The sequence below is a fragment of the Pseudomonas sp. 06C 126 genome (genome assembly GCF_001855215.1).
In the GTDB taxonomy this organism is placed as follows: Bacteria; Pseudomonadota; Gammaproteobacteria; order Pseudomonadales; family Pseudomonadaceae; genus Aquipseudomonas; species Aquipseudomonas proteolytica.
The window spans coordinates 57,672-114,927 of record NZ_MIFU01000013.1; the positions used below are offsets into that span (position 1 = coordinate 57,672).

The window sequence follows — 57,256 nt, forward strand, 5'->3', positions numbered from 1 at the left end:
GAAAAACCCAATGTCACCGCGTGCTGTCTGAATGCCCGCGTTATCGTTGACGATTTTCGCGAGCAAGCTCGCTCCTACAGGGGCGGGGAGGGCTGAGCGGTTCGGTAGCGCTGCCCCTGCCTGAGTGGGGCTTCGCGGTCAGCCGCCCATTGCGGGCACTGACCAGTCTTCATCCTCCCAAGAGGATTGCCGGTGGCCAAAAAAGCCGCATCCTTCGCCGCCCTTGGTGGCCTGGTGTTTTCCACCGACGCAGGTCGGCATTGCCCGGACTGTCGCCAGCCCGTGGACGCCTGTACCTGCAAACAGACCCTGATTCCCGAAGGTGATGGCATTGCCCGCGTGCGCCGCGAGAGCAAGGGCCGTGGCGGCAAGACGGTGACCACCATCACCGGCGTGCCCCTGGCCGCCGAGCCACTCAAGGAGTTGGCCACCGTGCTGAAGAAGCGCTGTGGCACCGGTGGCGCCCTGAAAGACGGGATCATCGAAATCCAGGGCGATCACGTCGAGTTGCTGTTGGCCGAGTTGATCAAGCTCGGATACAAGGCGAAGAAATCCGGCGGCTAGCAGCCTCTGTGAAACCCGCACCGACGAGCGCGCTCGTCGTCTCCATGGTTTCACAGAGCCTGTTCCTGACCGGTGTCTAAACTCTGTCCTGCAAGTGGGGTCTACCCCTCTCACAGGCAAATCGTCATTTTCACTCTTTAGACTGCGCCAGCCTCTGACTTGGGTGGCGCTCTTCGACTTTATATAGGGGACTTCGATGTCCGTACGACGCACACGCAAAGACGATGGCAGCCAATGGACAGTTGCGGACAGCCGCAGTGTTTACGGGATTCGCCATTGGGGGGCCGGATATTTCGCGATCAATGATGCCGGTCGCGTTGAAGTCCGTCCGAACGGCCCGAACAGCTCGCCCATCGATTTGTACGAGCAAGTGGACGAGCTGCGCAAAAGCGGCCTGTCCCTGCCATTGCTGGTGCGCTTCCCGGATATCCTGCAAGACCGCGTGCGCCAGCTGACCGGTGCCTTCGACGCGAACATCGAGCGCCTGGAATACCAGAGCAAATACACCGCGCTGTACCCGATCAAGGTCAACCAGCAGGAAGCGGTGATCGAGAACATCATCGCCACCCAGGACGTGTCCATCGGCCTGGAAGCCGGCTCCAAGCCCGAGCTGCTGGCCGTGCTGGCCCTGGCACCGAAGGGCGGCACCATCGTCTGCAACGGTTACAAAGACCGTGAGTTCATCCGCCTGGCGCTGATGGGCCAGAAGCTGGGCCACAACGTGTTCATCGTGATCGAGAAAGAGTCCGAAGTGGGCCTGGTCATCGAAGAAGCCGCCAACCTCAAGGTCAAGCCACAGGTCGGCCTGCGGGTGCGCCTGTCGTCCCTGGCGTCGAGCAAGTGGGCAGACACCGGTGGCGAGAAGTCCAAGTTCGGCCTGTCGGCGGCGCAACTGCTGTCGGTGGTCGAGCGCTTCCGCGCCGCTGGCCTGGACCAGGGCATCCGCCTGCTGCACTTTCACATGGGCTCGCAGATCGCCAACCTGGCGGACTACCAGCACGGTTTCAAGGAAGCCATCCGCTACTACGGCGAGCTGCGCAACCTCGGCCTGCCGGTGGACCACATCGACGTCGGTGGCGGCCTGGGCGTGGACTACGACGGTACCCACTCGCGCAACGCCAGCTCGATCAACTACGACATGGACGACTACGCCGGCGTGGTGGTGGGCATGCTCAAGGAATTCTGCGATGCGCAGAACCTGCCGCACCCCAACATCTTCTCCGAGAGCGGCCGCTCCCTGACTGCCCACCACGCCATGCTGGTGGTGCAGGTGACCGACGTCGAGAAACACAACGACGACGTGCCGGTGATCGAGAACAAGGAAAGCCTGCCCGAAACCGTGCAATGGCTGGTCGACCTGCTGGGCCCGACCGACATTGAAATGGTCACCGAAACCTACTGGCGCGCCACCCACTACATGAGCGACGTGGCCGCCCAGTACGCCGACGGCAAGCTGACCCTCGCGGAAAAAGCCCTGGCCGAACAGTGCTACTTCGCCGTGTGCCGTCGCCTGCACAACTCCCTCAAGGCCCGCCAGCGCTCGCACCGCCAGGTGCTGGACGAACTCAACGACAAGCTGGCCGACAAGTACATCTGCAACTTCTCGGTATTCCAGAGCCTGCCGGACACCTGGGCCATCGGCCAGGTCCTGCCGATCCTGCCGCTGCACCGCCTCGACGAAGAGCCGCTGCGCCGTGCGGTGCTGCAGGACCTGACTTGCGACTCCGACGGCAAGATCAAGCAATACGTCGACGAGCAAAGCATCGAGACCAGCCTACCGGTACATGGCTTGAACGAAGGCGAAGATTATCTGCTGGGGATCTTCCTGGTGGGCGCCTACCAGGAAATCCTCGGGGACATGCACAACCTGTTCGGTGACACCGACTCGGTGAACATCTACCAGCGTGACGATGGCACGGTGTACAGCGCCGGGATCGAGACCCACGACACCATCGAAGACATGCTGCGCTACGTGCACTTGTCGCCGGAGGAGTTGATGACCCACTACCGTGACAAGTGCGCCAGCGCGAAGATCACGGCGGCCGAGCGCACCCAGTTCCTGGATGCGCTGCGCCTGGGCCTGACCCGCTCGTCCTACCTGTCCTCCTAAGACCGGCAGGCAGCGATCCAAACGGTGGGAGCCCGCTTGTGTAGGAGCGGGCTTGCCCGCGAAAGCAGTGGATCAGTCAATACAGATGCTGACTGATCTGCCGTCATCGCGGGCAAGCCCACTCCCACACTAGTTGGCGCCCAGCCAAAGCCCCTGCCGATTCAGCCGCCAGGCAATCGCCCACAACGTCAAACTGCGCACCGCCATAAACAGCAGGAACGTTATCCACAGCCCGTGGTTACCCAACCCCTGCAACGCCCAGGCAACTGGCAGCATCATCAGCACCGTCAGCAACATGCCATTGCGCATCTCCCGCGCGCGGGTCGCGCCAATAAACAAACCATCCAGCAGATAACTCCACACCGCAATCAACGGCAGTACCGCCAGGTACGGCAGGTAGATATCGGCGGTTGCGCGCACGCTGGGGATATCGGTTTGCATGGCGATAAACAAGTGGCCGGCGAAGGTGAACAGCAGCACAAAGCCGAGGCTGGCGATCAGTGACCAGCCGCAGGCGACTACCAGCGAGCGACGCAACGCCTGGCGATCATGGGCGCCGATGGCGTGGCCGCAGAGTGCTTCCACTGCGTGGGCGAGGCCATCCAGCGCATGGGCCGTCAGCAAGAGCCCGTTGAGCAGCAGGGCATTGGCCGCGACCGTGGCATCGCCCAGCCGAGCGCCTTGCACCGTGATCATGAAAAACACCGATTGCAGCGCCAGGCTGCGAATGAAAATGTCGCGGTTGACCGCCAGCAGCGCGCGCCAACTTTGCCAGACCTTGAGCGCCGCCCAGGCAATATGCCCGGGGTAGGCGCGCAGGGCTTTTTGCGTAAGGGCCAGGCCGAGCAGGGCGCCGGTCCATTCGGCAATCACCGAGGCCCGCGCCGAACCGGCCACGCCCCAGTCCAGGCCCAGCACAAACCACAGGTTCAGGGCGATATTCACCAGGTTGGTGGTCAAAAGAATCGCCAGCGGCGCCCGGGCGTTTTGCGTGCCGAGGAACCAGCCCACCAGCGCATAAGTGGCCAACGCCGCAGGTAACCCGAACAGGCGGGTGTGGAAAAACTCGCGGGTCAGTTGATTCAACTCGGCCGAAGGCTGCATCCATTCCAGCGCCAGATGGCTCAGGGGAATGCCCACCGTGCCCAGCACCATGGCCAACCCCAGCGCCAACAGCAGGCCTTGCAACAGGATTTGCCGCAGCGCCGCACCATCATTGCGCCCGGCCGCCTGGGCGGCGAACCCGGTGGTGCCCATGCGCAGAAACCCCATGGCCCAGGCCAGGAAGGTATACAGACTGGCCCCCACGGCCACCGCGCCCAACTGGTGCGCGTGGGGCAGGTGGCCGATGACCATGCTGTCCACCAAGGCCACCAGCGGCACCGAGATATTCGACAGAATCATCGGCGCGGCCAGGGCCCAGACACGGCGATGGGTGGGACGGTGACGCCAGTCGGTGAGTAAGGTGGACATTCGGGCTCCTTGGGGGAGCGGCATTGTAACTGGCCCTCAACAGCGGCGCAGATCCAAATGTGGGAGCGGGCTTGCTCGCGAATGCGGTGGGTCAGTCAACCTGTATATTGGCTGATCCACCGCATTCGCGAGCAAGCCCGCTCCCACAGGGGATTTTCTACGCTTTTGAGGTAGTTGAGAACCAAACCGCCCTCCGTCGGTCAATGTGAGCAGCGCCACAGCCACTTGGCTGGCACTGATATATAGTTCACCCCTCAGACACCCCGACAACGAGTGCCCCATGCTTAACAAAGGATTGTTCCTGGCCTGTGCGCTGGCCCTGCTGAGCGCCTGCGATTCTTCCGACAAACCGGCTGCACCCACTGCCCCTGCGGCGGCGGCGGTGACGGCGCCAAAGCCGGCCAAGGCCGCGGTGGATGTGGCGACGCTCAAGCAGCGTTATGCCGGCCGTGAGTTAAGCGTGGTGGACGTGTCTGAGGTGCAACTGGATGGCGCCAGCACCTTGTCGGTGAGTTTTTCAATCCCGCTGGATCCCGAGCAGAAGTTCGCCGACAAACTGCACCTGGTGGACAGCAAGTCCGGCAAGGTCGACGGTGCCTGGGAGCTTTCCGACAACCTGATGGAATTGCGCCTGCGTCACCTGGAGCCCCAGCGCAAGCTGGTGCTGACCGTGGACGCCGGGCTGCGTGGGGTCAACGACGCCAAGCTCGCCGCTGAATACACGGCACGCCTGGAAACCCGCGACCTGCAAGCCACCGTCGGCTTCGCCAGCCGTGGCACCCTGTTGCCCACTCGTCTGGCCGAAGGCCTGCCGGTGATCGCGTTGAATGTCGACAAGATCGACGTCGAATTCTTCCGCATCAAACCCGAATCGCTGCCGGCGTTCCTCGCCCAGTGGGGCCGCAATACCAGCCTGCAAAGCTACGAATCCCGTGAACTGTTGCCCATGGCCGACCTGGTCTACGGCGGCCGCTTCGACCTCAATCCTGCGCGCAATACCCGCGAAACCCTGCTGTTGCCCATCGCCGGTCTCAAGCAGTTGCAACAGCCGGGCGTGTACCTGGCGGTGATGCGTGCTTCGGGCACCTACAACTATTCGCAACCGGCCACGCTGTTCACCCTCAGTGATATCGGCCTGTCGGTACACCGTTACGCCAACCGCCTGGATGTGTTCACCCAGGCGCTGGAGGGCGGCAAGGCGCTGGATGGCGTCGAGCTGGAAATCCTCGATGCCGAAGGCCGCGTGTTGGGCCAGGGCAAGACCGAGAAGGGCGGTCACGCTGAACTGCCGCTGCCGAAAAAGGCCCAGGTATTGCTCGCCAAACAGGGCGAGCAGACCAGCCTGTTGCGCCTCGACAGCGCAGCGCTGGACCTGGCCGAGTTCGATATCGGCGGCCAGCCCGCGCACCCCCTGCAATTCTTTGTGTTCGGCCCGCGCGACCTGTACCGCCCTGGCGAAACCGTGCTGCTCAACGCCTTGCTGCGCGACAAGGACGGGAATGCCGTCAAGCCGCAACCGGTGAGTGTTGAAGTACGCCGCCCGGATGAGCAGGTCAGCCGCAAATTCGTGTGGGATGCCGATGCTTCCGGCCTCTATCAATACCAACTGCAACTGGCCGGCGAAGCGCCGACCGGGCGCTGGCAACTGGTGTTCGACCTGGGTGACGGCAAGCCGCAACTGTACGAGTTCCTCGTCGAAGATTTCCTGCCCGAGCGCCTGGCCCTGGAGCTCAAGGGCAGCGATACACCGCTTAATCCTGCAGACAATGCGGTTATCCAGGTCAATGGCCGCTACCTCTACGGCGCCCCTGCGGCGGGCAATCGCCTGAGCGGGCAAGTGTATGTGCGGCCGTTGCGCGAGGCGGTCAAGTCGCTGCCCGGTTATGAGTTTGGCTCGGTGACTGAAGAAGAACTGAGTCAGGATTTTGAACTGGATGAAAGCGTGCTCGACGCCAAGGGCGAGGAAAAACTTACCCTGGAAAGCAAGTGGAGCGAGGCCAAGTCGCCGCTGCAACTGATCGTCCAGGCCAGCCTGCAAGAGTCCGGCGGGCGCCCGATCACCCGGCGCCTGGTGCAGCCGGTCTGGCCGGCCGAGCAACTGCCCGGCCTGCGTGGCCTGTTCGATGGCAAGGAAACCAATGGCGACGGCCCCGCGGAGTTTGAAGTGCTGCTGGCCAACCAGCAGGGCCAGAAACTCGCGGTCGACAACCTCAAGGTCCGCCTGGTTCGCGAGCGCCGCGACTACTACTGGAACTACTCGGACAACGATGGCTGGAGCTATCACTACAACGAGAAATTCCTCAACCTCGATGAGCAGACCGTCAACATCAAGGCTGGCGACACGGCCAAGGTCAGCTTCCAGGTGGAGTGGGGCCCGTACCGCGTCGAAGTCGAAGACCCGCAGACCGGCCTGATCAGCAGCAAGCGCTTCTGGGCCGGTTACCAGGCCCAGGACAACACCGAAGGCGGCGCCGTGCGCCCCGATCAGGTCAAGCTGGCGCTGGACAAACCGGCGTATGGCGATGGCGATACGGCCAACGTCACCGTCACCCCGCCGGCGGCTGGTAAAGGCTACCTGTTGGTGGAGTCCAGCGAAGGCCCGCTGTGGTGGCAAGAGATCGACGTGCCGGCCGAAGGCAAGAGCTTTGCGGTGAAACTCGACCCGAAATGGTCGCGCCATGACCTGTATGTGAGTGCGCTGGTGATTCGCCCGGGTGAGCGCAAGGCCAACATCACGCCTAAACGCGCCGTGGGCTTGCTGCATCTGCCGTTGGATCGTACCCAGCGCAAACTGGGCCTGACCCTGACCGCGCCGGAAAAAATGCGCCCCAAACAGCCACTGACGGTCAAGGTCGCGGCAAAAAATGCCGATGGCAGCGTGCCCAAACAGGTGCATGTGCTGGTGGCAGCGGTGGACGTGGGCATTCTTAACATCACCGAATACCCAACCCCGGATCCGTACTCCAGCCTGTTTGGCCGCAAGGCCTACGGTGTGGACCAGTTCGATATCTATGGGCAGTTGATCGAAGCCGGCCAGGGCCGCCTGGCCAGCCTGGCCTTTGGTGGTGACGCGGCGCTGGCCAAGGGCGGCAAGCGCCCGGACACCAGCGTCACCATCGTCGCTTTGCAAAGCGCGCCGGTGACCTTGAACGACAAAGGCGAGGGCGAAGTCAGCGTCAATATCCCTGACTTCAACGGCGAACTGCGCCTGATGGCCCAGGCCTGGAGTGACGACCGCTACGGCATGGCCGAAGCCAAGACCGTGATCGCCGCGCCTTTGATTGCCGAACTGTCGGCCCCGCGCTTCCTCGCCGGCGGCGACCAGACGCGCCTGGCACTGGACCTGTCCAACCTGTCGGGCAAGGCACAGAAGCTGGATGTGCAACTGACCGCCGAAGGTCAACTGACCCTGCTGGGCGAGCCATCGCACAGCGTGCAACTGACCGAGGGCCAGCGCACCACCTTGCAGATTCCGGTGCGCGCGCTGGGTGGCTTCGGCCAGGGCAAGGTCAAGGTCACGGTCAATGGCCTGGACCTGCCGGGCGAGAACCTGCCGGCGTTTACCCGCGAATGGACATTGGGCGTGCGCCCGGCCTACCCGGCGCTGCTCAAGCAATACCGTGCGGTGCTCAAGGATGAAGCCTGGAGCCTGCCGGATGCGGAGCTGGCCTTGTTTGAACCCGCCGGGCGTGAGGCGCTGTTGAGTCTGTCGAGCCGGCCACCGTTGAACCTTGGCGAGCAGATTCGTGCACTCAAGGCCTACCCATACGGTTGCCTGGAGCAAACCGCCAGCGGCCTGTATCCGTCGCTGTATGCCGATGCCACCGTGCTGGCGCGCCTGGGTTTGACCGGCGAGCCGGATGCCGAGCGCAAGCGCAAGATCGAACTGGGTATCGAACGCCTATTGGGCATGCAGCGCTACAACGGCAGCTTTGGTTTGTGGGGCGCCGATGGCGAGGAAGAGTACTGGCTGACGGCTTACGTCACCGACTTCCTGCTGCGCGCCCGCGACCAAGGCTTTGCGGTACCGCCTGAAGCGCTGAAGAAGGCCAGCGAACGCCTGCTGCGCTACGTGCAGGAACGCAACCTGATCGAAGTCGACTACAGCGACAACGCCGACCACACACGCTTCGCCGTGCAGGCCTATGCCGGCCTGGTGCTGTCACGTACTCAGCAGGCACCGTTGGGCGCCTTGCGCAGCCTGTTCGAGCGCCGCAGCGATGCGCGTTCGGGCCTGCCGCTGGTGCAGTTGGCGATTGCCATGCAGAAGATGGGCGATCAGCCGCGTGCCGACCAGGCGCTGCTGGCGGGTCTTGCCGTACAGCGCAAGGCCAATGAATGGCTGGCCGACTACGGCAGCCCGCTGCGTGACCAGGCGATGATCCTGGCCTTGCTCGAAGAAAACGACCTGGCCAAGGGCAAGCGTGAAGAGCGCCTGTTCGAGCTGTCGGACCAGATGGCGGCCAGCCCATGGTTGTCGACCCAGGAGCGCAACTCGCTGTTCCTCGCCGGCCGTGGCTTGCTGGGCAAGCCGGAAACCAACTGGACTGCCCAGTTGAGCAGCGGCGGCGAAACACGCGAGCTGAACAATGGCCAGTCCGGCTTGAAGCTGGAAGGGCCGTTGCTGGCCTCCCCGCTGACCTTGCGCAACCCAGGCAGCGAGCCGATTTACCAGCAACTGAGCATTTCCGGTTATCCACAGCAGGCGCCAGCGGCGGGCGGTGAAAACCTGAGCATCCGCCGCGAATACCTGGGGATGAATGGCCAGCCGCTGAACCTGCAAAGCCTGCGCAGTGGCGACCTGGTGCTGGTGCATATTGCGGTCAGCGCCAAGAAGCAACGGGTACCGGATGCATTGGTTGTGGATCTGCTGCCGGCTGGCCTGGAGCTGGAGAACCAGAACCTGGGACAAAGCGCTGCCAGCCTGGAAAACGCCAGCAGCCAGGTCAAGGAGTGGCGTGAGTCGATGCAGAATGCGTCGATCAAGCATCAGGAGTATCGCGATGATCGTTACGTGGCAGCGCTGAACCTGGACGGCTACGGCACCACGCACCTGCTGTACCTGGCTCGCGCGGTCACACCTGGGACATATCGCGTACCGCCACCGCAAGTGGAGTCGATGTACCGGCCGAACTGGCAGGCAGTGGGGGAAACCCCGGCGGATATGGTGATCAAGGGGCGTTAAGCGCCCTACTTGTGGGAGCAGGCTTGATCTTTAATGTGGGAGCGGGCTTGCCCGCGATAGCGGTGTATCAGCCGCCGAATGTATCGGCTGAAATAGCGCTATCGCGGGCAAGCCCGCTCCCACAGGTAAGGGGTGTTAATGCACAACCCAACTGAGCAGCCACAGCCCCAGCAGCAACCAGATAATCCCCATGATGATCGAGGCCCGCATAAATGCCCGGACTGCCGAGTACAGCAGCATCAGGCCAATGATCAGGGTGATGATGCTGATGATCGAGGTATCCATGCCCAGGGTGCGGGACAGGCCATCGATAAAATTGCCACCGGCATTGGTCAGGGCGCCGAACAGTCCGCTGAGCCCGTCGACGATAAAGCGGATGACCGAACCGAGCGCTTGGCCCAGCCATTCGAAAAAGCTTTCTACCTGCATATGAGTTTCCTGATGAAAGGGTGGGCGTATCTGCCGGACCTGAGCCTTTGGTCGCCAATCCCTTGGGCGAGTTCCCTTGAAGCATAGAGGTTTGCCCGTTTGAATTTGCGAATAGTTGCACGCGCTACCCTGGGTAGCCTGCTGGTGGTGACAGCCCTGCTTTGGCTGGCCGACCGCCTCTGGCCGTTGCCGCTGCCCAAGGACGACCTGGCCCGCGTGGTGCTGGCCGAAGATGGCACGCCGCTCTGGCGTTTCGCGGATGCCAACGGCGTATGGCGTTACCCGGTCGCCACCGGTGAAGTCTCGCCGTATTACCTCGATGCGCTGCTGACCTACGAAGACCGTTGGTTCTACCAACACCCCGGCGTCAACCCGCTGGCCCTGGTGCGGGCAACCTGGCAGAACCTCTCCGGGGCGCGGGTGGTGTCCGGCGGCAGCACCTTGTCGATGCAAGTGGCGCGCCTGCTCGATCCCCATTCGCGCACCTTGCCGGGCAAGTTTCGCCAGCTGTGGCGCACGGCGCAGTTGGAGTGGCACCTGTCCAAGGATCAAATCCTCAACCTGTACCTCAATCGCGCGCCCTTCGGTGGCACCTTGCAAGGGGTGGCAGCAGCCAGTTGGGCGTACCTGGGCAAATCTCCACAGCACCTGACCCACGCCGAAGCGGCTTTGCTCGCGGTGCTGCCCCAGGCGCCGAGCCGCCTGCGCCCGGATCGTCACCCGCAGCGCGCCCAGGAGGCGCGGGACAAAGTGCTGCGGCGCCTGGCCGAGTTTCAGGTCTGGCCGCAATCGGCGGTCGACGAGGCCCTGGAAGAGCCCCTGTTGCTGGCGCCGCGCCTGGAACCCAGCCTGGCGCCGCTGCTGGCGCGCCGCCTGAACCGTCCTGACAGCCCGCCGCTGATTCGCACCACGATCGACGCGACCCTGCAACGCCGTCTCGAAGACCTGCTGCTGGGCTGGCGCGCACGCCTGCCGGAGCACACCTCGGCGGCCATCCTCGTGGTCGAGGAAGAAAGCATGGCCGTGCGCGCCTACCTGGGATCGGTGGACATCAACGATGCACGGCGCTTTGGCCATGTGGATATGATCAGCGCCCTGCGCTCGCCGGGCTCGACCCTCAAACCCTTCCTGTATGGCATGGCCCTGGACGCGGGGCTGATTCACTCCGAATCGCTGCTGCAGGATGTGCCACGGCGCTATGGCGATTACCGGCCGGGCAATTTCTCCATGGGCTTTACCGGTGCGGTACCGGCCAGTACGGCGCTCTCCAGCTCGTTGAACCTGCCGGCGGTGCAACTGCTGGAAGCCTACGGGCCCAAGCGCTTTGCCGGGGAGATGCGCATCGGCGGCATGCCCCTGGCGTTGCCGGCGCTGGCTGAACCGAACCTGGCGTTGATCCTCGGCGGTGCCGGCAGCCGCCTGGAGGACCTGGTCGGCGGCTACAGCGCGTTGGCCCGTGACGGCAAGAGCGCCGCGATCCGCTTGCAGCCTGGGGATGCGCTCAAGGAGCGTCCGCTGTTATCGCCTGGTTCGGCGTGGATCGTGCGGCGCATCCTCAGTGGCCAGGCACGGCCGGATCGTGATCCCCGGGCCGAGTTGGTACAGCGCCCGGTGCTGGCCTGGAAGACCGGCACCAGCTACGGCTTTCGCGATGCCTGGGCCATCGGGGTCGGGCCGCGCTACTTGATTGGGGTGTGGATCGGCCGCCCGGACGGCACCCCGGTGCCGGGCCAGTTTGGCCTGGCCTCGGCGGCGCCGTTGATGCTGCAAGTGCACGATGTGCTGACCAATCGCGACAGCCAGCGCGGCATTACCGCGCCCGTCAAAGCCGTGCCGATGAACGTCGGCGTGGCGGCGATCTGTTGGCCCCTGGGCCAGCCCATGGGGCGTAGCGACCCCAATTGCCGGCGCCAGCGCTTTGCCTGGACCCTGGACAACACCACGCCGCCGACCTTGCAGGCACTGGATCAGCCGTTGGGTGTCGGCTTGATGGAAACCATATGGGTCAACGCCAAAGGCTTGCGCGTGGCCGCCAGTTGTCCGGGCGCGGTATCGCGGGATATTGCCCTGTGGCCGGCACCGCTGGAGCCGTGGCTGCCGAAGATCGAGCGGCGTGACGCTCGCATCCCCGCGCCAGACCCGGATTGCCCGCCACCGGCGTTGGCGGCGTCGTCGCCGTTGTCGGTGGTGGGCGTGCGGGAGGGAGATCAACTGCGCTTGCCGGCGGGCAGCCAGCAGCAGTTGCGCTTGAAGCTATCGGCGTTGGGCGGCAGTGGGCGGCGCTGGTGGTTCCTCAACGGGGCGCCGCTGGGCGACAGTACCAACCAGGACAGTATCAATGCCAGCCTGGAGCAGTTGGGGCGCTATCAACTGAGTGTGCTCGATGAGGCGGGGCAGACGGCCCGGGTTGAGTTCAGCGTGGTTGATTAGATCGCTATCGCAGGCAAGCCAGCTCCCACAGTTTGATTTTTGAATACCGTCAAATGTGGGAGCTGGCTTGCCTGCGATGGCGGCCTTGAGCGCGCCGCAAATTTATTTGCCATCCCCGCCCTTGAGCCCGAAGCTATACCTCTTCAGGAGCCCCCCATGAATCTCGAACACCTTACCGAACGCATGCATCGCATCCGCGATAACAACGACTGGAAACAGTTCCACAGCCCGAAAAACCTGGCCATGGCCGCCAGTGTCGAAATGGCTGAACTGGTAGAAATCTTCCAGTGGCTGAGCGAAGACCAATCCCGCCAGTTACCCGCCGAAAAACTCGCCCACGCCGGCCAGGAAGTGGGTGACATCGTGCTCTATCTCCTGCTGCTGTGCGGTGAGCTGGGCCTGGATATGAACCAGGTGGTAAGCGCCAAGCTGGCTGACAACGAGCGGCGGTTTGCCCATGAGTGATCGTCATTTCGACCAATTGGCCACGCGATTTGCCGAGAAGATCTACGGCGGTGCCAAGGGCGCGATTCGCCTGGCCGTGTTGCAGGCCGACCTGATCGAGGCCCTGCCGGATCGCCCCTTGCGCGTGCTGGATATCGGCGCAGGCCTGGGCCATATGTCGCTGTGGCTGGCCGAGCGCGGGCATCAGGTGACGTTGGCCGAACCCGCCGAGCCGATGCTCGAAGGCGCCCGCCAGCGTTTCGCCGAGGCGGGGCAGACTGCAACGTTCATCCAGGCGCCGTGGCAGGAGCTGTTGGGTCAGCTCACCGAGCCCTATGACCTGGTGCTGTGCCACGCCGTGCTGGAATGGCTGGCCGAACCCCACGCGATCCTGCCGGTGCTGCACCAGTTGACGACGCCGGGCGGCTGGTTGTCCCTGGCGTTCTATAACCGTGATGCGTTGATTTATCGCAACTTGCTCAAGGGCCACTTTCGCAAGATGCGCAAGAACGACATGGCCGGCGAAAAACAGAGCCTGACCCCGCAACAGCCCCTGGACCCGCGTGAACTGGCGGCGCAACTTGAAGGCCTGTGGCAGGTCGAAAGCCAGAGCGGGGTACGGGTATTCCACGACTACATGCCGGTGGAATTCCAGGCCCGCGCCGATTTGCAGGACTTGTTGGAGATGGAACTCGCTCACCGTCGTCACCCAAGCTTTGCCGGACTTGGGCGTTATTTGCACTGGATCTGCCGTCCGGTTTAAGCGGCCCAGTCTGCGGAGATCGAAATGAAGCGCTGTGCATTGATCCTGCTGTGCCTGGGGCTGGGTGCCTGCTCCAGCAACAACCCGTATGTTGCGGCGTCCAAGCCCATGCCGCCGGCGCCTGCCCAGGCCGCCAACACCTTTGACGCCAGCGCCTACCCGGCGCCGGTGCGCGACTATGGCGCCTACCGCAACTGGGCCTGGCGCAACGGCCAATTGCCGGCTGGCTCGGCCTGGGCCGATCCTGCGCAGATCGCCGAAGCCGTCAGCGGCGCCCTCGACCAGCGCGGTCTGCGCCCGGTACATGACCAGGGTGCGCCGGACTTGCTGGTCAGCGCCGACGTGCACCTGGAAAAGCGCCTGCGCCAGGTGCAGGACGATTATGGCTATGGCTACGGTGGCTACAATCGCTATGGCAACGGCTACGGCATGTACAACTCGGTGCCGATTGTGCGCACCTATGAAGTGCAGGTCGTGGTGGTGCGCGTCAACCTGTTCGACGCCCGCACGGGCCAGCCGGTGTGGAGCGCCAGCGCCGAAACGGGCAGCCAGGGCAGCTTGAGTGAACGTAGTGATGCCTTGCGCCAGGCTGTGCAGAAGGCGATGACGGCGTATCCTCCGAGTTAACAGCTATTCTCATCTCAGGTTCGGTTTGCCCTTTGGAGAACTACCATGTTGCGTCGTATCGCTTTGCTCGCTTTTGCCGTGCTGCTGGGCGGTTGCCAGACCAATCAGGTCAACCACGACTTTGACGCCAGCCGCGACTTTGGTGCCTACCGTAGCTGGGCCTGGAAAGATCCGGCGTTGCAGTACCGACCTGACGATCCGCGGATCAAGAGTGACCTTACCGAACAGCGCATCCGCCAGGCGGTGGCCGACCAGCTCGACCAACGCGGCCTGCGCCCGGCCGCCCCCGGGGCCAAGGCTGACGTGAACGTGCAGGCCTACCTGATCGTCGAAGATCGCCAGCAACAAGTCACCACCAACTACGGCGGCGCCTGGGGTGGCCCGTGGAATGGCTATTGGGGCGCGCCGATGTACAACGAAACGCGCAACGTCACCTATAAGGTCGCCACCCTCCAGATCGACCTGCTCGACGGCAAGGACGGCAAGCTGGTGTGGCGCGGCAGCGATGAACAGATGATGAGCAGCTCCCCCAGCCCCCAAGACCGCAGCGCGGCGATCCGGGCGACGGTGACCAAGGTGCTGTCCAACTACCCACCACGGTAAGTCTTACTCGGCCAGTCCCGATCTGTGTCACGAACACCGATCAAATGTGGGAGCCGTCGAGCCCCAGCGAGGCCGCGATGGGATCGCCGCGATGTACCTGTTACACCGCAGCGCCCGCATCGCAGGCAAGCCAGCTCCCACAGGTGTTGTGTGTGGCCTTGAGGGTTCCGTCAGTCGCCAAAGTGGCAACTTGCCAGCGCACCTTCCAAGCCTTGTCTACACTGCTGTTCATTACAGGAGAGTAAGCGCTCGGCAGTTCGCCGGCAAAGGAGTGCTCGATGTCTCCCCGACTTCGTTCTGGCCAACGTGGCGCAATCGGTCTGGTGTTCGCCGGGACCTTGGCCTTGGCCCTGGTATTTCTGTTGCTGGTGGTCGATAGCGGTCGCCTGTACCTGGAAAAACGCAAGCTGCAGGCCGTTGCCGACACCGCCGCCCTGGAAGCCGCCAACCGCGGCGGGCAGTGTGCAGGCAGCACCACCGCCGTCGACTACGCCAAGCAGAACGCCACCCGCAATGGCTTCACCGTCGTCGCCAACGACCCCAGCCGCGCCCTGGCGGTGACGTGTGGGACGTTGTTGACCAATGGCCTCAACACCCGTGTCTTTACGGCGGATGCCACCAAGAATGAGGCCATCCGCGTAGTCGCCACTCGTACCATCACCACCGGTATTGCCAACGGCGTATGGCGGTTGTTCAGCGGTACGTATAACGCTAATACGACATTGACGGCGACCGCGGTGGCGGCGCTGGCGACCCCAGTGGCCGCACTCACAATCCGCAGCACAGCAGTGGTTGTGGACACAGACAAAAAAGCCTCGGTTCTCAATGCGCTGTTCGGTGGCTTGTTGGGCGGTGGCCTGAACCTATCGGTGGCAGGCTGGAATGGTTTGATTAATACCAACATCTCTCTATTGAGTTATCTGGACCGGCTGAAGCTCGACCTGGGCCTGACAGCGGTTGGCTATACAGAGGTTCTTGGTAATACCCTCGGTGTTGGCCAACTAATTCAAAGTGCGATCAATGTATTGGACCCGACCAACACACTGGCGACGGATGTAACGATTGTCGGCTTAAAAGCGCTCAAGACAGCTGCTGGCTCTACTCAAGTCGTATTGGGCGATATTCTGCAGATTGCCAGTGGCACTGATGTGGCGTCTCTGGCAGTGAACATGCGGGTGTTTGATCTGATCGAAGGTTTTGTGCAATTGGCCAACAAGAAAAACGGTTTACTGGCCAGTGTCCCGATTGACTTGCCTGGCGTGGCGCAAATCACGGCGACCGTTCAGGTTTTGCAGCCGCCTCAGTTATCTGCTGTCGGTAATCCAGCCAAGGCTGTAGCAGCAGGACATAACCCTGAAACGGGTCCGAATCGTATCTATGTGCGCACGTCGCAGCTGCGCGTTCTACTTTCGGTCAACTTGCCGGTATTGGACACAGTCGTGAGTTTGGTGAACGGCGTGACCGGATTGGCGGGACCTCTGGCAAGCACGGTGGGTGCGCTGCTACATCTTGATATTGTGGGCGCGATCAATGCGCTGACATGTGGTTTGGGCGCACTTTGTACTTCGCCCAACCTCCAGATTCTGCCCCCGCCCGTCCACGTGGATATTGCGGTAGAAGCTGCCAGCGCCAGCAGTTGGGTAACGGCCTACAGTTGTGCAAGCCCCACCAATAAAAGCCTGACAACCAGCACCAATACCTCGTTGGTTAACTTGAAACTGGGTCAGGTTGACGGTCTGTCCAGCATTTTCGGCAGCAGTCAAACTCCACCCCAGATGGTTGTGAAACCATTGAAGGTCGTTGATATCGGTACTGAATCGTGTCGCCGCTTTCTGGTACTCAATGATTGCAATGCCCGCGTTCCCTCCGTGGGAGGTGGTATCGGGTTATCTGCCAATATCGACGTCGGTGGTAGCAAGAACCTTCCCCATACTTACCTGTCCCCCGATTTACCGGAAATATCGCAACAACCATTCTATTTCCCTTACACCACCAGCAATATTGTCAGCGGGCTCACCGACCCAGCGAAGGGAACAGCCGCGGGCCTTGTTCTAAATATGTATGGTCCGCAGCCCGGAAACGAAAACCTGCTAGGCAGTCTCATTGGTGGTCTCGGAACCACGCTAAATAGCGTCACTTCCCTATTGATCAGTACGATCAAAACCACGCTTACGCCGCTGCTGGACTCGCTGATAAATACCCTGTTACTGGCCTTGGGCGTCGATCTAAATAAAGTGGATGTAGGTGCCAACCTGAGTTGCCAAGCAGGCCGCGCCTACCTCGTCATCTAACCCCCACCCACCACCGGCAACTCCACACAAAACCGCGCGCCGTGTTCGCTGTTGGCGACGCTCAGGCGTCCGCCCATGTTTTCCACAATGCCGTAGCTCACCGACAACCCCAGCCCGGTGCCGACGCCTATCGGCTTGGTGGTAAAGAACGGCTCGAAGATGCGCTCCAGCAACCGTGCATCGATGCCGCCGCCGTTGTCTTCGACAAAGAGGCGCACATGGCGGCTGTCGTGTTCGCTGTACAGCGCGATCCATGGGTGGAAGTCGTGGTTTTTTTCGTGCCGTGCCATCAGCGCGTCGCGGGCGTTGACTACCAGGTTGATCAGTACCTGTTCCAGTTGGTCCACATGGCCGTTGACCTGCGCGCTGAAGTCCATGGGGGTGATGCGCAGGTCCACACCCTTGCCGCGCAGGCCTTCGCCCAGCAGTGACTGGGTACCTTCCACTGCCTGGGCCGGGTCGAAGGGTTGTTGCTCGACCTCCGAGCGGCGGCCGAACACGCGCATATGGTCCACCACCCTGGCCGCGCGCTGGACCTGGGCGTCGATGCGCTGGAGTTTTTCGATCAGGTAGTCGATCTGTACGTCGCCGTTGCCCAGGCGCTTGAGCACATTGACGATGGCCATGCGCATCACGTTCAGCGGTTGGTTGATCTCATGGGCCAGGCCGGTAGCCATTTCGCCGAGGGTGGCCATTTTTGCGCTTTGGGTCAGTTGCTGCTGGGAGCGGCGCACTTCAGTGTTGTCGCGGCCCACGGCCTGGATTTCCTGCAACTGGCCGTGCTCGTCGAACACGCCACGGTCGGACCACACCCACCACGCATGTTCGCGCCCCGGCAGTTGCAGGCTGATTTCGGCAGTACTGACGGGGAATTCCGGGCTCAACTGGCCGATGCGTTTTACGAAGGCGTTGCGCTGTTCTTCAGATAACCAGTGGCCCAGGTTGACCCCTGGCAATTGTGCCGGCGTACATTCCAGGTAGTTGGCCAGGGGCGTGTTGCCGAAGGTCAGGGTCAGGTCCGGGCGGTAGCGGCAGATCATGGCCGGCGAGTCTTCGACGAGGATGCGATAGCGCTCTTCGCTGTCCTTGATCTGTTGCGCCGCCAGGGTCGCTTCCGTGACGTCCAGCCACAGGCCGACGGCTTCCACCGGCAAGCCAAGGTCGTCGCGCAAAAGCTTGGCTTCGTCCAGCAGCCAGTGGTAATTGCCCTGGCGATCGCGCACGCGGTAGCGACTGCGCACGCTGCCTTCGCGGAGCAATTGCCGGGTACGTTCGAAGTACAGGTCACGGTCTTCGGGGTGTACCCATTCCACGGAGGTGTCGTGGGTGCATTCGGCCAGGGTCCAGCCCAGCAGCGGCAGCAGGCTGTCGCTGAAGAATGCCGGGTGCAGTGCGCCGTTGACGTAGCGCTGCACGTAGATCACCGCCGGGGAGCTGGCGATCAGGTTGTCCAGGCGGGCATGGGCGGCGGCGGCCTGTAGTTGCTGGTTCTTGATGTCGCTGATGTCGAGCATGAAACCGATCCAGCGCCGATGTTCGCCGGTGCCCAGCACCTGGCCCTGTACGCGGTACCAGATGGGGTTCTGCTTGGCGTCGCTGCGCAGCAGGCGCACGCTGGTCAGTAGCGGTTTGCCCAGGGTTTGCAGGTCTTGCAGGCGGCTGTTGAGCTCCTGGCGGTCGGCGGGGTGAATCAACTCCAGCCAGTTGCCCAGCACCTGTTTGGTTGGCGCATCTTCCGGGCTCAGGCTGCGCATCAGTTGCGGCGCCAGCAGGATCTCTTCACCGCTGGCCAGCAGTTCCCACCAGCCGGTGCCGAGCAGGCCTTGCAAGGCTTCAACCCGTTCCAGTTGCTGGTGATGGCGCTGCTCGCGCAGGCGGCTGAGCAGCGGTGCGGCGAGGGCGGCGGCAAGGTTCAGCCAGTCGCGTTCGCTGACGTCGGGGTGGCCACTGTAGAAGCCGCACAGCAACCAGGCGGCGACGCCCTGGCTATCGCGGTATGGCACCAGCAGGCCTTCGGCATTGCCAAATACACTGTGCAGGCGCGGGTGTTCGCTGCGGCCCTGCAGGGTTTTGAGGCTCAGCGGGGTGTTGCCGTTGAGGCTGTCCAGGCAGGTGCCGAGGCGTTGGCCCGGTTCCCAGAGCTGTGGCGCGTCATGGGCGCTGTAGCTGCAATACACCAGCCAGTCCTGGTCCTGTTGGTCGAGCAGGACCATGGCCACGCACGGGATGCGCCAACGCTGGGCGAGGCTGCGCAGGTGCTCACTGAAGACCTGGGGCAAGCGCGTCAGGCTGCACACCCGCAGTTGCTCGCTCATCTGGCTGGCGAGTTGATGGTTCTGTTCGCGCTGCTGGGCCAATTGCCGGCCGGTCAGCAGGTCGCTGATATCCGTCAGGCGCAGGAGCCAGCCATCGGCGTCCGGCTCGATCCAGCCACGGGTGTGCAAGATGCTGTCGCCGGCGCCTTGGAAGTCCAGGTCCATGCTATGGCGCTGCCAGTCGGCAGGTGTGCCTTCGATGCTTAAAGCGCCGGGCAGGCACAGCAGGTCGCGCAGCAGCGGTTGAGCCTGGTTACCCAGGTGGCGGGCCAGGTGTTGCTGTAGTGCACGGCTGATGTCCAGCACATGACCTTGCTGATCCAGGCGCAGGTGCAAGCCCGGCGCGGGTGGGCTGGCGGGCGTCTCCAGGGCCTGGGCGTTGCTGCGGCCCAGCAGCCGGCCGAAGATTTTGTCACCGGAGTTCAAAATTGCAGGCTCGACTGGGCATGCAGCGTGGTCGGCAACCTGGGGACGGTGCCAATGCCCGGCAGGACAATAAACGGCAGCACGTTCTTGAGATTGGCCGAGGGGTAGTTGATTTCGACGGTCAGCACCCCTGCGGTGTAGGTCGGCTTGATATGGCCCGCCTGGAACTGGAAGGTCGCGGGGATCCACTGCAATTGGCTTTGTACGGTTTGCGTGGCGCGCTGGATAAGCGCCGCGCTGTAGTTGGGGGTGCTGGGGTCCAATGCCACGCTGCGGCGCACAGCCTCGGCCGTGGCCTGGTTGAAGGACTGCAACAGCAACAGCGGCAGGCTGTAGCTGACCGTGGCATAGAACACCGCAAAAAAGATCACGAACACCGCGGCAAATTCGATGGCGACGGCGCCTTTTTGCTTTCTAGGGAGGCTGGTTTTCATCACTGCGACTACCCTGACTGCTACTACCTGATATCAGCATAGAATCAATCAGCAAAAAGGGACGGTTTTTACGTGATCCAAGGCCTCGTGGTTTTTGTCTGGTTGGTGTTGTGTGCGGTGCAGGATGTTCGCCAGCGGCTGATTGCCAATCGGCTGACCCTCGGCGCACTGCTGCTGGCGCTGCTCTATCTGCTGTGGAGTGGCAGCACCTGGCTCGGTACTTCCAGGGCTGAAGGGGTGTGGGCATTTGTCCTGGCGCTGCTGTTGACGTTGCCGGGCTACGCCCTCGGGCGCCTGGGCGCCGGTGATGTGAAGTTGCTCGCGGCGTTGGCGTTGGCGTCGAATTCGACCTACCTGTTGTGGTCGCTGATAGGTGCCGGCGTAGCCAATGTCGCCTGGCTGGTGTACGGGCCGCGGCTGTTACCACTTGCCAGTCAAGGCGTTAGGGCGCGCCTGGGTTATCTGGTGGTGGATCCGTCAAAAAAACTGCCCTTTGCACCGTTTCTTTTAGTGGGTTTCACCCTGGCCTGGCTGGTGCTCCATTAGTCGCGGGGGCTCTATATCGCTATGTACATAGTCGGAAAGTACGTCTACGTTTATTTGTACAGCAAGTAGGAAAGTTCTTCGGAACGGATAGGTCAATTTTTGGCTTGCCAGGCATGGAGTAGCGCGTGAACAAGCTTACGTCTGCAGTAAAAGTGCTCGTGGTCGATGATCAGCCGCTGATCGTGGAGGAGCTTTGCGAATTTCTTGAAAGCAGCGGTTATCGCTGTGTCCCTTGCGGCTCCAGCCAGCAGGCGGTGCAACGCTTCAGTGAAGACCCGCAGATCGGCCTGGTGCTGTGTGACCTGCATATGCCGGATATGGACGGTATCGAGTTGGTGCAGGCCCTGCAGAAAATCGCCGGCAAGCAGCGGGCATTCGAAGCCATCATGTTGACCGGCAGGGCCGACAAGCAGGACGTGATCAAGGCGTTGCGCGTGGGTATCTCCGATTATTACCAGAAGCCGATCAACCTCAACGAATTGCTCGAAGGGTTGCAGCGCCAGGAGGCCGCGCTGGAGGAGCGCCACAAGAACCTGCACCTGGGCAACCTGAACCAGAAGCTGCAATACCTTTCTGAATCCATCGACGACTTGTACCAGGACCTGGACAAGGTCCGTCGCGGTCCGGCGCCACAAGCCGATGGCGACGGGGCAGGCGAGGAGGGCGAGCGCCTGGAGGTGCCGGCGATCTTCAATCAGTTGTCACCCCGGCAACTGGACGTCGCAAGGCTGGTGGGCAAGGGCCAGACCAATTACCAGATCGCGTGCGAGCTGGGCATCACCGAGAACACGGTCAAGCTGTACGTGTCCCAGGTGTTGCGCCTGACCCATATGCACAACCGCACCCAACTGGCTTTGGCGTTGTCGCCGAGCAATTCGGCATTGCGCCAACGGGTGACGGCGCACTGAGGATTACTGATTACTCAGGACATGCACAAAACAAATGTGGGAGCGGGCTTGCTCGCGAATACGGTGGGTCAGAGCCAGATAGGCTGACTGACATGCCGCATTCGCGAGCAAGCCCGCTCCCACATTTTGAGTGGGGTACATCCGATAGTTCTCCAGTGGCCGTGAGGTCGCCTAGATTATTTGCTACCGCCCGAGCTTGCGCTTGCGCCGTCCTCGCCAAACTTCTCGGGGATCGCGAATTTCTTGCTTTCCAGCAAACGCTGCAGCGCCAGTTCGCGCTCGGCGAGCGTTGCCCTTTGCACCGTGGGCGAGGCGGCTTGCCCGTGGACTTGCAGCCCCAGCCAGTTCTCCGTTTCCTGCTGGGCCTTGGACGAGGGCCCAGGCTCGATGGCCTGTACTGACAGAGGCAGGGCCAGCAGCGTCAGGCTGGCGAGGTAATGGAATTTCATCATCGACTCCTTCAAGCGCTTACTTGATTAGTACGGGCGGTGCATCGCTGGCCGCCGCGACCTGGCCGTTGGCCTTGGCGGCTGGCGTGCCGGCCTTGAGCTTCTCGGCGCGGGCCTGGGCCTCGGTGACCTGCTCGGGGCTCAGGCCCACCTGGCTGGCCAGTTGCGCGGCCTGGCCCCAGTTGTCCTGATAGATCAACAGGGTCACCAGGTTGACGGCCGCCAGTTGATCGCTTTGCTTGAGCTCCATGGCCGTCATGAATTCAAAGCGCGCCTCTTCCAGGCGCCGTTGGTTGAGGTAGACCACCCCCAGGTCGTTGCGGATTTTTTCATCGGTGGGCGCCAGTTGCGCTGCCCGTTGCATATGGGCCAGGGCTTGCTCGTTGTCGCCACGGGCCGCCGCCAGTTGCCCCAGGCCGTGCTCACCTTCGGCCGCCATGCAGGTGCCCAGCAGGCTGCGGTACAGCGGTTGCGCTTCACTGCGCCCCAGCAGGCGGTAGACCTTGGCCTTGCGCTGGCGCACTTGCGGCAAAGACTCCGGCAGGCTTTGCAGGTTGGCCAGGCTGGCGTGCATCTTCCCTTCATTGGCCATGTCGTCGGCCAGGTTCAATGACAACTCCTGCTCGGAACTGGGCTTGGTGCAACTGCCCGGGGTCATCAGCGCCGACCAGGGCATCTGGCCGTTGCTGGCACAGCCGCCGAGCATCAGCAGGCTCAGGCCTGCAATCAGTGCTTTCATCGAGCGCTCCTCAAAAACTGCTCAGGGCCCGGGAGATCGCAATGAATGCCGGCCCCCCCAGCACAATCAACAAAGCGGGAAACAGGAAGACCATCATCACCACCGACATCTTGGCCGACATCTTCGAGATGAACTCCTGCAAACGGGTGAGGCGGCGGTCATCGAGCAGTTGCTTGAGGGCCAGCAGCGACTTCATGGCGCCGCCGCCCTGCTGGATCAGTTGCTGCAAAATGATGCAGGTGTCGGTGAACTCGTCCACGGCCAGTAGCCGGGCGGTCTTGCCCAGTTCCTCGCTCAGTTCCAGGCCCGAGTCGACCCGTGCCAGGATCAGTCGCAACTCCTGGGTCAGCGCCGGCAGCAGGCGCTGCGCCTCAACGCTCAACACGCGCAGGGACTGCTCAACCGCCATGCCCGACTCGAACAAGATGCGCAGCAGCGGGATGAAGGTCGACACCTCGCGGGAAATTTGCTGCTGGCGGGCCCTGGCCGCACTGGCGAGGATGCGTTTGGGGATCAGGTAGCCCACGCCCAGGCCGAGCAGGGGCGCGATCCAAGGGGAGTCGGAACCTGGGAAGAGCAGCTCTTGGCCCAACAGCACCACGCCCGCCAGCACCAACGGCACGCCAATCTGGCAGGCGGCGAAGATCGAGCGCTGGTTGGCTTTGCGCCAGCCCACACGGTTGAGCAGGATCTGGGTTTCGTTATCCATGCTCACCGAGCGCTGGGCCAGCTGGCTGCTGCCAAACTGGCTGAGCAGGGTGCCGAGGCGGTCACCGCGTACCAGTTGGCCTTGCAGGCGTTGGTTGACCAGGCGCTCGCGGCGGCGCTGGCCCAGCAACTGGCCGGCGATCAGCACGAGCGCAGCCAAAAACAGTAAGGCACTGATCAGCAGAACCATCTCAAATACTCCGCAACATGCGCCACATCGTCAGGCAGCCCAGCACCTGCATGGTCAGCGCGGCCAGCAGCATGTAGCGGCCGCTGTCGTCGTTCCACATGGTCAGCAGGTAGCCGGGGTTGATCAGCATGAAATAGCCCACCATCGCAATGGGCATGCCGGCCAGCACAAAGGCGGTGACGCGGGTCTCGCCGGTCATGGCGCGCAATTGCCGCGCGCCTTGCTCCCGTTCGCGGATGACCTTGATCAGGTTCTCCAGCAAGTCACTGGCGTTGCCGCCGTAGCGGTGGTTGACCTTGAGTCCCAGGGCGAGCATGCGGAACTCGTCCTGCTCGTAGAATTCGGCAAAATCACTGGCGGCCTCGGGCAGGCTGACCCCCAATTGCACGTTGCGCTGGATACGCTCCATGGCAGGCTTCAAAGGCGCCTCGGTGCTGTCGATGGCACCCAGCAGGGCATCTGCCAGGGTGCGCCCGGATTTCAGGCTGCGCACGGTGTGGTCGAGGACTTGCGGCAATTGTTCGACCATCCGTTTAACCCGCCGCCGATAGCGCCAGGCGATGTACAGCCGCAGTATCAGGGGCGGAAGCACTAACATTGCGGCCATCCCGACCCAGCTCCACACCAGCAAGCCCAGGAGCGCGCCCAACACCCAGCAGGTCACCCACAGGCCCAGGCTGTCAGTGGGCTTGCCCAGGCCCGCGCGCTGGAACATGCGCTCCAGGCCGACCCAGCGGCCGCGCTCTTCGGCCAGCAGCGGCTGCCCTTCGGCGAGCCGCTCCAGGACCCGATCGGTTTCCGCCTGGCGCAGGCCACTGAGGAACAGATGCAGCGACACGCCAATCAGGATTACGCAACTGAACATCAAGATGGCGCCGGTCATGGTGACGCTCCTATAGCGGCAAGGCCGATTCGCGGCGCAGCTTGTCACCCGCCGGGTTGACCGCCTCGCGCAGGAAACCAAAGCCGGTGCGCCGGTCATGGCGGAACAGGGTGTTGGTGACATACACGTCATCGCGCACCCCCACGACCTCCACCACTTCACTGACGCAGCGCCGGCCATCGGGCATGCGGGTCAGCTGGATCACCACATCCAAGGCCGCACAGATCATCTGGCGCAGGGTTTTCTCCGCGACCACGCGACCGGTCAGGCCCACCAGGGTTTCCAGGCGCAATAGCGCGTCCTGGGCATTGTTGGCGTGCACGGTACTCATGGAACCGTCGTGGCCGGTGTTCATTGCGGTCATCACATCCAGCACTTCCACACCGCGGATCTCACCGAGGATGATGCGGTCCGGCCGCATCCGCAGGGCGTTGCGGATCAGGTCGCTGGCCTTTACCTCACCATGCCCCTCGGCATTCGGCGGGCGGGTTTCCAGGCGCACCACGTGGGGGTGGCCCAGTTGCAGTTCGGCGACGTCTTCGATGGTCACCAGGCGTTCATGGGGGTTGATCAATTGGCTGAGGATATTGAGCAGGGTGGTCTTGCCGGTGCCGGTGCCGCCGCTGATCAGGATATTGCAGCGCTTGCCGACCGCCTCCTGGAAAAACTCGAAGATCGCCTGGTCGATGGTCTGCATCGCTACCAGGTCGCTGCTCTTGAGCATGTCCTTGCGAAACTTACGAATCGACAGGCACGGGCCGTCCAGGGCAATCGGCGGGATGATCGCGTTGACCCGGCTGCCATCGGGCAGCCGGGCATCGACCATCGGCGATGACTCATCCAGGCGCCGGCCCAGCGGTGCGAGGATGCGTTGCATGACCCGCTCCACATGATGGGCGTCGATAAAACGCAGGTCGCTCTGGTGCAACAGGCCGTCGCGCTCGACAAATACCCGGTGCGGGCCGTTGACCAGGATCTCGGTCACCGAGGGGTCGCGCAACAACACTTCCAGCGGACCGAAACCGGTCAGCTCATCGACGATTTCTTCGGCCAGGCGCTCCATCTCATAACGCGAAATCGCCAGGTGCATGCGCGTGATGTATTCCGACACCTTGTCGATGACAAATTGCGCCAGGGATTGGCGCGAGCCTTCCAGCAGGTTTTTGCCTGACTCTTCGATGGCGTCGATGATGTAGCGGTGCAGCACCAGTTTCAGACCGTCGTGATCCACCGCACTGTTAAGCCCACGGGCGGGTGCGCCGAAGAGTTTTTCGCTGCTCATTTGGGAGTCCCCAGCAGCCGATCGAACCAGCGGGTGGAGGGTTTTTCCAGACCTTCGGAGCGCTTGGCCAGGCGCTCACCGAGGGTCTTGAGGTTTTGCGTCAGGGTCTCCCGGGGCGCCAGGCTGAACAAGGTTTGCCCCTGGTTCTTGGCGTTCAGGCGCACCTCGGGGCTGAAGGGCAGCACGGCGATGGCCTCCAGGCCGAAGCTCTTTTCCAGGGCATCGGTGTCCGGCGCGGCACCTTTGAGGTAGCGGTCCACCAGCAGCTTGGCATGATCAAGCTTCATGCCTTTTTCCCGCCACTGATTGAGTACCGCCAGGTTGCGCCGGCAGTCGAGGACGTTCTGGTCGGTGCACCACAAGAGCTTGTCGCAATGGCTGACGAAGGTGCGCAAGGCTTCGCTGTCGCGCTGGCCGGTGAGGTTCACCACGATGTGCTGGAAGTGCTGGCGCAGGGCGCTGAGCAGCATGTACAACTCGGCGGCGCTGGTCATTTCCAGTGGCTCGTCGCTTTCGGTATAGGCGAGGATGCGCAGCCCACCCTCGGTGGCGGTGAATGCGCTGTTAATCAGGGTGGTGTCCAGGCGGCGCAGGTGGCGCAGTGCATCGCCAAAGTTGAACGAACTTTCCAGGCCCAGCAGCGCCAGGCTGTCACCACGGGGCAGGCCCAGGTCCAGCAGCAGGGTCTGTTGACCACTCTTTTGCACCACCATCGCCAGGTGGCTGGCGAGCAGGGCGCCGTCGGCATTGCCCTGGGTGCCATACAGCACGGTGAGGCCGCCCAGGTGTGCGTTGTGTGCCACCGGTGGCAGGCGCTTGCTCAGGCGTCGCACCAGGCCGGCGACTTCGCTGGAGCGTGAGCCGTAGGCGACAAAATCCCGCGCGCCGGCACGCATTGCGTTGAGCACCAGTTGATTGTCCATGCCGTCGCCCAGGGCGACGATGGCGAGCATTGGCTTGGCTTCCAGGGCGCCTTCGATCAAGGCGCTCTGGGCCACCACATGCTCGCGGTCCAGGCCCACGAACACCAGGTTGGCGAAGGTCACGTCCACCAGGGCCAACAGTTCATCAAGGCTGCCACCACCGGCACTGACCACTTGGCCCAGGGGCGCCAGGGCGCCTTGCAGCCATTCCAGGTCGGTGGTGTTGCGGGTGATTGCCAGGAACGTCTGGCTCAGGCTATCGCTCATTGGGAAAGTCCTGTGCGTCGGTCGAAGTTGCCGTTTTCCAGGAAGTACAGGCGATACCAGTTGGGGTCGTAGGTGCGCAGTTTTTCCCCGGGCAGGGACGGCAGGCGTGCGTTGGCGGCCAGGGGCTGGACCAAGTGCGGGGTGACGATCATCAGCAGCTCTTTTTCCTCGCGGCTGACGTTGCTGTCGCGGAAAAACGCGCCGAGGATCGGGATATCGCCCAGGCCTGGAAACTTGCTGATGGTGGAGCGGTTGTTATTGCTGATCAGGCCGCTGATCACAAAGCTTTCGCCATCGGCCAGGGACACCGTGGTGTCGGTGCGGCGCACGGTCAGGGCCGGCACCTGGATGCCCTCTACCTGTAGGGCGTTGGCGTAATCCAGCTCGCTGACTTCCGGCGCCACCTTCAGGGAAATCCGCGTGCGGTCGATCACGGTCGGGGTCAGCGTCAGGCGGATGCCGAACTCTTTGTACTCGATGGAGATCGTGTCGCTGCCGGCGCTGGGCACCGGGATCGGCACTTCGCCGCCGGCCAGAAAGGTCGCACTGTGCCCGCTCATGGCAACCAGGCTCGGACGCGCGAGGGTGTAGGCAAAACCGCTGCGTTCCAGGGCATTGATCACCGCCGAAAAACGCCCACCACCAATGCCGATATTAAAACTCTCGTTATCCAGCGGCAGGCTCATCCCGGCGGTGCGCGGGCTACCGAACAGGAAGTTGCGCGTGCCGCCAAAGATCGAGGTACTGGCCTCCTTGAGCTTGGTGCGGCTGACTTCCACAAAGCGGATATCGGTCTGCACCTGGCTCGGCAGGGACGGGTCGTCGGAGGGCGACAGGGCCATGCTGGTCAGGCTTGAGCTGGCCTTGCCCTTGACGAACACCATGCTCTGGCGCGGGGCGCTGGAACAACGGGTCCAGACCATCAGGCTAGTGGCGCCAGAGGCAACGCCGGTGAGCAGGAACGCGCGGTCACCATTGAGGTGTACGTCGGCGATTTTGGGGTCACCAATGGCCAGCCGGGTGATCGCCACCGGTGACTGCAGGTTTTGCTGCAAGCCTTCGCCGACCTCGACCACGGCCGGCAGGGCACCCAGGTTGTTGCAGGTGTCCGAGGCGCCGAATGCCAGGCCGACAGGCAGGCTGGACAGCATCAAGGCCCAGGCCATTTGAGTGAACGCAGGTGCGAAACGTTGGCGCATTCAGGGCATCCTTGCTCAATCAGGGGTTTTGTTGGGTCGCTTGGTTACCACGTATGACCTCGATGCCGGAGCGCCTGGTTTCGCTGGCGCCCCAGGCTTGCGCGACTCTTTTCGGGGCCCCGAGCATCGCCAGTTGAGTGAACTGGTACAGCTCGCGATTAGCGCTTTGCAGGTTGGCGGGGGCCTCGTTGTTGCCGGCCCAGTACTGGCTCAACAACTGCTCATCGGCACTGCGTACGGCCAGGCGCAAGGTGCCGGCGCTGGTTGCCAGCATCAAGCGGCTCATCAACTGTTGTGGCACTGCCAACACCACGGTCCGTGGCGGGCTTGCCTGGCGTTGTGCCTGGCGGGCTTTTTCTTCATCGGTGGTGGGCGGGGCTACGGCCGGCTTGCCATCGTTGGTCGGGCCGAGGTTATCGCCCACACTGAGCAGGCGCAGGGCCGGCACGATGACCTGGGCCGTGGCCTCAGGGTTGGTGCCTTCCGGACGCAGGAACAGCAGCACATCCACAAAATCCCCGGGGCTCAACTGGCCGGCGGCGCCGATGACCTCATCGACGGCGACCGCCAGGGCGCGTTCGTCAGGGCGGATCATGCGGGCCAGGGGGCCACCGGCATTGAAGCTCGAATCATCCAGCCAGGTACCGGCAGGCAGTGCTCTCAAGGGCGTGCGGCCGATGGCCTGGTCGAGGCTGGTCAGGCTGCCGGCCGGTGCCGTGCGCAGTCTTTCCAGGGTCAGGTCGGCGGCGGTGAGGGCGATATACGGCGGCACATCATGGGCCAGGACCACTACCGATTGGCGGGTCTGGTCTTCGACGGCGGCGACGGTTTTTTCCACGGAAACGCCAGATGGCGACGGTTCGACAACCGGCTCAGGCGGGCGACTCAGCACCAGCCCCCAATAGCCTGCGAATAGCGCACCGATTAATAACAACCCGGCCAGGATCATGCTGACACGACTGTTCATGAAGGCTCTCCCTTTCCTGTTGCACTACGGGCCCGTTTTTCCCAACGAGTTTATTTCGCAACCAGGCAGCTATGAACATCTAACGATTTCGCTATTTGACGGTAGCCGAGCTAGGACAAAATGCCATTAGCCATCACGATTTATTTTGGAACTATCGACATGCCTCCTGAAAACGCGGGTTTATGACGTCAGTGTTGTGACTACTACTTTGTGATTAATCCGTTCTTACAGTTGTTGATGTGGGGTTTGTTGACAATGCTCTAGTGGCACGCAGCAATCACCGTGCAGTACCGCGATCTGCGCAAGTAAGCGCAAAGGAGAAGTCATATGTTCCTTACCTTCATGATGAAGCTCTACCTTCAACTCCAACTGCTGTTTCATCGCAAAGAGGGCGCTACGGCGATCGAGTATGTGATCCTCGTAGCAGTTATTGCGTTAGTCGTATTGGCAGCAGGGAAATTGCTTGGGCCTCAGATCGCGGCCATGTTCGCTAAAGTCGGGGCAGCCTTGACCTGATTGGCAACAGCGCTTTGAGCAAGCCCATCAGTGATTGTCTTGGAAGGTATTGCTCATGAACGCTGTTGTGACGAGCCGCCAGCAGATCCTGTTGGTGGATGACGAAGAAGATGCCCTCGTAGAACTGGCGGAATCGCTGGGGAACGAGGGCTTTGTTTGCTTCTGTGCCAGCTCCGTCACGGATGCACTACAGGAGCTGACACTGCATCCTGATATTGCGCTGGTCATCACTGACTTGCGCATGCCTGAGGAAAGCGGCATTTCCCTGATCAAGCGCTTGCGTGAGCACACCTCACGCCAGCACCTGCCCGTGATTGTTATGTCGGGTCATGCCGAAATGGATGACGTCAGTGACATGTTGCGCTTGCAGGTCCTGGACCTGTTTCGCAAACCCATCTACCTGGTTCGTTTGATCGATACCCTAAACAATCTGTTTCCCAGGGCGTAGGGAGCAGTTGGCCAGTCCGTAGCGCCCATCTGAGGAGATGTTCTATGTTGCCTGCCCTGCTGCTGAGGATTTGCACGTGGTGGATGCTGTTAGTGCGCCGACGGGACGGTGCGACGGCGATTGAATACGTGATTTTGATTGTGGTGATTGCGTTGGTGGTACTGGCGGCCGGGAAGTTGCTGGGGCCGCAGATTGCGACGTTCTTTGGCAAGGTGGGGGATGCGCTGACCTGAGTACGGCGGCTATTGTGGCGAGGGGGCTTGTCCCCCGCTGGGCTGCGCAGCAGCCCCAAAACCGGCCACTTCGGTGTGGCTGATAAAAATCAGTAAGTCTTATTGGGGCTGCTGCGCAGCCCAGCGGGGGACAAGCCCCCTCTCCACAGGTCAGCGCGCCTTTATTGGCTCAAACCACCCCTACAACTGATAGCTGAAACTCAACGTATACCGCGGCCGCCGGTTAAAACTGTCCAGCGCCATATCCGACATCGGCTTGGCCGCCTCCAACGCAATGTTGTAGTACTTGGCATCGCCAAACCGCAGGCCTATGGCGGCAGAGGACATGTCGCTATCTTTCACCGGCAAGTTGTTGAACCACGCCTTGGCACGGTCGAGCACGATGTAGGGCTGCACGATCCTTACCCAGTCGCCACTGCGGTTGTAGCTGTAGTTGACCTCGTAGGCCACCCCCCAGCCCTTGTCGCCCGAGCCCTGGTCATCCGGGTAACCACGCCCGAAATTCTGCCCGCCGAACACTGCGCGCTCGCTGTCGGGCAAGGTGTCGTCGCTCCAGTACAGCGCTGCCGAGAGCACGCCTTGCCAATTGTCGAAGAACTTGTCGCTCTGTACCCCGGACAGGCGCAGGCGGAAGAAGTCCAGGTCAGACTTTATCCCTTCCAGGTCGCTGCGTGTCTTGGCCCCCAAGCCGTCGATGCCTTGGTACAGGCCGGCACTGAGGATGCGCAATTGGCGATCATCGGCCTTGCGCCAGTCTCCTTCGAAGGCCAGTGCGCGCAGGTCGGTTTCTACGTCGAACCGTTGCGGGTAACCCACCAGTTGATAGCGGGTCCGGTCGTTCACTCCGTAGAAGCGGGTGCCGAGGGTCAGGGACTCGCTGGGCGAGGCGATCAGCGGATGGCTCAGGCCGATGGAGAAGCGGTCGTTCTCCCGGTGCGGCTTGAGTGAAAAGCCGCCGTCCAGGCGGATACGGGTGCTCGGGTCGCTGCGATAGCGCGCGCCATACAGGCTCAATTGCGTGCCTTCGGCATTGATGAACTGGCTGTAGTCGAGCCGGTAGTAACGCTCTTTGTCTTCCCCCGGCGGGAACAGGCCGCTGAGGCTCACTTGTTCGCCCATTGCAGTGTGGGAGTTGCTGGTGCCGGCGATCAGGGCTTGCAGGCCGCCACGGCTGTCGTCGGTCATGCTCATGCTGCTGGTAAACGGTTTGCGGCTGGCCTGGATATTCATATGCGCGGCACCGTCGGTGGTGCCCGGTGGCGGTACTTGCGCTTGCAGGGTCACGCCGGGAATCCGCCCCATCAAGGTGGTGTAACGCTCAAACGTCTTGCGGGTCAGCGGGCGTTCGGCCTGGAGCTTTTGCGCCAGCTTGTCGACGTAGCCCGAGACCGAACCAATGTCGCCCTGCACTTGGTAGTCCTTGATGTAGCCCTCGACCAAAACCACCCGCACCAGGCCCTGCTCGAAGCGTTGGTCGGGCAGGAAGGCGTAGGACAACAGGTAGCCGTCCTGCTGATAGCGACGGGTGATGCTGCGGGTGGCTTCGATCAGTTGCGCAAGGTTGGTTTCATGGCCAATCAACGGCTCGAAAACCTGGGCGACTTCCTGCAGCGGGTACACGGTGCCGCCCTCGATCTGCAGTTTGCGGATGGTGACTTTGGTGTCCATCAGCAACGGTTGCGCTTGTGCGGCCGGGGTCTCTGGTAGCTGGGTCTGCGGCGTCACCGGGCGGTAGGCGTCGGCCGGCAGGTTGGGTACGGGGAGGTTGCGGATGGTGTCGTTGCTGTTGAGGAAGCTGGGTAGGGTCTCGGCGTGGACGTAAGCGCTGAGGGTGAGCAATAACAACGGCGTCAAAACGCGCATAGGACACTCCATGGTCAAAACTGCAGCGGCATTTCGCAGGTTCCCGCCGGGTTCTTGGGCACGGTTCGGGAGTTCCAATAAAAAAGACGAGAGACCCATTGGAATCTCTCGTCTCAACCAAGCGTAGGCGCTGTAGAGGAGGCCGTCTAATGGCCAGGTGCAATTCTTCTATTTGCCGGTCAGGCCCTTGAGCAGGCCACCTACGCCGGTGTTTGCAGTGGCCGATCCAGACGCCGTGGCATTGGCGTTGGCGTTGATGTTCAGGCCGCCGAGCAGGCCACCACCACTACCGCTGGTGCCGCCGGTTACCAGGCCACCGACCGAGGACACCACCCCACCGACTGTGTTGACGGTCTGGCCTACAGTGTTGGTGATTGGGTTGGCATTGGCTGCGGTGATGTTGCCGCCGAGGCTGCTGACTGCGCCGCCCACTTGAGTCACCAAGCCGTTGACCGGTGCGCCGATGCCGGTGGTGGTGCCGATGTTCTGGGTCAGGCTGCTGACACCCGAAGTCACAGGGTTAAGCGCCGCGCCCACATTGGTCGCCAGACCTGCTACCGGTGCGGTTGCCGCGGTGTTGGCCACACCGTTGCCACCGATCACTGTGCCGAGCGAGGCCACGGTGTTGCCCAGTGCGCCACCTGCCACACCCCCTGCACTGACGGTGCCGTTGGTGTTGCCCGCATTCAGGCCGTTACCGACGTTGGCCACCAGGCCGCCCACCAGTTCAGGCAGACCGGATGCCGGGGCACTGCCACTGCCGGTACCGGCAGACGGTGCCACATAACCACCCGCAGTGCCTGCTACCGCACCGACACCGCTGAGCACGCTGCCCACGGCACCGGTCACTGGGTTGCCAGCGCCACCTGCGCCTGCCACCTGAGTGCCGAGGCCGGTGACGGTAGAGCCGACTTTATCCAGCAGGCCATTGACCGGGTTGCCCAGGCCGGTGGCTTTACCCAGGTTGCCGGTGGTGTTTTCCACCAGCGAGACCACAGGCACCAGCACTTTGCCGCCCAGGGTGTTGGTGACCGATCCCAGTGGGCCGGTGGTGCTGGCGGTACTCAAGGTATCGCCGAGCATGGTGACTGCCTGGCCAACTTTATCCACCAGGCCACCTGCTGCTCCACCGACGCCGCCGGTAAGGCCGCCGACTACCGGGATACCGCCCAGGGTAGTCGAGAGTGTTTTGCCGGTGTTCGAAACACCCGTGCCCAGGTCGGCAACGCCGTTGGCCACACCGGCCACGGTAACGCCTACGGAGTTGCTGTTGGTGCCCAGGGAGCCCAGGCCAGTGCCGACGCCAGTGCCGACGCTGCCAACCGCGGTGCCCACGCTGGTCACCAGGCCGCCTGCGGCAGTGCCGACTACCGGAACGCCGCCAACGGTTGTGCCGATGCCACCGATCGCTGTACCGACGTTACCGAGGGTGCTGCCCAGATTGGCCGCAATCTGACCAGTGACCAATGGGCTGGTAGTCGAGCCGGTGCCGCCGCCTGTGCCGCCGCCAGTACCACCGCCTGTGCCGCCACCTGTGCCGCCGCCAGTGCCACCGCCGGTTCCGCCACCTGTGCCGCCGCCAGTGCCACCGCCGGTTCCGCCACCTGTGCCACCGCCAGTGCCACCGCCGGTTCCGCCACCCGTGCCGCCGCCAGTGCCACCACCGTCGCCGCCACCTGTGCCGCCACCCGTGCCACCGCCAGTTCCGCCACCGTCGCCGCCACCCGTGCCGCCGCCGTCACCACCACCGGTACCGGCGCCAGCATCCGGGGACGAGGATGCAACGCTGCTCTTATGACCGCCACCACCACTGCTGCAGCCTCCCAGGCTCATCGCCAAGATAAGGGCCAATGCAGTACTTGCCTTCCACAACACGACTTGAGTTTTCATGATGAGTTCCTTAGCACCTGGTACAGCCTTTGTTGGTCTCGCAAGTTCACCCGTTCTTCAGCAGGCAATATTTGCGTCCGTTGTGGCTATAACAGTCCTCGGCACTCTTTGTCGCAACGCTCAACTTGGTATTAACGATTTATATACAGGCAGGGATATGCGTCTTGGTGATTAATACCAACGGTATATAAGGTGGTTTTCTGTCAGGGGCGATGCGATGTAAATCAAGTACTTGAAAAAATCAGCGGGCTGTCGATAGCCCGCTATAACTTAGGTTGTATATATACAATTAATCAGCCGGTTAACCCGATTTCAGGCAATCGGCTGCCACTTGCCGAGCATATGCTCGATATCGCCAGCGCCCTTGAGTTGCAACTCGCCGCTGGAACCGGGCGCACTGCTCAACAAGATGACCTCGCCAGGCAGGCGTACCGGTTTCTTGAACTCAACGTAGATCTCGATGTTCGCCGCGGGTAGATGTTCATGCAGGGCCGCCACAGTGCGCGCCTTGTTCCACAGGCCATGGGCGATCGCCTGGGGGAAGCCGAACAACTTGGCGGTCAGGGCGCTTAAGTGGATCGGGTTGTAGTCGCCGGATACCCGGGCATACCGCCGACCGATATCGGACGGTGCCTTCCAGCGAGTCAGCTCGCTGACCGTACTGGGCGCTGGCAGGGATTGCTCCGGTACCTCGCCATCGAGTTTCACCCCGCGACAGAGCATTTGGCTTTCACCTTCCCACAGCAAACCCAGGGAATCCTCGACGGTGGTGATCAGGTCAAAGGTCGCGCCCTTGGCGTGGGGTTGCAGGTTGCGCGTATGCACACTGACCCGCACCTCGCTGACCCCGCCCATGGGGCGAAACACGCGGATACGGTTGCTCAAGTGCACCAGCCCTAGCAGCGGGAAGGGGAACTGCGGTGCCGTCAGCAGTTGCAGCTGCAGGCCGAACGCCATGATGTGTGGATAAGTCGCCGGCAACATCGGGCTCTCGGCAAACCCACAGACCTTGCGGTAGGCCGTCACTGCCGCAGGATTGACCTGCACCCGGCAATGCAACCCTGAGTCGGGCAGCGTGGTGCCGGTGATCTTGCGCTTGAGTGCGGCGCGCCAATACAGCGGCGGCAGTGCCGGGCTGCGAGGTAATGTGTACCACAGCATAGTTACGCTCCCAGCAGGCTTTGCCCGCATACACGCAACGCCTGGCCACTGACCGCACCTGAGCCCGGTTGGCCCAGCCACGCTACCGCTTCGGCAACATCCTGCGGCAAACCGCCCTGGCCCAGGGAGCTCATGCGCCGCCCGGCTTCACGCAAGGCGAAAGGAATATGTGCAGTCATCTGGGTTTCGATAAAGCCCGGGGCCACGGCGTTGATGCTGATGCCCCGTTGCGCCAGCAGCGGCGCCCAGGCCTGGGCCAGGCCGATCAGCCCGGCCTTGCTCGCGGCGTAGTTGGTTTGCCCGCGGTTGCCGGCGATGCCGCTGATCGAAGCCAGCAACACCACGCGGCCGTTGTCGTGCAGGGTGCCGCTGTCGAGCAGGGCCTTGGTCAGCACTTGTGGGGCGTTGAGGTTGACCGCCAATACGGCGTCCCAGTATTCCGGGGTCATATTGGCCAGGGTCTTGTCGCGGGTGATCCCGGCGTTGTGCACCACGATGTCGATGCCATCTGGTAATTGTTCGATCAGTTGCGTGGCGGCGTCATCGGCGCAGATATCCAGGGCAATGCCACGCCCGCCCAAGCGTGCGGCGAGGGCGTCGAGATCGGCCTTGGCCTGCGGCACATCCAGCAACACAATTTCGGCACCGTCCCGGGCCAGGGTTTCGGCAATTGAAGCGCCGATACCTCGGGCAGCCCCGGTCACCAGGGCCTTGAGCCCGGCCAGTGGGCGCGTCCAGTCATGCACTTGGGTCGGGCAGGCGCTCAGGCGCAGCACCTGCCCGGAGATATAGGCGCTTTTCGGCGAGAGGAAAAACCGCAGCGCGCCTTCCAACTGTGCTTCGGCGCCTTCGCCGACATACAGCAACTGCAAGGTGCCGCCGTTGCGCAGCTCCTTGGCCAGCGACCGGCTGAAGCCTTCGAGGGCCCGCTGGGCACTGGCGGCGAATGGATCGCTGAGGCTTTCCGGGGCGCGGCCGAGAATCACCAGGTGCGCGCTGTGATCGAGATTTTTCAGCAGCGGCTGGAAGAACTCGCGCAGTTGCTTGAGTTGGTCGGTGTGTTGCAAATGGCTGGCATCGAACAGCACCGCCTTGAGCTTGGGGCCATGCCCGGGGATCCAGGGCGTGGCCTTGAGCGGCTCGGCCCCGTAGCTGTAGATGGCCTCGGTGAGTTTATTGGCAAATCCCAGCACCTGGGCCGCCAGCGGGCCGCCACCCAACAGCAGGGCGCCTTCCACCGGGCGCAGGCGCCCGGCTTGCCAGCGCTCCAGGCGTACCGGGGACGGCAGGCCAATGGCCGAGACCACGCGGTGGCCAAGGCTTGAGTTGGCGAAGTCGATATAACGGTCAGACATGGAACGCTCTCCGGCTGCTGGGGTTCAAAGGGTGGACCATCAATAGGTGACAGTCGTTCCTAGTCTAGGCTCAGGATTGCACCTACCACCTAACAGGGAGCTTTCCATGACTCAGTTGCGCCGTGTCGCGATCATTGGCGGTAATCGTATCCCCTTCGCCCGTTCCAATGGCCCCTACGCCACGGCCAGTAACCAGGCGATGCTGACGGCTGCCCTGGAAGGCTTGATCGAGCGCTACAACCTGCACGGCCTGCGCATGGGCGAAGTGGCTGCAGGTGCGGTGCTCAAGCATTCGCGGGACTTCAACCTGACCCGTGAGTGCGTGCTGGGCTCGCGCCTGTCGCCGCAAACCCCGGCCTACGACATTCAACAGGCCTGCGGCACCGGGCTGGAAGCGGCGCTGCTGGTGGCCAACAAGATTGCCTTGGGGCAGATCGAATGCGGGATTGCAGGTGGTGTCGACACCACTTCCGACGCGCCCATCGGAGTGAATGAGGGCCTGCGCAAAATCCTCCTGCAAGCCAATCGCAGCAAATCCATGGCGGATAAATTAAAAGTCCTGTTACAACTTCGTCCCCAGCACCTCAAGCCGGAGTTGCCGCGCAATGGCGAGCCGCGTACTGGCCTGTCCATGGGCCAGCATTGCGAATTGATGGCGCAGACCTGGCAGATTCCCCGCGCCGAGCAGGACCAACTGGCCCTGGAAAGCCATCAGAAAATGGCCGCGTCCTATGCCGAGGGCTGGCACAACGATTTGCTCACGCCGTTCCTGGGCCTGACCCGTGACAACAACCTGCGCCCGGACCTGACCCTGGAGAAACTCGCCAGCCTCAAACCGGCTTTTGAGCGCAGTGAAAAGGGCACTCTCACCGCTGGCAACTCCACGCCACTGACCGATGGCGCCTCCCTGGTGTTGCTGGGCAGCGAAGCCTGGGCCAAGGAACGTGGCCTGCCGATTCTCGCCTACCTGCGTGATGGCGAAGCGGCGGCGGTGGATTTCGTCAACGGTGCCGAAGGGCTGTTGATGGCGCCGGTGTATGCCGTCCCACGCTTGCTGGCGAGAAATGGCCTGACCTTGCAGGATTTTGACTACTACGAAATTCACGAAGCCTTCGCTGCCCAAGTGTTGTGCACCCTCAAGGCCTGGGAAGATGCCGATTACTGCAAGACCCGCCTGGGGCTGGATGCGCCGTTGGGCTCAATCGACCGCAGCCGCCTGAACGTCAAGGGCAGTTCCCTGGCCGCCGGGCACCCATTTGCCGCCACCGGTGGACGTATTGTCGCCAACCTGGCCAAGCTGCTGGACGCGGCGGGCAAGGGGCGCGGGCTGATCTCGATCTGCGCGGCGGGGGGCCAAGGCGTGACGGCGATCATTGAGCGCTGATCTCGGCTATTATCCGAACGCCTCGGGCAATAGCGGCTTTGTCGGATTAATCTGGCATATTGGATGCATTCTTTAGCAGATCAAGGCTCGTTACCCTCTCCCCGCTGTGCGAGGATTGCCGTATAACGAGTGCCATACGCGTGTTTGGTAATAAAGGACCCACAATAAAAGCTGATGAAGACTCCTAAACGCATTGAACCCCTGATCGAGGACGGTCTGGTCGACGAAGTGCTGCGCCCACTCATGAGTGGTAAAGAAGCAGCTGTTTATGTGGTGCGCTGCGGCAACGAGTTACGTTGCGCCAAGGTCTACAAGGAGGCGAATAAACGAAGTTTTCGTCAGGCGGCCGAATACCAGGAAGGCCGCAAGGTCCGCAACAGCCGGCAGGCCCGGGCGATGGCCAAGGGTTCCAAGTTCGGCAAGAAAGAAACCGAAGACGCGTGGCAGAACGCCGAAGTTGCGGCTCTGTTTCGTTTGGCCGGCGCCGGTGTGCGCGTGCCCCAGCCCTACGACTTCCTTGAAGGCGTATTGCTGATGGAACTGGTGGCCGATGAATACGGTGATGCGGCGCCAAGGCTCAACGACGTGGTGCTGGAGCCGGATCAGGCCCGTGAGTATCACGCGTTCCTGATCTCGCAGATCGTGCTGATGCTGTGTACCGGCCTGGTGCACGGTGACCTCTCGGAGTTCAACGTACTGTTGACGCCGACGGGCCCCGTGATCATCGACTTGCCGCAAGCGGTGGACGCGGCGGGCAACAACCACGCATTCACCATGCTGGAGCGGGACGTGGGCAACATGGCTTCGTATTTCGGGCGATTTGCCCCGGAATTGAAGACCACCAAGTACGCCAAGGAGATGTGGGCGCTGTACGAAGCCGGCACCTTGCACCCGGCCAGTGTGTTGACTGGCGAGTTCGATGAGCCGGAAGAATTGGCAGACGTCGGCGGCGTGATGCGTGAGATCGAAGCGGCGCGGCTCGACGAAGAGCGGCGCCAGGCGATCCGCGCAGCGGACGATGCACCACCGGGCAAACCGGCGGAAGAACCGCCGCCGCCTTGGATGCAGTGATCGCCAGATTCATGACGATCTAAAAATGTGGGAGCCGGTTTGTGTGGGAGCTGGCTTGTGTGGGAGCTGGCTTGCCTGCGATAGCATCACCTCGGTGCAACTGATGTACCGAGGTGCCTGCATCGCAGGCAAGCCAGCTCCCACACAAGCCAGCCTCCATACAAGCCAGCTCCCACATTGGGTTTTGCGTTCGGTCAGTTAGATCCGCAACAGCTCCCCGACGCCAATTCCTTGAGAATCGGACAATCGGGCCGGTGATCGCCCTGGCAGTGCTCCACCAGGTCCTGCAACGTATCGCGCAACTGCCCCAGTTCGCGGATCTTGTGATCCAGCTCCTCGATATGCTGGCGAGCCAACGCTTTCACGTCGGCACTGGCCCGTTGCCGGTCCTGCCACAGCTCCAGCAACTTGCCGACTTCCTCCAGGGAAAACCCCAGGTCTCGCGAGCGTTTGATAAAGCCCAGGGTGTGCAGGTCGTCGTCGTTATACAGGCGATAGCCGCTGTCGCTGCGATGGGCTGGCTTGAGCAGGTTGATCGACTCGTAATAGCGAATCATCTTGGCGCTCAAGCCGCTTTGCCGGGCTGCCTGGCCGATGTTCATTGGCGGTGATCCTCCAGATCCTTGGGTTTCCAGGTTTTCAACAGTAGCGCATTGCTGACCACGCTCACGCTGGACAGGGCCATGGCGGCGCCGGCCAATACCGGGTTGAGCAGGCCGAATACGGCCAGCGGAATGCCGATCAAGTTATACACAAAGGCCCAGAACAGGTTCTGTCGAATTTTCGCGTAGGTCTTGCGGCTGATTTCCAGGGCCGCGGGCACCAGGCGCGGATCGCCGCGCATCAAGGTGATGCCGGCCGCGTGCATGGCGACGTCGGTGCCGCCGCCCATGGCAATGCCGATATCTGCTGCGGCCAGGGCCGGCGCATCGTTGATGCCGTCGCCGACCATGGCCACCACGCCGGTCTTTTTCAGCTCGGCGACAGTGGCGGCTTTATCGGCGGGCAATACTTCGGCGTGCACATCATCGATGCCCAGCGCTTGTGCCACCACGCGGGCGCTGCCGCGGTTGTCACCGGTCAGCAAATGGCTGCTGATATGCCGCGCCTTGAGCTGTTGCACGGCTTGCAGGGCACCCTCCTTGAGCGTGTCGCCAAAGGCGAACAGGCCCAACACGCGAAGCTGTGGGCTTTGCTCGATCAGCCAGGACAAGGTGCGGCCTTCGGCTTCCCAGGCGCTGGCATTGGCGGCCAGGTCACCTGGCTTCAAGCCGGTTTCATCGAGCATGCGCCGATTGCCCAGGGCCAGTTGCCGACCGTCCAGGGTGCCGGCAATGCCGCGTCCGGTCAGGGATTGGCTGGCGCTCACATCGGCAACCGGCAAACCTTGATCATTACAGGCGTCCAGCACCGCCTTGGCCAAGGGGTGTTCGCTGCCGCGTTGCAGGGCGCCGGCCTGTTGCAGCAACAAGGCTTCGTTGCCATCCACTGCCCTCAGATGGGCGATTTTCGGCGCGCCGGAGGTGAGGGTGCCAGTCTTGTCGAATACCACCGCGCTGACTTCATGGGCGCGCTCCAGCGCTTCAGCGTCCTTGATCAGAATCCCGTGGCGGGCCGCGACGCCAGTGCCGGCCATGATCGCCGTTGGCGTGGCCAGGCCCAGTGCGCAAGGGCAGGCAATGACCAGCACCGCCACCGCATTGATCAATGCCGTTTCCAGCGGTGCACCGTACAACCACCAGCCAATCAGCGTGGCGAGGGCGATCACCAGCACGGTCGGCACAAACACCTGGCTGACTTTATCCACCAGTTTCTGGATCGGCGCCTTGGCCGCCTGAGCGTCTTCGACCAGGCGAATGATCCGCGCCAGCACGCTCTCGGCACCGAGGGCCAGGGTGCGTACCAGCAAACGGCCTTCACCGTTGATTGCGCCGCCGGTGACTTTATCCCCAGGCTGTTTCGGCACCGGCAAGCTTTCACCGGTGATCAAGGCTTCATCGGCGTGGCTTTGGCCTTCGACCACTTCGCCATCCACCGGAAAGCGCTCGCCGGGCTTGACCAGCACCAGGTCGTTGAGGCGCAGGGCGCTGATGGCAACCTCTTGCTCACGGCCATCGATCAGCTGAATCGCCCGCTCCGGCCGCAAGGCCTCCAGGGCACGGATGGCGCTGGCGGTCTGGCGTTTGGCGCGGCTTTCGAGGTATTTGCCCTGCAGCACCAGGGCAATCACTACCGCCGAGGCTTCGAAGTACAGATGGGGTTCAACCCCTGCCGGGGCGATTAGCCACTGGTAGATACTCAGGCCATACCCGGCGCTGGTGCCGATGGCCACCAGCAGGTCCATATTGCCGGCGCCGGCGCGCACGGCTTTCCAGGCGGCGACATAGAAGCGCGCACCGAAAATGAACTGCACCGGCGTGGCGAGGAGGAACTGCACCCAGGCCGGCAGCATCCAGTGCAGGCCGAAGGGCTGCACCAGCATCGGCAAAACCAGCGGCAACGCCAACGCAATGGCCATCACCAGCGACCAGCGTTCGCGTTTCAGACGCTGTTCCTGGCTGGCTTGGGTGGCGGTTTCGCTTTGCGGCAGGGTGGCGGTGTAGCCGGCTTTTTCCACGGCGGCGATCAGCACGGCAGGGTCCATCTGGCCCGCCACCTCGACATGGGCCCGTTCATTGGCCAGGTTGACGCTGACGCTTTGCACGCCGGGCACCTTGTTCAGGGCGCGCTCGACCCGGCCCACGCAACTGGCGCAGGTCATGCCGCTGATCGGCAGGTCGAAGGTGGTGGATCCATTCATGGGGCGTTCCTCCAGGAAAAGTTGCCTGTAGGATCAAGCTTGACCTTAGGGGAAGGTCAAGCCCCTTAATTCACGGCAAGCCCTGATACCGTTTTTTTGTAGGAGCGAGCTTGCTCGCGAAGAACTGGAGAGCGCCGCATTTACCCGGTAAATACGCGTCATCGTTGTCGTTCTTCGCGAGCAAGCTCGCTCCTACAAAAACGGTCAGTAACCGAGCTTGGCGGCCTTGAGGTACATGCCGTCCGCGCCCTGGGCAATGCGCAACTTGCGTACGTCGCCGGCTTTCAGCGTGATCTCTTGGGCTTTGGGCGCCAATAGCCCCGGCAGGCAGCCTGGAGCCTGGCCCGGCAGCAGCTTGAGACGCAGCGAGACCTTGCCTTCCGGGAAGTTGAACGAGGTGGCCTGCTCCTGGAACAGGCGCCCGGCCAGTTGGTCATTGACGTACAGGCCAATCTCGCAGTTGGTGGGCACTTCCAGGCGCTCCCTGGATACGATCAGCACCGCATAGTCCTCGGCGGCGCTGGCCTGGGGAACGGCGGCGAACAGGCTCAGCAGACTGGCAAGGCCAAAAAACGACCAGCGCATGGTGAATTCTCCGGTTTAGATCGTGGATGCTTGCAGCTTGGCGGACGTCGCCGGGGAATACCAGCCCGGCGGTTGTTTTCAGCGCTTGACCTTGCCATCGTGGCAAGGATGAGACTGGGTGCAACCTCACTCAAGGAGTCATGTCATGCAAATATTCAGCGTTGAAGGAATGACCTGCGGCCACTGCGTTCGGGCCGTGACCCAAGCGGTACAGGCCAAGGACCCGGCGGCCAGTGTGAATGTGAATCTGGCCGCCAAGGAAGTCGGCGTTGAAAGTCGTTTATCGCCGGACGAAGTGATCAGCCTGATCAGCGAAGAAGGCTACAGCGCCAAGCTCGCCTGATTATTTAATAGGTAGCGAGCTAACGTAATGTTCAAGGCACCCAAGCGCGGCTAGACTGTCGGGCTGCCGACTCTACCGGGTGCCTGATGAACCTTCGCATAATCCTTATTCTGGGGGCCTTGAGCGCATTTGCGCCGCTGGCCATCGACTTTTACCTGCCGGGCTTCCCGGCCATGGCCGTGGCATTCGGCACTGACGAAAAACATATCCAACTGACCCTGGCGGTGTACTTCACGGGCCTGGCGATCGGTCAGTTGATCTATGGGCCGCTGGCGGATCGTTTTGGCCGGCGTATCCCGCTGTTGAGCGGTGTCACTTTGTTCACCGTGGCTTCCCTGGCGTGCGCCTATGCGCCGTCCCTGGAATGGCTGATCGGTGCGCGCTTTGTCCAGGCCCTGGGCGGGTGTGCGGGCATGGTGATTTCCCGGGCGGTGGTCAGCGACAAGTGCGATGCGGTGGGCTCGGCCAAGGTTTTTTCGCAATTGATGCTGGTGGTCGGGCTGGCACCGATCCTGGCGCCGATGCTCGGTGGGGTGATGGTCAGCCTGTGGGGCTGGCAGTCGATCTTCCTAGCGTTGACGGTATTCAGTGTCGGCGCCGGGGTGGCGGTGGCTGTCGGCTTGCCGGAAAGTTTTCCGGCCCATCAGCCTCGGCAGCCACTGTCCGGGGCGTTGCGCCAATACGGGCGGCTGCTGGCTGATCGGGTCTACCTGGGGTATGCCGTGACTGGCGGTATCGCAATTGGCGGGATGTTTGCGTACATCGCCGGTTCACCTTTCGTCTTTATCAAGCTGTATGGCGTGCCGGCCGAGCACTACGGTTGGCTGTTCGGCACCAATGCCGCGGGCTTTATCCTGGTGGCCCAGGTCAACGCGCGGCTGCTGTCCAAGCGCGGCCCGGCGTTTCTGCTGACCCGCACGGTGTGGGTCTACCTCGCAGCGGCGTTGGCGTTGCTGGCGGTCAGTGCCTTGCATACCGAAGCATTGTGGCCGCTGCTGGTGCCGCTGTTCCTGTGTATTGCCAGCCTGGGTTGCATCATGCCCAACACTTCGGCGTGCGCCATGAACGGCCAGGGCGCACGGGCCGGCAGCGCGTCGGCACTGCTGGGCTGCATCCAGTTTGGCGTGGCCGCGGGGGCGGCATCGTTGGTCGGCGCATTGCACGACGGCACAGCCATGCCGATGTCGATCGTCATCAGCTTGTGCGGGGTGTTGGCGGTAGTGGTGGCCATGTTGACCCAGCGCCTGCAACGGCAGCGAGCCTTGCAAGCGCAGGTCTGACGGCGTTTTCAGCCAGTAGCGCGTTGCTGGCTTTCGGGAAAGCGATGGGGCGCCTGGATGCGGTTTTGCAGGGTGTTGGCGAAGGCGCGGGCCTCGGCTTCAGTGCGGAAGGTAAAGGCGTCGTGGTCCAGGCGGACCTGCCATTTGTTGCCTTGGGATTTTGCTAACGCTTTTATCAGGATCTTCATTGCTGACTTCCTCACGTAAAAGATTGCGTGGCAAAGGCGGCCAATATAAACCCGAATACGCTCACAAATATGACAAGGATCAAGTCTCTGACTAGCGGTGCCGTCCGTTACCTACAGAGATAACAGACGGTACTGACAGAGCCCTTGGCTTAGAAGCCTTCCAGCACGATCTTGCCCTTGGCCTTGCCGCTTTCCAGCAGGGCATGGGCCCGGCGCAGGTTCTCTGCGTTGATCAGGCCGAAGTGTTCGCCCACCGTGGTTTTCAGGGTGCCGGCGTCGATCAGTTCGGCTACCCGATTGAGCAGGTTGTGCTGCTCGATCATGTCGGCGGTCTCGAACATCGAGCGGGTGTACATGAACTCCCAGTGCAGCGACAGGCTCTTGCGCTTGAGTTTGAGCACGTCCAGTGACTTGGGATCATCGATCAAGGCCAGTTTGCCTTGGGGCGCGAGGGCTTCGACCAACTGGTCCAGATGCTGGTCGGTCTGGGTCAGGCTGGCGACATGGGTCACCTGTGGGTGGCCTGCGCGCTTGAGTTCTTCGCTCAGTGGCTGGCTGTGGTCGACCACCAGATCAGCCCCCAGGTCCTTGGCCCAGGCCTGGGTTTGCGGGCGCGAGGCACTGCCGATCACCTTGAGCGCGGTGAGTTGCGCAGCCAGTTGGGTAAGGATCGACCCTACGCCACCGGCAGCGCCGACAATCAGCAGGCTCTGGCCTTGATCGGTCTGGCCTTCAGCAATTTGCAGGCGCTCGAACAGCAGCTCCCAGGCGGTGATGGCCGTCAATGGCAGGGCGGCCGCCTCGGCAAAACCCAGGCTCTGGGGCATATGGCCGACGATACGCTCATCCACGGTGTGCAACTCGCTGTTGCCGCCCGGGCGTGTCAGGGAACCGGCGTAAAACACTTTGTCGCCGACCTTGAATAGGGTGACGTCGCTGCCCACGGCCTTGACCACGCCAGCCACGTCCCAGCCCAGCACCTTGGCCGCGCCGTTTTCCGGGGCGACGTTCTGGCGGATCTTGGTATCGACCGGGTTGACCGAGATGGCTTTGACTTCCACCAGCAGGTCGCGCGGGCCGGCTACCGGCTCAGGCAGTTGCACATCTTGCAGGGACTTGGGGTCGTTGATCGGCAATGCGGCGTAGTAGGCGATGGCTTTCATGACGAGTTCCAGGGTGTACGGAATGGGATGGGTAGATCATTGGCTATTTCTCTTGCAGATAAAACCCGCTAAAAGAGCAGTCTCTTTCAATATTTTTTTGATAATTGCCCGGGGCGGTGCTCATGCTGCGTTTTGATGATTTGCAGTTGTTTGTGCGTGCGGCGGATTTGGGGAGCTTATCGGCTGCCGCACGGGTCATGGATATGTCGGCAGCGGTGGCCAGTGCTGCGTTGAAACGCATTGAGCAACAGTTGGGTGCGCGCTTGCTGGCACGTTCCACCCGCAGCCTGCGCCTGACCGCCGAGGGCGAAGGCTTTCTAGAGTACGCCCGGGGTGCCTTGAGCCAACTGGATGAAGGCCGTCGCCTGCTGGCCAGCGGCCAGGATCATGTCAGCGGCGTCCTGCAACTGTCGGCGCCTTCGGACTTCGGACGGAACCTGTTGCTGCCGTGGTTGGACGAGTTTCAGCGCGAGCACCCGCAATTAAGCGTGCGCCTGCTGCTGGGCGACCGGATCGCCGACCTGTTCCGCCAACCGGTGGATATAGCCTTGCGCTACGGCGAACCCGAGGATTCGAGTCTGGTGGCGTTGCCGGTGGCGCCGGACAATCGTCGGGTACTGTGCGCAGCGCCCGGCTACTTGGCCCGGCATGGCGAGCCCCGCCATCTGGAAGAACTGGCCCAGCACAATTGCCTGCTCTATATGCTCGGCAGCCGGGTGCACGACCATTGGCGGTTTCAGGACGCCAAACGGGAAATCAGCCTGACTGTCAGCGGTGACCGTTTCAGTGACGATGCGGATGTGGTGCGGCGCTGGGCCGTGGCCGGGGTGGGCATTGCCTACAAGTCCTGGCTGGATGTCAGCGCCGATGTGCTGGCTGGTCGCCTGCAGTTGCTCTTGCCCGAGCTGCAGGGTGAACGCACACCGCTCAATCTGCTGTGTGCCCATCGCGCGCAATTGAGTAAACCGGTCAACCTCTTGCGAGAAATGCTTGTGGCACGTTGTGGGAAGTTGAGCGCGCAATTGCCCGAACGCAGGGGAACTACGCAATAACCTCAGGGATTTCAGGAAACTTCAGGCAGCTGCTGTCGCTGATTTGGCGGTAGGACGCCACGGAATCTGCTGCCCACACACTTATACTTTTGCGCGAAATGGAGCAGACCAACGATTCAACAGGGAGTGAGTACATGGAACAGGCACCTTGCATCAGCCAGATCGCCACCTTGCTGGCAGACCCCAAGCGCACTGCAATGATCTGGGCGTTGATGGACGGTTCGGCCAAGCCGTCCGAGGAGCTGGCGATGCTGGCCGGGTTGTCAGCGTCATCGGCCAATGCGCATTTGGCGCGGTTGGCGGCGGGTGGGTTGCTGCGTATCGAAGCCCGGGGGCGCAAGCGCTTCTTCCGCATGGCGGCGGCGGATGTGGCCGCAGCCGTCGATGCATTGGCCAGTACCACAATGGCCAGTGTGGCGCGCAGTGCGCCCAGCCGGTCGGTCGCGGTATTGCTGGCGCCGGCGTTGTTGCGTCAGGCACGGCTCTGCCATGACCACCTGGGCGGGGAAATGGCCGCGGCACTTTATCAACGCATGGTGTTGGCGAAGTGGATTGAACGCTTCGAGCAGCGGATCCACGTGACCCCCTTGGGCGCACGCCATTTGGCCGAGCATGGCATTTTTACCCAGGCCCTGGCCCACCAGAGTTACGCGACGATGGCTTGCGATTGTTATGACTGGAGCGAACAGCAGCCGCACCTGGGGGGGGCGTTGGGGGCAGGGTTGTTGCAGTTGTTCATGCAGTCGCGCTGGTTGCAGACGATCAGTGAGTCGAGCGCACTGCAGGTCACCGAGACCGGGCGCCTGGAAATTGCCCGGATGGCAGCTGTGTAGGAGCGGGCTTGCCCGCGAACAATTCAAAGGCGCCGCGTTCATCCAGGATGTACGCTTTATCGTTGGCGTCCTTCGCGAGCAAGCTCGCTCCTACAGGGAGGGGTCAGGGCTTGACCAGGCGTGCATCCAGGCTGTTTTGCGCCAGGCGGCTAGCCTGGTCCTGGGTCATGCCCAGGGAGGTGTGCAGCGCGTGGAAGTTTTCGGTGACATACCCGCCAAAGTAAGCCGGGTCATCGGAGTTCACCGTGACCTTCACCCCACGTTCGAGCATGTCGAGGATGTTGTGCTGGGCCATGTCGTCGAATACACACAGCTTGGTATTGGACAGCGGGCACACGGTCAGGGGGATCTGCTCGTCGATGATCCGCTGCATCAGGCGCTCGTCTTCGATGGCGCGCACGCCATGGTCGATACGCTGGATTTTCAGCAGGTCGAGGGCTTCCCAGATGTATTCCGGCGGGCCTTCTTCGCCAGCATGGGCGACGGTCAGGAAACCTTCGCCACGGGCGCGATCGAACACGCGCTGGAACTTGCTCGGTGGGTGGCCCATTTCCGAGCTGTCCAGGCCCACGGCGACAAACGCATCACGGAACGGCAGCGCCTGGTCGAGGGTTTTTTGCGCTTCTTCTTCGCTCAGGTGGCGCAGGAAGCTGAGGATCAGGCCGCTGGTGATACCCAGTTGCTGCTCGCCATCTTTGAGCGCGCTGGCGATGCCATTGAGCACTACTTCAAAAGGGATGCCACGGTCGGTGTGGGTCTGCGGGTCGAAGAACGGCTCGGTATGAATCACGTTCTGCGCCTTGCAACGCAGCAGGTAGGCCCAGGTCAGGTCGTAGAAGTCCTGGGACGTGCGCAATACATCGGCGCCCTTGTAATAGAGGTCGAGAAACTCCTGCAGGTTGTTGAAGGCGTAGGCCTTGCGCAGGGTCTCGACGTCGTTCCACGGCAGCGCGATCTTGTTGCGTTCGGCCAGGCTGAACAGCAGCTCGGGCTCCAGCGAACCCTCCAGGTGCAGGTGCAGTTCAGCCTTGGGCAGGGCGTTTAGCCAGTCGTACATGTGTGCGTTCTCATCAGGTGCAATGGCAACATTCTACAGGCCAGGGCGCAAATAATCGGTAAAACCTGACCGAGCGGTAAGCATTCTTCGTGCCTGTGCCAGTGGGTGAATGAACTAAGGTGTAACGAAACGTTAGCGATTCGCTGCAGTCTGTACCCCATCAATGACTGAATCGCCGCTCGAAAAGGCCCGCAATGCTCACATCCCTCAAGCAAGAAAAATTCATGTGGCTGGCGCTGATCGCCGCCATCGCGGCCTACCCGCTGGAACACTGGATGCTGCACAGTGGGCAGGCCACGGCGCTGCTCGGTGGCCTGGTGCTGATCGGCTTTATTGTCATGGCTTCGATGCGCGTGGCCCATCACGCCGAACTGCTCGCCGAAAAGGTGGGCGACCCCTACGGCACGATGATCCTGACCCTCGCGGCAGTGCTGGTGGAAGTGGTGATCCTGGCGATCATGATGAGCAACGAGGCGTCGCCGACCCTGGTGCGCGACACGATTTATTCGGCGGTGATTTTCTAGACACACTACGCTTTGGTGTCAAAGCCCTTAGGCTTTGACCTGCTCTTGCTCTTGCTCTTGCTCTTGCTCTTGCTCTTGCTCTTGCTCTTGCTCTTGCTCTTGCTCTTGATGGGGAAGATTAAGATGTGTATTTGATTGGGAGTGCTCTTGCCTTGTCCTTCCTGACACACCTCTATCTATGGCATACCCCGGAAGCCCGGAGATTTTCCTCAGCTCGTGTTTGTGACTCTGTAAGCGTTCGGCGAACTCACCTGGCAACTGAGTGCGCCCTAAGGTTATGCATAACAAGTCTTATACCTATCCAAGCCGTTCTCATATGCTTGCGACTCGGGAAATATGCCAACTGAAAACGCTGGGATCTGTTCGCAATGCGAAGTACGGGATGCCAGACGGAGGCTACGTTGATTCAAGCTTTTATGGTTGATGTGGATGGTGTCGTCGTTGATGGTCGCCCCTCCGACGGTGAGGGCTGGGCTTCATCTCTTGAGGAAGATCTCGGGCTAGCAAGCTCAGATCTCCATAAGGCGCTCTTCGAGCCTTACTGGGATGCCATAGTTACAGGCAAGTTATGCCTAGAGGAGAGGCTTGAGTCAGTGCTGGCAGACATTGCTCCGAAACTTTCTCGGCATAGATTATTGAGTTATTGGTTTGAAAACGATGCTCGGCTCAACCTTGGGTTGCTGTCGGATCTGGCCCGTCATCGTCGTCGTGGTGTGAAAGTATTTCTCGCGTCCAATCAAGAACACCTACGCGCAAATTTTTTAATGAAATCGCTTGGTCTGGAGCACTACTGCGATGGCATCTTTTACTCGGCGGCGCTGTCTTGCCGAAAGCCAAGCCTTGATTTTTATAAAAAAATTACCGAACTGTCCGGATTTCTACCGGAAGAGTTACTCTTGATAGATGATACTCAAGCTAATGTTCAAGCCGCACGTGAGTCAGGGTGGAACGCTATTTATTGGACGAAGTCTAGCGACCTTGAAGCGCAGATTAGTGATCTACAAGTAATAGGCAAAGACACACAATGCCCCTCCACGGTATAGCGTGTTGAATAGAGACTGCTCTTAGCTACCTTGCTGTCGGGTAGCTAAGCAGGCGCCCAGCTATGTGGTAGCAGTCGCTCGATCTCGCTGGCCCGCTGCGTCGGCAGCTGCGTCAGCACATCCTTGAGATAAGCATACGGATCATGCCCGTTCATACGTGCCGACTGGATCAGGCTCATGATCGCCGCCGCCCGTTTGCCGCTGCGCAGCGACCCAGCAAACAACCAGTTCGACCGCCCAAGCGCCCACGGCCGGATCAAGTTCTCGATCTGGTTGTTGTCGATGGGCACAGCACCATCGTCCAGGTAGCGCGTCAGCGCTACCCAGCGTTTAAGGCTGTAATCCAGGGCCTTGGCCGTAGCAGAGCCCTCGGGCACAAGTTCGCGTTGGGCCAGCATCCACTCATGCAGTTTTTCAGCGATGGGCACCGCCGTTTCCTGGCGTAATCGCCAACGGTCTTCGTCGCTCATTTCCTTAGCGTGTCGCTCGACTTCGTACAGCCCGCCAATCGAGTGAAGCGCCTGCTCAGCCAACTGGCTTTTATTCGCGACGTGCAGGTCGAAGAACTTGCGGCGCGCGTGGGCCATGCAGCCGATTTCGGTGATGCCCAGCTCGAAGCTTGCCTTGTAGCCGGCAAAGTCGTCACAGACCAGCTTGCCGCTCCACGTGCCCAGGAAGTTACGCGCATGTTCGCCGGCACGGCTGGGGCTGAAGTCGTAGACCACGGCCTTGAGTGCCGAGAATGGCGTGCTGCTATAGGCCCAGACGTAAGCGCGGTGGGTTTTCTTCTCTCCTGGAGCCAGCATTTGTACCGGTGTTTCATCGGCGTGGACTACGCGCTGGGCCAGCACTGCTTCGCGCAGCGCATCGACCAGCGGCTGAAGCTGCACGCCGGTTTGACCCATCCACTGCGCTAGTGTCGAGCGCGGGATGGCAAGGCCGGCACGGCCGAAGATCTTTTCCTGTCGATAGAGCGGCAGGTGGTCGGCGAATTTGGCCACCATCACTTGCGCCAGCAGGCCGGCAGTGGGGATGCCCTTGTCGATCACCTGCGGCGGCACCGGGGCCTGGGTCAGTGTTTCGCACTGCCGGCAGGCCCATTTCCCACGAACGTGCTGTTCGACGGTGAACACGCCCGGCGTGTAGTCCAGCTTCTCGCTGACGTCTTCACCGATGCGCTGAAGCTGACAGCCGCAAGCGCACTGAGTGTTGTCCGGCTCGTGATGGATCACAGTGCGCGGGAACTGCGGCGGCAACGGCGCACGCTTGGGTTGCTGGCGTGGTTCTATCTGCGCGGGTGCGGGATGAAGTGCTTTTAAGTCGGCCTCGATGGCTTCGAGGTCGGTATTAAGCAGGTCATCGAGCAAGCTGCCTTGCGCCGGGCTGATCTGCTCGCTGCGCTTAGCAAACTTGTGTCGCTTGAGAATGGCGATTTCGTGGGTGAGCTGCTCGATGATCGTCTCATCACGATGGATCTTTCTGCCCATGGTGTCGACCTTGGACATCAGCTGCGCAGCCAGCGCGCGCAGTTGTTCAGGGGGCATTTGATCGAGATCGGGCAAAGAAGTCATGCCGTGGATTTTACCAAAGCAGTCCTCCGGTCACAGCTATAAGCCAGGTATTAGAGCAATGTAATTGCGCCGCCTGCACCTACTCGCTGCCAAGGCAATCCAAGTACCAGCGCCTGGAGTTGTTCGGGGTCGAGTTCGACCTCCGCGCCAAGATGGATGCCCGGCCAATGAAACTTGCCCTGATTCAAGCGTCGCGCCGCTAGCCAAATACCAACGCCGTCATGCACCAGCACCTTTATGCGGTTGGCCCGGCGGTTGGCAAAGAGGTAGGCGCAGTGCGGCTTCGCCGCACCGAACACGGCAACCACCCGGGCCAGTGCAGTGTCAGTGCCGGCCCGCATGTCCATGGGCTGGGTGGCGAGCCAGATGGAGTCGATACGAATCATTGGGCCAGGCCACGGATAAAACACGCGCAGCCGTCCGGATCTGAGGCTGGCCATTTTACGGTGACGGATTTATCGCCCAGAACCAGTGAGATGATCACCGTCTCTTCTGTTGCGCGCTTGGGTGCAGCTTGTACGGGGATGAAGGCCGGCAGAGTTGCGGGTGATTGATCCCGGTAAATCGGTAGCCACTTGCGGATCACGTTGGCGTTGATGCCGTGATGGATGGCTACGCTGGAAATCGTCGCTCCAGGTTGCAAGCATTCCTGGACGACCTGGGCTTTAAATGGTTTGGGGTAAGAGCTGCGTTGGCGCATGGAAATCCTGGCGATAAGGGTGATCGCGTCCGCTTAAAATACGCGGACACCATCGTCCTAAATACTGGAGTTCGGTAGGTGTGTTCGCCATCCGCTTACGTGACTCTGCTTGAGGTCTAAGGATGACTTGCTGTGTGGGGAGCATCCTTGCCGCGAGTTCATACAAGATCAGCGACACGCGGCTACCTGTCAGGCATTTGGCTGGGCGGAAAGAAATGGCGTTACGTATGTGACGAACTCAGCATGAGGAGTGCGATGCTCATTCCACCTTGGAGGGTTTGAGGCCGGTCGATAACGTAAGTCGCATGTCGTGATCATCAACCGCTCCTTGGCACGTGAAACACCCACAAAGAAGCCGCAACGCTCCTCTTGGACTTTGCCCCAAAATGTCTGTGTTTCTACACCGATCATAATTACAGAGTGGAATTCCAATCCTTTACTTTTATGAATCGTCAGAAAACGGACTGCTTGATCGTTGGAGAACAGATCAAGTGCTTTGAGCAAATCCGGTTCTTGCTCGAGCAGTTTCTCAATTTGCTGTCTCGTGTTCTTGATAACCTCGTTCAATCTGGCTTTTGCTTCGTAGTCAGAAGAAAGGGTGGTCAGCACGGGTAGGCCGATATTCTTTAGGAACTTCATAGTTAGCTCCCACCATCCTGAATAAGGCGCGTCAGATCGGGCCAATTTTTTCACTTCCTTGCGCTGGGCAAGATAGAGGCGCTCGAAGTTTCTCTGGAGCTCAGATTCACCGTCCTCGTCATTAAATGAAACCAGTTGCTCCATCAAATTGATCCACGCCTTCGGTTCTCGCTCCCGATACAGGCATGATAGGTAGTCAATAATTAGGCGAGCGGCGGGCTCATTAACTAGATCTTGAGACTCATGCTCGTTGCGAAAGGGAATTCCTCTGGCTGCCAGTTGCTCCATGAGGGGGGTGCCGTAGAGGTCTATCTGCCTGGGAAAAAGAATCGCTATTTCTGGTAGGGGTATTTTCTCTACATCTATCCACTTCTGGATGATGTTGGCCAACGCGGCTGCTTCGCTGTGACTGTTGTCGTAGTTTCGAGCGAGGAGTTCGCCGTCGTTTCCAATGATCAGGTCATCTGCCATCACCGCAGCAGGATCAAGTGTTCGAATGATCTCGTTCTGCATCCGCAAAAGCCGAGGCTTAGATCGGAAGTTTCGATATAGATTGAGTGGTCGGGCGTCGAAGTCCTTTGCGTAGTCTATAAATATGCCATCCAGTGCTCCCGCCCAGCCCATAATTTTCTGTTTGGTGTCACCGACGGCGGTCAATCGAATTGGCTTATTCATGAAGACAAGCTTCAGCAGTGCGTACTGCTCAGTAGTGCAGTCTTGGAACTCATCAAGGAATACATCAGCGTAGGTCTGACAAATTGCATTTCTTGCAACCACTGAATTGCTCAAGATCTTCGTTGCGAGAGGTATGAGCTGCGCGAACTTAATTTGTTTGCCTTGAATTGGTTCGTCGCCTATGGAATAGTTTGGCTCAAGAGAGTCCCCGCCCGTGAGCACGGGTCTAAACCTATCAATGATGCGCTTGGCGAAGCCGTGAAAGGTGTAGCTGTCGAAGCGTGCAGCCAGATCAAGTCCGCATCTGCGACGAATCCGTTCCTTGAGGTTTATGCTCGCATCGACCTTGAAGGAGATCGCCAGTATTCGCTTGGGGTATCGGCAGTTTCCGGTGCGTAGCAAAAAGTCTGCCCGCTGCGCCAGAACCTCCGTTTTGCCTGCGCCTGGGCCTGCGGTGAGCGCGAGCGACTTTCCAAGCTCCCTCACAGCGAGAAGGGCGTTTGTTTCCAAGGTCAAGCCATCGGCGACTTTCCATACATCCGCGCTGATCATTCTGGGATGTCCTCCAGCGCCGCGATGATTGCATTGGCCAAACGATCTAACGAAGGAGGAAGAGCCTTTAGCAGGTCTTCATCAGTGAGCTTTGCAAGGGCAGAGATGTGTGCTGCCGGTTTGCTACCTAGTTTGAACTTGGAGTGGTAGGTGCCAAAAAGTTGCTGTTCCGCTGCATTGTATTGGTCGGACTTATGATGACTCTTGCCTAGGACGGCCTTAACAGTCGACTCATCCGGATCGCTTAGCGATACATCATATGCATTTGGGTAGGCGAGCAACATTGAGAAGTCCAAATCCATGGGCTCTGAGAAGAAAACTCCGCGCTTCTCCAGCTCGACAAATACGCTCACTTTTCCTTCTTCAAACCAATGGTGGGTTCGAACCGGGAGATCATCATTCCACTTGGCTATATTCCAAGCGGGAAGCTTTTTCTCTGGAGAAAATTTTGCAAGTTGATTATTGACGTTGGTTACACGTCCCCACCCACCTTGATGTCGTGCAACGTCGAGATCAAGTAGGGTTACATAGGGCGTCTCCAGCGCGGATAGCAACCTCCAAAAATGGTTGACGTGACGACCACCCAGTGGCGCGATGGTCACCGCCGACTCATCAACAGGCGCACCTTTCGCCTGAAGAATTCTCGGAAGAACAATTTCTTCGCTGTCTCCCTCACCCAGTACCACTAGCCGGGAAAAATAGACTTCCGGAAAGGCCTGTACAGCCTCTCGGACAAACTTATGAGCTTCATCTTCCTTGTCGGGTAGGGCAATACAGGTAACTTTGGTGGCGCGGTTCGCAGCAAGGCGTAGATAGCGGATGTTCTCAGGATCCACGCGGCGGAGCATGGATGGAGCATGCGTGGCGATGATTGCCTGGGAGTCTGCCCCCCCAATTGAGCTATTGAGGGCGTTAACGATGCGCCCTAGGTAATGAGGTGAGAGGCTGTTTTCAGGTTCCTCCACTGCGATCAGCGTAAATGACGGTGGCTTCAGTTTGTCAGCGTCGAAAGAAACGTCCTTACCAGTTAGGACTGCACGCCCGATGGCGTGAGAGGACAACACCAGTGATAGATAGAGCATCGACTTCTGTCCATCGCTGAGGCGAGAGAAGTCGACTAGATTCTCGTCGTGCCCTGGTGAGAACGACACTGACATGTGTCTGAGAAGCGACTCAATTTCGGATGTGACGAAAGTGAGCTTGGGGTCGGTGAAAAAGGTGCCCCTGTGAACTCGCTTCCACATCAAATTCAGGCTTTCACTGAATGCACTTACTGATTGGTTTCCTGACAAGCATTCGCTGATTTCGTCAGTGAGTCCTTTGATCCGTTCTCGGTCGTCTTCCCAATTTACGGCTCGTAGCAAGCGTCCGAGCAGGGCATTAGCGCCATAGGTTATGTGGTCGGCAGGGTCTCGTCTGGCGGGGAGGTAATGCATTTGAATTGTATTGCGATGCACTCGAGTGACTACTGCGGTCGACAATGGGTTGGCGTCTTTATCAACATCGAGGACATAAACTAGGTTCTCTTCAATGTCCCCATCAATCCCCATCGTTGCGCTCAATCGATATCTAGCGCGCGGGATACCTTCGGCTGTGTCCAATCGCATATGAGCGAAGTGCGGGGCCACGGTAGAGTTGTCCTCGTCCTCTAGAAGCTCTGGGAATTCGAAATCCGCTTCCAGCCACAGACTGCGCTCCTCAGGTACCAAATCCTCATCAGCAGGCACATGGAAGTCGGATCGCTTGATTCGACGGAGGCTTGGATCAAAGGCAAACAACCTGCAGAGCGCTTGCAGGACTGCTGTCTTTCCAGAGCCATTAGGGCCGATAAGGTAGGTGACATCCTCGAATGTGATTACCGTAGGCTCATTGCCGAAGGATTGAAAATTACATAGCCGAATACTCTGCAGCTTCATTGCTCACCGCCCATCGTCCAGGATGTGTACGTACCGCGTCTGCTGACTCGGTTCGCGTCGCCGACAGCCGAACGGCTCGGATATCGCTGACTTAGAATAGGCGGTTTGATCTAAAAGATGTTAGTAGGCCAGCATTCAGTAAAGATTATTTGGTGCGGTCTTGAAGGCTCTGTTGCAGATCGCCTAGCTATTGATGAACGGCATGGTGTGTCCATTGTCTAGAAAGGTGCTCACCGTAACCCGATGACGACAGGGGAATCCTGAGCCTACGGAAGGAGTGTACGCGGGGCATTAGCGTGGGTATGCGTGAGGTGCTCGGGGGAACAGAATAAATCAACGTAAGGAGCCTTAAATGGCCGGCAGTAGCTTGTTCGCGTTATTGGATGACATCGCCACGCTGCTAGACGACATCTCGCTCATGAGTAAAGTCGCTGCAAAGAAATCGGCTAGCGTCCTGAGCGACGACCTTGCTGTGAATGCTGAGCAGGTTACCGGCATGAAAGCAGATCGAGAGCTACCGGTGGTTTGGGCTGTTTTCAAGGGGTCGTTGAGAAATAAAGCAATCCTGGTGCCTTGTGCATTGGTGCTGAACGCACTGCTGCCTGCTGCGGTTCACTGGCTGCTCATGATTGGTGGGGCATATCTCTGTTATGAGGGCTTTGAGGCTATCAAGGACAAGCTCACGGCTGGTCGAGACGATGACACAGGGCAGCCAAAGAAAGCGAAGCTTAAGGCGCCTGAAGAGCTTGCAGCTTATGAAAAGCGGAAGATTGCAGGGGCTGTTCGAACGGACTTCATTCTGAGCGCCGAGATCATCGTCATCACCCTAAATATCGTTACTGATGCCCCGATGCTCCAACAGATTTTGACGTTAGCGCTGATCGCGGTGGTCATGACAGTGGGCGTTTACGGATTGGTTGCGGGGATCGTCCGCTTGGATGATGCCGGCCTTATTCTCCAGAAGTCTAAAGCTGCCGGTACATGGGGTTCTGTGGTGCGAACTGTCGGGGGATGGCTGCTGTCGGCTGCTCCGAAGCTTATGAAAGCATTATCCTGGATCGGAACTGTGGCAATGTTCCTGGTCGGGGGGGCGTTCATTACAGAAGGCATCGGGCCGATGCAGCACTTTGCTGAGAGACTGGTCGAAGGGGCAGGGGCGTGGGAAACCTTCGCAACTTTAGGCATTCACTGCCTGGTAGGCGCGCTCGTAGGTATGGTTGCCGTACTTGTGGTCAAAAGCATCACATCCATCACTGGAA

General features: G+C 61.1%; 49 protein-coding genes and 1 pseudogene (1 of these 50 running past the window's edge). 23 read left to right on the top strand and 27 right to left on the bottom strand.

Annotated elements, in window-relative coordinates; genetic code table 11:
• Positions 1 to 192: 192 nt before the first annotated feature.
• Positions 193 to 564, top strand: a complete 372-nt coding sequence (locus tag BHC62_RS04150) for a translation initiation factor Sui1 (RefSeq protein WP_029297635.1) — start codon at positions 193 to 195, stop codon at positions 562 to 564.
• A gap of 196 nt (positions 565 to 760) precedes the next feature.
• Entirely contained in the window at positions 761 to 2,674 is a 1,914-nt protein-coding gene (gene speA / locus BHC62_RS04155) for an arginine decarboxylase (RefSeq protein WP_029297633.1), read from the top strand.
• A 129-nt stretch (positions 2,675 to 2,803) separates the two neighbouring features.
• Here the strand turns inward: speA and BHC62_RS04160 are convergent, their stop codons facing one another.
• A complete protein-coding gene (locus BHC62_RS04160) occupies positions 2,804 to 4,147 on the bottom strand; it encodes an MATE family efflux transporter (RefSeq protein WP_070994303.1) in 1,344 nt (447 codons plus the stop codon).
• Between the two features lie 280 nt (positions 4,148 to 4,427).
• Between BHC62_RS04160 and BHC62_RS04165 the strand changes: the two genes are divergently transcribed.
• A complete protein-coding gene (locus BHC62_RS04165; RefSeq protein ID WP_070994304.1) occupies positions 4,428 to 9,332 on the top strand; it encodes an alpha-2-macroglobulin in 4,905 nt (1,634 codons plus the stop codon).
• Between the two features lie 135 nt (positions 9,333 to 9,467).
• On the opposite strand, the gene BHC62_RS04170 is transcribed toward BHC62_RS04165, so the two are convergent.
• On the bottom strand, positions 9,468 to 9,761 hold the full coding sequence (locus BHC62_RS04170; RefSeq protein WP_029297627.1) for a hypothetical protein: 294 nt from the start codon (positions 9,759 to 9,761) through the stop codon (positions 9,468 to 9,470).
• A 99-nt stretch (positions 9,762 to 9,860) separates the two neighbouring features.
• On the opposite strand from BHC62_RS04170, the gene pbpC reads away from it, so the two are divergent.
• The 6 genes from pbpC (at position 9,861) to BHC62_RS04200 (ending at position 16,919) form a co-directional block, all read left to right on the top strand.
• The gene (pbpC, locus tag BHC62_RS04175) at positions 9,861 to 12,191 is read left to right on the top strand and encodes a peptidoglycan glycosyltransferase PbpC (protein ID WP_070994305.1); all 2,331 of its coding nucleotides are present in this window, start codon (positions 9,861 to 9,863) and stop codon (positions 12,189 to 12,191) included.
• A 156-nt stretch (positions 12,192 to 12,347) separates the two neighbouring features.
• Positions 12,348 to 12,656 (top strand): MazG-like family protein, encoded by a 309-nt coding sequence (locus BHC62_RS04180; protein ID WP_029297623.1) that lies wholly within the window; start codon positions 12,348 to 12,350, stop codon positions 12,654 to 12,656.
• Positions 12,649 to 13,398, top strand: coding sequence for a methyltransferase (locus BHC62_RS04185; RefSeq protein ID WP_029297621.1), 750 nt, complete (start codon positions 12,649 to 12,651; stop codon positions 13,396 to 13,398). The genes BHC62_RS04180 and BHC62_RS04185 overlap by 8 nt, the downstream gene beginning before the upstream one ends.
• A gap of 24 nt (positions 13,399 to 13,422) precedes the next feature.
• Positions 13,423 to 14,025, top strand: coding sequence for a DUF4136 domain-containing protein (locus tag BHC62_RS04190; RefSeq protein ID WP_070994306.1), 603 nt, complete (start codon positions 13,423 to 13,425; stop codon positions 14,023 to 14,025).
• Positions 14,026 to 14,070: 45 nt separating this feature from the next.
• On the top strand, positions 14,071 to 14,628 hold the full coding sequence (locus tag BHC62_RS04195; RefSeq protein ID WP_029297617.1) for a DUF4136 domain-containing protein: 558 nt from the start codon (positions 14,071 to 14,073) through the stop codon (positions 14,626 to 14,628).
• A 278-nt stretch (positions 14,629 to 14,906) separates the two neighbouring features.
• Positions 14,907 to 16,919 carry a pilus assembly protein TadG-related protein gene (locus BHC62_RS04200; RefSeq protein ID WP_070994307.1) on the top strand — a complete coding sequence of 671 codons (2,013 nt, stop codon included), beginning with the start codon at positions 14,907 to 14,909 and terminating at the stop codon, positions 16,917 to 16,919.
• On the opposite strand, the gene BHC62_RS04205 is transcribed toward BHC62_RS04200, so the two are convergent.
• A complete protein-coding gene (locus BHC62_RS04205; protein ID WP_070994308.1) occupies positions 16,916 to 19,660 on the bottom strand; it encodes an ATP-binding protein in 2,745 nt (914 codons plus the stop codon). The genes BHC62_RS04200 and BHC62_RS04205 overlap by 4 nt on opposite strands.
• On the bottom strand, positions 19,657 to 20,094 hold the full coding sequence (locus BHC62_RS04210) for a TadE/TadG family type IV pilus assembly protein (RefSeq protein ID WP_029297611.1): 438 nt from the start codon (positions 20,092 to 20,094) through the stop codon (positions 19,657 to 19,659). Before BHC62_RS04210 ends, BHC62_RS04205 begins: the two co-directional genes overlap by 4 nt.
• A gap of 72 nt (positions 20,095 to 20,166) precedes the next feature.
• On the opposite strand from BHC62_RS04210, the gene BHC62_RS04215 reads away from it, so the two are divergent.
• A complete protein-coding gene (locus tag BHC62_RS04215; RefSeq protein WP_070994309.1) occupies positions 20,167 to 20,640 on the top strand; it encodes a prepilin peptidase in 474 nt (157 codons plus the stop codon).
• A gap of 125 nt (positions 20,641 to 20,765) precedes the next feature.
• Positions 20,766 to 21,548 (top strand): response regulator transcription factor, encoded by a 783-nt coding sequence (locus tag BHC62_RS04220; RefSeq protein WP_029297607.1) that lies wholly within the window; start codon positions 20,766 to 20,768, stop codon positions 21,546 to 21,548.
• 176 nt (positions 21,549 to 21,724) lie between these two features.
• Here the strand turns inward: BHC62_RS04220 and BHC62_RS04225 are convergent, their stop codons facing one another.
• From BHC62_RS04225 to cpaB, 8 genes are read right to left on the bottom strand one after another with little or no spacing between them, the layout of a single operon-like run.
• Positions 21,725 to 21,997, bottom strand: a complete 273-nt coding sequence (locus BHC62_RS04225; protein WP_029297605.1) for a DUF3613 domain-containing protein — start codon at positions 21,995 to 21,997, stop codon at positions 21,725 to 21,727.
• 19 nt (positions 21,998 to 22,016) lie between these two features.
• Positions 22,017 to 22,736, bottom strand: coding sequence for a tetratricopeptide repeat protein (locus BHC62_RS04230; protein WP_029297603.1), 720 nt, complete (start codon positions 22,734 to 22,736; stop codon positions 22,017 to 22,019).
• A 10-nt stretch (positions 22,737 to 22,746) separates the two neighbouring features.
• Complete coding sequence (locus BHC62_RS04235) at positions 22,747 to 23,634, bottom strand: type II secretion system F family protein (protein ID WP_070994310.1); 888 nt, start codon at positions 23,632 to 23,634, stop codon at positions 22,747 to 22,749.
• Position 23,635: 1 nt separating this feature from the next.
• Positions 23,636 to 24,517: a type II secretion system F family protein gene (locus BHC62_RS04240; protein WP_029297599.1), complete on the bottom strand. Its 882-nt coding sequence runs from the start codon at positions 24,515 to 24,517 to the stop codon at positions 23,636 to 23,638.
• A 10-nt stretch (positions 24,518 to 24,527) separates the two neighbouring features.
• Positions 24,528 to 25,799, bottom strand: coding sequence for a CpaF family protein (locus BHC62_RS04245; RefSeq protein ID WP_070994311.1), 1,272 nt, complete (start codon positions 25,797 to 25,799; stop codon positions 24,528 to 24,530).
• Entirely contained in the window at positions 25,796 to 26,989 is a 1,194-nt protein-coding gene (locus BHC62_RS04250) for a pilus assembly protein (protein ID WP_029297595.1), read from the bottom strand. The genes BHC62_RS04245 and BHC62_RS04250 overlap by 4 nt, the downstream gene beginning before the upstream one ends.
• Entirely contained in the window at positions 26,986 to 28,188 is a 1,203-nt protein-coding gene (locus tag BHC62_RS04255; protein ID WP_070994312.1) for a type II and III secretion system protein family protein, read from the bottom strand. Before BHC62_RS04255 ends, BHC62_RS04250 begins: the two co-directional genes overlap by 4 nt.
• Positions 28,189 to 28,207: 19 nt before the next feature.
• Entirely contained in the window at positions 28,208 to 29,155 is a 948-nt protein-coding gene (cpaB, locus tag BHC62_RS04260) for a Flp pilus assembly protein CpaB (RefSeq protein WP_070994313.1), read from the bottom strand.
• 327 nt (positions 29,156 to 29,482) lie between these two features.
• Between cpaB and BHC62_RS04265 the strand changes: the two genes are divergently transcribed.
• Genes BHC62_RS04265 through BHC62_RS04275 form a run of 3 tightly spaced genes read left to right on the top strand, consistent with a single transcriptional unit; the run spans position 29,483 to position 30,352 of the window.
• Positions 29,483 to 29,671, top strand: coding sequence for a Flp family type IVb pilin (locus BHC62_RS04265; protein WP_029297589.1), 189 nt, complete (start codon positions 29,483 to 29,485; stop codon positions 29,669 to 29,671).
• Between the two features lie 55 nt (positions 29,672 to 29,726).
• Positions 29,727 to 30,119 (top strand): response regulator, encoded by a 393-nt coding sequence (locus BHC62_RS04270; RefSeq protein WP_029297587.1) that lies wholly within the window; start codon positions 29,727 to 29,729, stop codon positions 30,117 to 30,119.
• 44 nt (positions 30,120 to 30,163) lie between these two features.
• Positions 30,164 to 30,352 carry a Flp family type IVb pilin gene (locus BHC62_RS04275; protein WP_029297585.1) on the top strand — a complete coding sequence of 63 codons (189 nt, stop codon included), beginning with the start codon at positions 30,164 to 30,166 and terminating at the stop codon, positions 30,350 to 30,352.
• A gap of 180 nt (positions 30,353 to 30,532) precedes the next feature.
• Here the strand turns inward: BHC62_RS04275 and BHC62_RS04280 are convergent, their stop codons facing one another.
• From BHC62_RS04280 to BHC62_RS04295, 4 genes are all read right to left on the bottom strand, one after another.
• Positions 30,533 to 32,215 carry a ShlB/FhaC/HecB family hemolysin secretion/activation protein gene (locus BHC62_RS04280; RefSeq protein WP_070994314.1) on the bottom strand — a complete coding sequence of 561 codons (1,683 nt, stop codon included), beginning with the start codon at positions 32,213 to 32,215 and terminating at the stop codon, positions 30,533 to 30,535.
• A 168-nt stretch (positions 32,216 to 32,383) separates the two neighbouring features.
• Positions 32,384 to 34,105, bottom strand: coding sequence for a collagen-like triple helix repeat-containing protein (locus tag BHC62_RS04285; protein WP_256324231.1), 1,722 nt, complete (start codon positions 34,103 to 34,105; stop codon positions 32,384 to 32,386).
• Positions 34,106 to 34,417: 312 nt separating this feature from the next.
• A complete protein-coding gene (locus BHC62_RS04290; RefSeq protein WP_070994315.1) occupies positions 34,418 to 35,266 on the bottom strand; it encodes a MaoC family dehydratase in 849 nt (282 codons plus the stop codon).
• Between the two features lie 2 nt (positions 35,267 to 35,268).
• Positions 35,269 to 36,621, bottom strand: coding sequence for a 3-oxoacyl-ACP reductase (locus tag BHC62_RS04295; RefSeq protein ID WP_029297577.1), 1,353 nt, complete (start codon positions 36,619 to 36,621; stop codon positions 35,269 to 35,271).
• A gap of 106 nt (positions 36,622 to 36,727) precedes the next feature.
• Here BHC62_RS04295 and BHC62_RS04300 point away from each other — a divergent pair, with 106 nt between their 5' ends.
• Both BHC62_RS04300 and BHC62_RS04305 read left to right on the top strand, forming a co-directional pair.
• Positions 36,728 to 38,005 (top strand): acetyl-CoA C-acetyltransferase, encoded by a 1,278-nt coding sequence (locus tag BHC62_RS04300; RefSeq protein WP_070994316.1) that lies wholly within the window; start codon positions 36,728 to 36,730, stop codon positions 38,003 to 38,005.
• Positions 38,006 to 38,179: 174 nt separating this feature from the next.
• Positions 38,180 to 39,076 carry a PA4780 family RIO1-like protein kinase gene (locus BHC62_RS04305; protein ID WP_029297573.1) on the top strand — a complete coding sequence of 299 codons (897 nt, stop codon included), beginning with the start codon at positions 38,180 to 38,182 and terminating at the stop codon, positions 39,074 to 39,076.
• Between the two features lie 194 nt (positions 39,077 to 39,270).
• Here the strand turns inward: BHC62_RS04305 and cueR are convergent, their stop codons facing one another.
• From cueR to BHC62_RS04320, 3 genes are all read right to left on the bottom strand, one after another.
• On the bottom strand, positions 39,271 to 39,678 hold the full coding sequence (gene cueR / locus BHC62_RS04310; protein ID WP_029297571.1) for a Cu(I)-responsive transcriptional regulator: 408 nt from the start codon (positions 39,676 to 39,678) through the stop codon (positions 39,271 to 39,273).
• Positions 39,675 to 41,876: a cation-translocating P-type ATPase gene (locus BHC62_RS04315; protein ID WP_070994317.1), complete on the bottom strand. Its 2,202-nt coding sequence runs from the start codon at positions 41,874 to 41,876 to the stop codon at positions 39,675 to 39,677. The genes cueR and BHC62_RS04315 overlap by 4 nt, the downstream gene beginning before the upstream one ends.
• A 204-nt stretch (positions 41,877 to 42,080) precedes the next feature.
• Positions 42,081 to 42,461 carry a hypothetical protein gene (locus BHC62_RS04320; protein WP_029297567.1) on the bottom strand — a complete coding sequence of 127 codons (381 nt, stop codon included), beginning with the start codon at positions 42,459 to 42,461 and terminating at the stop codon, positions 42,081 to 42,083.
• A 145-nt stretch (positions 42,462 to 42,606) separates the two neighbouring features.
• Here BHC62_RS04320 and BHC62_RS04325 point away from each other — a divergent pair, with 145 nt between their 5' ends.
• Both BHC62_RS04325 and BHC62_RS04330 read left to right on the top strand, forming a co-directional pair.
• On the top strand, positions 42,607 to 42,804 hold the full coding sequence (locus tag BHC62_RS04325) for a heavy-metal-associated domain-containing protein (RefSeq protein WP_029297565.1): 198 nt from the start codon (positions 42,607 to 42,609) through the stop codon (positions 42,802 to 42,804).
• 86 nt (positions 42,805 to 42,890) lie between these two features.
• A complete protein-coding gene (locus BHC62_RS04330) occupies positions 42,891 to 44,084 on the top strand; it encodes a multidrug effflux MFS transporter (protein WP_029297563.1) in 1,194 nt (397 codons plus the stop codon).
• An 8-nt stretch (positions 44,085 to 44,092) separates the two neighbouring features.
• Here BHC62_RS04330 and BHC62_RS04335 read toward each other — a convergent pair whose 3' ends face one another.
• Together BHC62_RS04335 and BHC62_RS04340 are read right to left on the bottom strand one after the other, a co-directional pair.
• Positions 44,093 to 44,272 (bottom strand): hypothetical protein, encoded by a 180-nt coding sequence (locus BHC62_RS04335; protein WP_029297561.1) that lies wholly within the window; start codon positions 44,270 to 44,272, stop codon positions 44,093 to 44,095.
• 149 nt (positions 44,273 to 44,421) lie between these two features.
• A complete protein-coding gene (locus tag BHC62_RS04340) occupies positions 44,422 to 45,435 on the bottom strand; it encodes a zinc-binding alcohol dehydrogenase family protein (RefSeq protein ID WP_029297560.1) in 1,014 nt (337 codons plus the stop codon).
• A 122-nt stretch (positions 45,436 to 45,557) separates the two neighbouring features.
• Between BHC62_RS04340 and BHC62_RS04345 the strand changes: the two genes are divergently transcribed.
• Both BHC62_RS04345 and BHC62_RS04350 read left to right on the top strand, forming a co-directional pair.
• On the top strand, positions 45,558 to 46,487 hold the full coding sequence (locus tag BHC62_RS04345) for a LysR family transcriptional regulator (RefSeq protein WP_029297557.1): 930 nt from the start codon (positions 45,558 to 45,560) through the stop codon (positions 46,485 to 46,487).
• Between the two features lie 134 nt (positions 46,488 to 46,621).
• Entirely contained in the window at positions 46,622 to 47,320 is a 699-nt protein-coding gene (locus BHC62_RS04350; RefSeq protein ID WP_029297555.1) for a helix-turn-helix transcriptional regulator, read from the top strand.
• A 103-nt stretch (positions 47,321 to 47,423) separates the two neighbouring features.
• On the opposite strand, the gene BHC62_RS04355 is transcribed toward BHC62_RS04350, so the two are convergent.
• On the bottom strand, positions 47,424 to 48,377 hold the full coding sequence (locus BHC62_RS04355; RefSeq protein WP_029297554.1) for an adenosine deaminase: 954 nt from the start codon (positions 48,375 to 48,377) through the stop codon (positions 47,424 to 47,426).
• A gap of 194 nt (positions 48,378 to 48,571) precedes the next feature.
• On the opposite strand from BHC62_RS04355, the pseudogene BHC62_RS04360 reads away from it, so the two are divergent.
• Positions 48,572 to 48,895: pseudogene (locus BHC62_RS04360) on the top strand (calcium:proton antiporter); the annotation flags it as partial.
• 407 nt (positions 48,896 to 49,302) lie between these two features.
• A complete protein-coding gene (locus tag BHC62_RS04365; protein WP_197676838.1) occupies positions 49,303 to 49,944 on the top strand; it encodes an HAD-IA family hydrolase in 642 nt (213 codons plus the stop codon).
• Between the two features lie 44 nt (positions 49,945 to 49,988).
• On the opposite strand, the gene BHC62_RS04370 is transcribed toward BHC62_RS04365, so the two are convergent.
• The 5 genes from BHC62_RS04370 to BHC62_RS04390 all read right to left on the bottom strand — a co-directional run bounded on the left by BHC62_RS04370 (position 49,989) and on the right by BHC62_RS04390 (position 55,997).
• Positions 49,989 to 51,515: an IS66 family transposase gene (locus BHC62_RS04370; protein ID WP_015885961.1), complete on the bottom strand. Its 1,527-nt coding sequence runs from the start codon at positions 51,513 to 51,515 to the stop codon at positions 49,989 to 49,991.
• Between the two features lie 50 nt (positions 51,516 to 51,565).
• Entirely contained in the window at positions 51,566 to 51,901 is a 336-nt protein-coding gene (tnpB, locus tag BHC62_RS28815) for an IS66 family insertion sequence element accessory protein TnpB (RefSeq protein ID WP_015885960.1), read from the bottom strand.
• Complete coding sequence (locus BHC62_RS04380) at positions 51,898 to 52,215, bottom strand: transposase (protein ID WP_015885959.1); 318 nt, start codon at positions 52,213 to 52,215, stop codon at positions 51,898 to 51,900. Before BHC62_RS04380 ends, tnpB begins: the two co-directional genes overlap by 4 nt.
• A 189-nt stretch (positions 52,216 to 52,404) precedes the next feature.
• Positions 52,405 to 54,081: a UvrD-helicase domain-containing protein gene (locus BHC62_RS04385; protein WP_025857587.1), complete on the bottom strand. Its 1,677-nt coding sequence runs from the start codon at positions 54,079 to 54,081 to the stop codon at positions 52,405 to 52,407.
• Positions 54,078 to 55,997, bottom strand: coding sequence for an ATP-dependent endonuclease (locus tag BHC62_RS04390; protein ID WP_070994319.1), 1,920 nt, complete (start codon positions 55,995 to 55,997; stop codon positions 54,078 to 54,080). Before BHC62_RS04390 ends, BHC62_RS04385 begins: the two co-directional genes overlap by 4 nt.
• A 352-nt stretch (positions 55,998 to 56,349) precedes the next feature.
• On the opposite strand from BHC62_RS04390, the gene BHC62_RS04395 reads away from it, so the two are divergent.
• A protein-coding gene (locus tag BHC62_RS04395; protein ID WP_070994320.1) for a DUF808 domain-containing protein crosses the window boundary here: on the top strand, positions 56,350 to 57,256 show its 5' portion. 11 nt of this gene lie beyond the right edge of the window; 907 of the gene's 918 nt are visible here — the first part of the coding sequence; the start codon lies at positions 56,350 to 56,352; the stop codon falls past the right edge of the window.

Bases quoted from the DNA above. Each gene is read 5' to 3' on its own strand.
- BHC62_RS04210 (WP_029297611.1), bottom strand. From the start codon at position 20,094: ATGAAAACCAGCCTCCCTAGAAAGCAAAAAGGCGCCGTCGCCATCGAA.
- BHC62_RS04265 (WP_029297589.1), top strand. From the start codon at position 29,483: ATGTTCCTTACCTTCATGATGAAGCTCTACCTTCAACTCCAACTGCTG.
- BHC62_RS04340 (WP_029297560.1), bottom strand. From the start codon at position 45,435: ATGAAAGCCATCGCCTACTACGCCGCATTGCCGATCAACGACCCCAAG.
- BHC62_RS04335 (WP_029297561.1), bottom strand. From the start codon at position 44,272: ATGAAGATCCTGATAAAAGCGTTAGCAAAATCCCAAGGCAACAAATGG.
- cueR (WP_029297571.1), bottom strand. From the start codon at position 39,678: ATGAACATCGGCCAGGCAGCCCGGCAAAGCGGCTTGAGCGCCAAGATG.
- BHC62_RS04195 (WP_029297617.1), top strand. From the start codon at position 14,071: ATGTTGCGTCGTATCGCTTTGCTCGCTTTTGCCGTGCTGCTGGGCGGT.
- BHC62_RS04235 (WP_070994310.1), bottom strand. From the start codon at position 23,634: ATGGTTCTGCTGATCAGTGCCTTACTGTTTTTGGCTGCGCTCGTGCTG.
- BHC62_RS04305 (WP_029297573.1), top strand. From the start codon at position 38,180: ATGAAGACTCCTAAACGCATTGAACCCCTGATCGAGGACGGTCTGGTC.
- BHC62_RS04385 (WP_025857587.1), bottom strand. From the start codon at position 54,081: ATGATCAGCGCGGATGTATGGAAAGTCGCCGATGGCTTGACCTTGGAA.
- BHC62_RS04230 (WP_029297603.1), bottom strand. From the start codon at position 22,736: ATGAAAGCACTGATTGCAGGCCTGAGCCTGCTGATGCTCGGCGGCTGT.
- BHC62_RS04285 (WP_256324231.1), bottom strand. From the start codon at position 34,105: ATGAAAACTCAAGTCGTGTTGTGGAAGGCAAGTACTGCATTGGCCCTT.
- BHC62_RS04290 (WP_070994315.1), bottom strand. From the start codon at position 35,266: ATGCTGTGGTACACATTACCTCGCAGCCCGGCACTGCCGCCGCTGTAT.
- BHC62_RS04170 (WP_029297627.1), bottom strand. From the start codon at position 9,761: ATGCAGGTAGAAAGCTTTTTCGAATGGCTGGGCCAAGCGCTCGGTTCG.
- BHC62_RS04165 (WP_070994304.1), top strand. From the start codon at position 4,428: ATGCTTAACAAAGGATTGTTCCTGGCCTGTGCGCTGGCCCTGCTGAGC.
- BHC62_RS04295 (WP_029297577.1), bottom strand. From the start codon at position 36,621: ATGTCTGACCGTTATATCGACTTCGCCAACTCAAGCCTTGGCCACCGC.
- BHC62_RS04325 (WP_029297565.1), top strand. From the start codon at position 42,607: ATGCAAATATTCAGCGTTGAAGGAATGACCTGCGGCCACTGCGTTCGG.
- BHC62_RS04250 (WP_029297595.1), bottom strand. From the start codon at position 26,989: ATGAGCGATAGCCTGAGCCAGACGTTCCTGGCAATCACCCGCAACACC.
- BHC62_RS04200 (WP_070994307.1), top strand. From the start codon at position 14,907: ATGTCTCCCCGACTTCGTTCTGGCCAACGTGGCGCAATCGGTCTGGTG.
- BHC62_RS04160 (WP_070994303.1), bottom strand. From the start codon at position 4,147: ATGTCCACCTTACTCACCGACTGGCGTCACCGTCCCACCCATCGCCGT.
- BHC62_RS04370 (WP_015885961.1), bottom strand. From the start codon at position 51,515: ATGACTTCTTTGCCCGATCTCGATCAAATGCCCCCTGAACAACTGCGC.
- tnpB (WP_015885960.1), bottom strand. From the start codon at position 51,901: ATGATTCGTATCGACTCCATCTGGCTCGCCACCCAGCCCATGGACATG.
- BHC62_RS04270 (WP_029297587.1), top strand. From the start codon at position 29,727: ATGAACGCTGTTGTGACGAGCCGCCAGCAGATCCTGTTGGTGGATGAC.
- BHC62_RS04225 (WP_029297605.1), bottom strand. From the start codon at position 21,997: ATGAAATTCCATTACCTCGCCAGCCTGACGCTGCTGGCCCTGCCTCTG.
- BHC62_RS04315 (WP_070994317.1), bottom strand. From the start codon at position 41,876: ATGAATGGATCCACCACCTTCGACCTGCCGATCAGCGGCATGACCTGC.
- BHC62_RS04320 (WP_029297567.1), bottom strand. From the start codon at position 42,461: ATGCGCTGGTCGTTTTTTGGCCTTGCCAGTCTGCTGAGCCTGTTCGCC.
- BHC62_RS04245 (WP_070994311.1), bottom strand. From the start codon at position 25,799: ATGAGCAGCGAAAAACTCTTCGGCGCACCCGCCCGTGGGCTTAACAGT.
- BHC62_RS04390 (WP_070994319.1), bottom strand. From the start codon at position 55,997: ATGAAGCTGCAGAGTATTCGGCTATGTAATTTTCAATCCTTCGGCAAT.
- BHC62_RS04355 (WP_029297554.1), bottom strand. From the start codon at position 48,377: ATGTACGACTGGCTAAACGCCCTGCCCAAGGCTGAACTGCACCTGCAC.
- BHC62_RS04380 (WP_015885959.1), bottom strand. From the start codon at position 52,215: ATGCGCCAACGCAGCTCTTACCCCAAACCATTTAAAGCCCAGGTCGTC.
- BHC62_RS04240 (WP_029297599.1), bottom strand. From the start codon at position 24,517: ATGACCGGCGCCATCTTGATGTTCAGTTGCGTAATCCTGATTGGCGTG.
- BHC62_RS04280 (WP_070994314.1), bottom strand. From the start codon at position 32,215: ATGCGCGTTTTGACGCCGTTGTTATTGCTCACCCTCAGCGCTTACGTC.
- BHC62_RS04345 (WP_029297557.1), top strand. From the start codon at position 45,558: ATGCTGCGTTTTGATGATTTGCAGTTGTTTGTGCGTGCGGCGGATTTG.
- BHC62_RS04330 (WP_029297563.1), top strand. From the start codon at position 42,891: ATGAACCTTCGCATAATCCTTATTCTGGGGGCCTTGAGCGCATTTGCG.
- BHC62_RS04190 (WP_070994306.1), top strand. From the start codon at position 13,423: ATGAAGCGCTGTGCATTGATCCTGCTGTGCCTGGGGCTGGGTGCCTGC.
- BHC62_RS04350 (WP_029297555.1), top strand. From the start codon at position 46,622: ATGGAACAGGCACCTTGCATCAGCCAGATCGCCACCTTGCTGGCAGAC.
- speA (WP_029297633.1), top strand. From the start codon at position 761: ATGTCCGTACGACGCACACGCAAAGACGATGGCAGCCAATGGACAGTT.
- BHC62_RS04300 (WP_070994316.1), top strand. From the start codon at position 36,728: ATGACTCAGTTGCGCCGTGTCGCGATCATTGGCGGTAATCGTATCCCC.
- cpaB (WP_070994313.1), bottom strand. From the start codon at position 29,155: ATGAACAGTCGTGTCAGCATGATCCTGGCCGGGTTGTTATTAATCGGT.
- BHC62_RS04255 (WP_070994312.1), bottom strand. From the start codon at position 28,188: ATGCGCCAACGTTTCGCACCTGCGTTCACTCAAATGGCCTGGGCCTTG.
- BHC62_RS04185 (WP_029297621.1), top strand. From the start codon at position 12,649: ATGAGTGATCGTCATTTCGACCAATTGGCCACGCGATTTGCCGAGAAG.
- BHC62_RS04275 (WP_029297585.1), top strand. From the start codon at position 30,164: ATGTTGCCTGCCCTGCTGCTGAGGATTTGCACGTGGTGGATGCTGTTA.
- BHC62_RS04180 (WP_029297623.1), top strand. From the start codon at position 12,348: ATGAATCTCGAACACCTTACCGAACGCATGCATCGCATCCGCGATAAC.